A 56857-nucleotide genomic window follows, 5' to 3' on the forward strand; every position below is an offset into this window, starting at 1 on the left:
GGAGCCGACCACGATGAGCTCCTCGGGGAGCTCGGTGAGGTCGTAGACCTGGGTCCAGTTCAGGATGCGCTCGCCGTCGGGCTGGGCGTCGGGCAGCTCGCGCGGGTGGCCGCCGGTGGCGATCAGCACCGCGTCGGCGGTGAGCGTCTCCTCGGTGCCGTCGGCGGCGGTGACGACGACCTTGCGGGAGCCGTCGAGGGCCTGCATGCCCTCCAGCCGGCCGCGGCCGCGCATCACCCGGGCGCCGGCCCGGGTGACGGAGGCGGTGATGTCGTGGGACTGGGCGAGCGCGAGGCGCTTGACGCGTCGGTTCACCTTGCCGAGGTCGACGCCGATGATGCGGGCGGCCTGCTCCTGCGGCGGGGTGTCGTCCTCGACGATGATCCCCAGCTCCTCGTAGGAGGAGTCGAAGGTTGTCATCACCTCGGCCGTGGCGATGAGCGTCTTCGACGGCACGCAGTCGGTCAGTACCGACGCTCCGCCCAGACCGTCGCAGTCGACGACGGTCACCTCCGCGCCGAGCTGCGCGGCCACCAGCGCCGCTTCATAGCCGCCGGGTCCGCCACCGATGATCACGATCCGAGTCACGTACTCCATTGTCCCGCACCCCTCAACGTGCCACCGCCCCGGGGTTCGACCGGGCTATCACAGGTACCCCGGAGACGGAAGTGACAAGCGAGCCGACTGCCGTACGCTCGGTCCATGTCGCTCTACGCCGCGTACGCCGGCCACCTCGACGCGCGGCTGATGTCGCGTCGCGTCCCGCACTCCCCGCTGCGGGCCACCGGGTGGCTGACCGGCTGGCGGCTGACGTTCGGCGGTGAGCACATCGGGTGGGACGGAGCCCTGGCGACGGTGGTCGAGTCGCCCGGCTCCCAGGTGTTCGTGGCCCTCTACGAAGTCGCGCCGATGGACGAGGACACGCTCGACCGCTCGGTCGGGGCGGCCGGACTCGACGCCTACCGCCGGTTCCGGATCCGCGCGCACACGCTGGACGGCGAGGAACCGGCCTGGACGTACGTCCTCAACGGCTACGAGGGCGGACTGCCCTCGGCCCGCTACCTGGGCGAGATCGCGGACGCCGCGGAGTCCGCGGGAGCACCCCACGACTACGTCATGGAACTGCGCAAGCGGCCCTGCTGAGCCCCGGGGCCCACCGTGGCGCGCGAGGGTCGTCGGAAACGACAAGACAACGATCGCAATCCCGTGAGCTCTGTCATCTACGCGCGTAGGCCGGGACCGGCTACCCTCATCCGCGTGAACGCATCTCTTCTTCCGGACGACATCCAGGGCGACCCGTACGCCGCCGCCGACGCGGCGGCCGCTCGCCTGCGCGAACTGACCGGCGCCGAGTCCCACGACGTCGCCCTCGTGATGGGCTCCGGCTGGGCCCCGGCCGTGGACGCGCTGGGCGATGCCGACGCCGAGTTCCAGGTCACCGAGTTGCCCGGGTTCCCGCCGCCCGCCGTCGCGGGCCACGGCGGCAAGGTCCGTTCGTACCGGATGGGTGACAAGCGCGCCCTGGTCTTCCTCGGCCGTACCCACTACTACGAGGGCCGCGGGGTGGCCGCCGTCGCGCACGGCGTGCGCACCGCGGTGGCCGCCGGCTGCAAGACCGTCGTGCTCACCAACGGCTGCGGCGGTCTTCGGGAGGGTATGCGTCCCGGCCAGCCCGTGCTGATCAGCGACCACATCAACCTGACGGCGACGTCCCCGATCGTCGGCGCGAACTTCGTCGACCTCACCGACCTGTACTCGCCGCGGCTGCGCGCCCTGTGCAAGGAGATCGACGCGACCCTGGAAGAGGGCGTCTACGCGCAGTTCCCCGGCCCGCACTACGAGACGCCGGCCGAGATCCGCATGGCCCGTGTGATCGGCGCGGACCTGGTGGGCATGTCGACCGTGCTGGAGGCGATCGCCGCCCGCGAGGCCGGCGCCGAGGTGCTGGGCATCTCCCTGGTCACCAACCTGGCGGCCGGCATGACCGGCGAGCCGCTCAACCACGAGGAGGTGCTCCAGGCCGGCCGGGACTCCGCGGCGCGCATGGGCGCCCTGCTCGGACAGGTGCTGGACCGCCTGTAGGCCGCCGGGGCCGCTCCGGAGCACACCGCAGGAACACGACGAGAGGGTTGACCCGACGTGCACGACGATCTCCTCGCACGGGCAAGGGCGTGGCTGGCCGAGGACCCCGACCCGGAGACCCGCGCGGAACTCGCCGGGCTGATCGACGCCGGGGACGTCACCGAGCTGGCCGAGCGCTTCGGCGGCACGCTCCAGTTCGGCACGGCGGGTCTGCGGGGCGAGCTGGGCGCCGGGCCGATGCGGATGAACCGCTCCGTGGTCATCCGCGCCGCCGCCGGCCTCGCCGCCCACCTGCGCAAGCAGGGGCACGCCCGGCAGGACGGCGGCAGCGGCCTGGTCGTCATCGGGTACGACGCCCGGTTCAAGTCGGAGGAGTTCGCCCGCGACACCGCCGCCGTGATGACCGGCGCCGGACTGCGCGCGGCCGTCCTCCCGCGGCCCCTGCCGACGCCCGTGCTGGCGTTCGCGATCCGGCACCTCGGCGCGGTCGCCGGGGTCGAGGTCACCGCCAGCCACAACCCGCCGCGCGACAACGGCTACAAGGTGTACCTCGGCGACGGCTCCCAGATCGTCCCGCCCGCCGACGCGGAGATCGCCGCCGAGATCGACGCCGTACGGTCCCTGGACGACGTGCCCCGCCCCGCGGACGGCTGGCAGACCCTCGACGACGGCGTCCTGGACGCCTACCTGGCCCGCACGGACGCCGTACTGGCCCCCGGCTCCCCACGCACGGCCCGGACGGTCTACACGGCGATGCACGGTGTCGGCCGCGACGTCCTCCTCGCCGCCTTCGCCCGCGCGGGCTTCCCCGCGCCGGCCCTGGTCGCCGAACAGGCCGATCCGGACCCGCGGTTCCCGACCGTCGCCTTCCCCAACCCGGAGGAGCCCGGCGCGATGGACCTGGCCTTCGCGAAGGCCCGTGAGACGAATCCGGACCTGGTCATCGCGAACGACCCGGACGCCGACCGCTGCGCCGTGGCCGTCCCGGTCGGCGACGACTGGCGCATGCTGCGCGGCGACGAGGTCGGCGCGCTGCTCGCCGCGCACCTGGTGGACCGCGGGGCGCGCGGCACGTTCGCGGAGTCGATCGTCTCCTCCTCCCTCCTCGGCCGGATCGCCGAGAAGGCGGGCCTGCCGTACGAGGAGACCCTCACCGGTTTCAAGTGGATCGCCCGGGTCGACGGCCTGCGCTACGGCTACGAGGAGGCCCTCGGCTACTGCGTGGACCCCGACGGCGTGCGCGACAAGGACGGCATCACCGCCGCCCTGCTGGTCACTGAGCTGGCCTCACGGCTCAAGGAGGAGGGCCGCACCCTCCTCGACCTGCTCGACGACCTGGCCGTCGAGCACGGCCTGCACGCCACCGACCAGCTGTCGGTCCGGGTCGAGGACCTGTCGGTCATCGCCGACGCGATGCGGCGGCTGCGCGAGCGGCCCCCGGCGCGGCTCGCCGGTCTGCCCGTCACCCGCGCCGACGACCTCACCGAGGGCAGCGACCGGCTGCCGCCCACGGACGGCCTGCGCTACACGCTGGACGGCGCACGGGTCGTCGTCCGGCCGAGCGGCACGGAGCCGAAGCTGAAGTGCTACCTGGAGGTCGTGATCCCGGTCGCCGCCCACGCCGACCTCCCCGCGGCCCACGCCCGCGCGTCGACCCTGCTGACGTCCCTCAAGAGCGACCTGTCCGCGGCGGCCGGCATCTGACGGCAGGCCCCGGAACGTGAGCCGGGGCGGGCCCTGCCGGGGGCTCGGCGACGATTCCGCGCCGCGGGACGATCCCGAAGGGGAACGTCCCGCGGTTCCGCGGGGCGGCTCGGGTCGGAGTGCCGCGGTTCGCGGGCGGCCGGAGCCGGCGTGCGGCTCGCCAGTGCCGCGTCAGGCAAGGTTCGCCGGTCGAGGAGCGGCGTCCGGTGCGTGCTCTCGGCGTGCCGGCCGTGAGTCCTCGTACTGGACGTACTCGGGCTCTCGGCCGGTGCGGCGGGTGGGGGCACCTCCCACGCCTTTCAGGCAGTGGGGGAGCGTGCCGGGCGTCGCGACGGGGCGAACGTTGCCTGACGCGGCACTAGCCCACCGCCAGCAGCACGGCCAGCAGCACCGCCCCGGCGATCACCGGCACCACCACCTCGTACGCCCAGCGGACCGTCACCTCGCCCTGCGCCGTGCTCGCCTTCTCCCGGGCCTCCAGCGTCAGCCGGAGGTCGTGGATGATCTGGTCGCTCTCCGCCCGGACGGGCCCGTCCGTCCCGGAGCCGCCCCCGAAACCGCCGAGGCCCCCCATCCCCTTGGGCCGGCTGACCCTGCCGCTCTGCTCCGCCTCCCACCGGGCGGTCTTGCGCGCCGCCCGCTTGCGGCCGCGCAGCGAGACGGGCACGGCCCACAGCTGGTACTTCGTGCCGGACTTGGCGACGACCTCGTTGGTGTAGCCGGAGCGCAGCGAGGCGACCTCGCCCCAGGGCAGCTCGACGACCCGGAACGGGTTGCGCACCCGCAGCCGGTCCTCGCCCGAGAAGACCGCGGGCCGGATCGTGAAGGCGACGACCAGCGGCGCCACGACGAGCAGGGTGGCGAGCGCCTGCCAGGGCGTACTGCCCTCGCTGTTCACCATGGCGTCGATGCTGATCCAGCCGGCGAGGGCGAGCAGCAGGACGCCGGCGACGAGCCCCATGGGTGAGCGGTAGATCCGGTCCTTGGTGGTGGGGCCCGAAGGCTGCGGTGCTGGTGACTGGTGGTCCGGGGTGGTCATGGAGCCGATTCTGCCCGACGTCTCCGAAAGGTCCCCACGCGGTGCCACCCGGCGCGGCCCGCGCACAGCCGCTCCGGCCCCGATCCGCAGCACCCGCGCAGCACGGGTCCGCAAAAGCCGCGACACCGCCCTGCCCCCGAACCGCGGGGTGATTCCCCTCGCCCGCCCCACGCGTGAGGGTCCGGGGGGTGTACAGCCGCTACGCGCGTAGATATGCTCGTCTGGTGACCATGCCCACCTCTGCACACACCCTCACGGACGTGGCGGCCTCCGAGAGCACGCTGCGTCGGTTCCTCCACGGGCTGCCCGGCGTCGACGCGGTCGGCCTGGAGGCGCGTGCCGCCTCGCTCGGCACCCGTTCCATCAAGACCACCGCCAAGGCGTACGCCATCGACCTCGCCATCTCGATGGTCGACCTGACGACGCTGGAAGGCGCGGACACCCCCGGCAAGGTCCGGGCCCTCGGCGCCAAGGCGGTCCGTCCCGACCCGACCGACCGCTCGACCCCGTCGACGGCCGCGGTCTGCGTCTACCCCGACATGGTGGCCGCCGCGAAGGAGGCCGTCGCCGGATCGTCGGTGAAGGTCGCCTCCGTCGCCACCGCCTTCCCGGCGGGCCGCGCCCCGATCGCCGTCAAGCTGGCGGACGTGCGCGAGGCGGTCGCGGCCGGCGCCGACGAGATCGACATGGTCATCGACCGCGGCGCGTTCCTCTCGGGGAACTTCATGAAGGTGTACGAGGAGATCGTCGCCGTGAAGGAGGCCTGCGGGGCGGCCCGCCTCAAGGTCATCTTCGAGACCGGCGAGCTGTCGACGTACGACAACATCCGGCGGGCGAGCTGGCTCGGCATGCTGGCCGGGGCGGACTTCATCAAGACGTCGACCGGCAAGGTGGCGGTGAACGCGACCCCGGCGAACACCCTCCTCATGCTGGAGGCGGTGCGCGACTTCCGCGCGCAGACCGGGGTGCAGGTCGGTGTGAAGCCGGCCGGCGGCATCCGCACCTCCAAGGACGCCGTCAAGTTCCTGGTCCTGGTCAACGAGACCGCCGGCTCGGACTGGCTGGACAACCACTGGTTCCGCTTCGGTGCTTCCTCGCTCCTGAACGATCTGTTGATGCAGCGTCAGAAGCTGGCCACCGGCCGCTACTCCGGCCCCGACTACGTCACGGTGGACTGAGACCCCATGAACACGGACATGCAGACATCCGCATTCGCCTACGCCCCGGCCCCCGAGTCCCGCTCGATCGTCGACATCGCGCCGTCCTACGGCCTGTTCATCGACGGTGAGTTCGTGGAGGCCGCCGACGGCAAGGTCTTCAAGACGGTCTCGCCCTCCACCGAGGAGGTCCTCTCCGAGGTCGCGCAGGCCGGCTCCGAGGACGTCGACCGCGCGGTGAAGGCCGCCCGCAAGGCCTTCGAGAAGTGGTCGGCGCTGCCCGGCGCCGAGCGCGCGAAGTACCTGTTCCGCATCGCGCGGATCATCCAGGAGCGCAGCCGTGAGCTCGCCGTGCTGGAGACCCTGGACAACGGAAAGCCGATCCGGGAGACCCGCGACGCCGACCTGCCCCTGGTCGCCGCGCACTTCTTCTACTACGCGGGCTGGGCCGACAAGCTCGACCACGCCGGGTACGGCCCGGACCCGAGGCCGCTGGGCGTCGCCGGCCAGGTCATCCCCTGGAACTTCCCGCTGCTGATGCTGGCGTGGAAGATCGCTCCGGCGCTGGCCACCGGCAACACCGTGGTCCTGAAGCCGGCCGAGACGACCCCCCTGTCGGCCCTCTTCTTCGCGGACGTCTGCCGCCAGGCGGGCCTGCCCAGGGGCGTCGTCAACATCCTTCCCGGCTACGGTGACGCGGGCGCCGCGCTCGTCGCCCACCCGGACGTCGCCAAGGTCGCCTTCACCGGCTCCACGGCCGTCGGCAAGGAGATCGCCCGCACGGTCGCGGGCACCCGCAAGAAGCTCACCCTGGAGCTGGGCGGCAAGGGCGCCAACATCGTCTTCGACGACGCCCCGATCGACCAGGCCGTCGAGGGCATCGTCACGGGCATCTTCTTCAACCAGGGCCAGGTCTGCTGCGCGGGCAGCCGCCTGCTGGTGCAGGAGTCGATCCAGGACGAGCTGCTGGACTCCCTCAAGCGCAGGCTCTCCACCCTCCGCCTCGGTGATCCGCTCGACAAGAACACCGACATCGGCGCGATCAACTCCGCCGAGCAGCTCGCCCGTATCACCGCGCTCGCCGAGACGGGTGAGGCCGAGGGCGCCGAGCGCTGGTCCCCCGCCTGCGAACTGCCCTCCTCCGGCTACTGGTTCGCCCCGACCCTCTTCACGAACGTCACCCAGGCGCACACCATCGCCCGCGACGAGATCTTCGGCCCGGTCCTGTCGGTCCTCACCTTCCGCACCCCGGACGAGGCCGTCGCCAAGGCCAACAACACGCAGTACGGCCTGTCCGCCGGCATCTGGACGGAAAAGGGCTCCCGCATCCTGGCGGTCGCGAACAAGCTGCGCGCGGGCGTCGTCTGGTCCAACACGTTCAACAAGTTCGATCCGACCTCGCCGTTCGGCGGCTACAAGGAGTCGGGCTTCGGCCGCGAGGGCGGCCGCCACGGCCTGGAGGCGTACCTCGATGTCCGATAAGTCCGAGAAGTTTGACGAGCGACTCTCCGTCTTCAAGACCTACAAGCTGTACGTGGGGGGCAAGTTCCCGCGTTCCGAGAGCGGCCGGGTGTACGAGGTGACGGACTCCAAGGGCAAGTGGCTGGCCAACGCGCCCCTCTCCTCCCGCAAGGACGCCCGTGACGCGGTCGTCGCCGCCCGCAAGGCCTTCGGAGGCTGGTCCGGCGCCACCGCCTACAACCGCGGTCAGGTGCTCTACCGGGTCGCCGAGATGCTGGAGGGCCGCCGCGACCAGTTCGTGCGCGAGGTGGCCGACGCCGAGGGCCTGTCGAAGTCCAAGGCCGCGGCACAGGTGGACGCGGCGATCGACCGCTGGGTCTGGTACGCGGGCTGGACGGACAAGATCGCCCAGGTGGTCGGGGGCGGAAACCCGGTCGCGGGCCCGTACTTCAACCTCTCCACCCCCGAGCCGACGGGTGTGGTGGCGGTCCTCGCCCCGCAGGACTCCTCGTTCCTGGGCCTGGTCTCGGTGACCGCCCCGGTGATCGCGACCGGCAACACGGCGATCGTGATCGCCGCCGAGAAGTCCCCTCTCCCGGCGCTGTCCCTGGCCGAGGTGCTGGCCACCTCCGACGTACCCGGCGGCGTGGTGAACGTCCTCTCCGGCCGCACGGCGGAGATCGCCCTCCCGCTCGCCGCCCACCAGGACGTCAACGCGATCGACCTCGCGGGCGCCGACGACTCGCTGGCGAAGGAACTGGAGATCGCGGCGGCGGACAACCTCAAGCGCGTACTCCGTCCACAGCCTGTGGATTACGCGGCGACTCCGGGCACCGACCGCATGACGGCGTTCCTGGAGACGAAGACGGTCTGGCACCCCACGGGTGCGCTGGGGGCCTCCGGCTCCTCCTACTGACCGCCACCGCAGACCAGAGGGCCGCGCCTCCCCTCCGTCCGGGGGAGACGCGGCCCTCTGCCGTACGCGCTTCAGCCCTGCTGCGCCGATCCCGTCACCTGCCCGACCACCGGCATCTCCCCGACCGACGGGGCCTGCGTCACCGGACGGGTCAGGTCCCGGGTCTTGACCGCCTTGAAGTCCCCCACCTGGGTGTCGACTCCGTTGTCGAGCGGGTCGGCGTTGGTGCCGGCGAGCGGGTTGGGCTTGACGCCGGCCACGGTGCCGGTGACGTGCGGCACCTGGTCGGTCAGCGTCCGCACGGCCGTCCGCGGGGCGAACTCGCCGAGCGCGACGGGCTGCGGCTCGGCGGCGGCGGAGGTGGTCGCACCCGCCCCCAGGGCCGCACCCGCGGTCGCGAGTGCGATCAGAACACGCCGGGCGTTCGACTGCCGGGCGGAGACGTGTCGGGCCATGACTGGTGCCACCTTCTGCTGCATAGAGTAAGCGAATCGACACGAAGAGTAGTTGAGGTGTGACACGCGCTTCAAAGCCGACCCGCGGGGTCGTTCAGGAGTGGTCGGATGCATCAGACTGGTGTCCCGTGAGCTCCCATCCACCGATACCCACCCGGGTCGTGCTGCTGTGCGGGCCCTCCGGCTCCGGCAAGTCCCTCGTCTCCGCCCGTTCCGGCCTGCCGGTGCTGCGGCTCGACGACTTCTACAAGGAGGGCGCCGACCCCACGCTGCCGCAGGTGCCGGGGAGCTCGGACATCGACTGGGACCACCCGGAGTCCTGGGACGCCGCCGCCGCCGTCGCCGCGATCGAGCGACTGTGCCGCACGGGGCGCACCGAGGTCCCGGTCTACGACATCTCGCTCAGCGCCCGCACCGGCGAGAACACCGTCGACATCGGCCGGACCCCGCTGTTCATCGCCGAGGGCGTCTTCGCCGCCGAGATCGTCCGGCGCTGCCGCGAACTCGGGGTGCTGGCCGACGCGCTGTGCCTGAGCCGCGGCCCGCTGCGCACCTTCCGCCGCCGCTTCGTGCGCGATCTGAAGGAGGGCCGCAAGTCGGTGCCGTTCCTGCTGCGCCGCGGCTGGCGCCTGATGCGTGCCGAGCGTTCCATCGTGGCCCGGCAGACCGCGCTCGGCGCCCACGCCTGCGACAAGGACGAGGCGATGGGACGGCTGGCGGCCGCGGCGGCGGGACGGTCCACGACGCTGCGCACGGCCGCCTGACCCGGACGCCGCGCACACACGCGAAAGCGGGACCGGACGGACCCCCCGGCCCTCCAGCCCCGCTTCCGTACCACTCCCCCGTGGTCCCCCCGGACCCCGCTTTCCCCCGTGCTCCCCCCGGTGGGCGCTCCCCCGCGCCCCCGCCGTCAGGCGACAAGCTCCCCGAAGGCGTGCTGCTCGTCACGGCCGAAGCTGAGGACCTCGTCCTCCCGCAGCCTGCGGAGCGACCGCCAGATGCTGGACTTCACCGTGCCGACACTGATGTCGAGGATCTCCGCGATCTCCGGGTCCGTGCGGCCCTCGTAGTAGCGGAGGACCAGCATGGTGCGCTGGAGCTCGGGCAGCCGGGCCAGCGCCTGCCACAGGACCGCGCGCAGCTCGGTGCCGCGCATCGCGTCCGTGTCGCCGGCCGTCTCCGGCAGTTCCTCGGTCGGGTACTCGTTCAGCTTGCGGCGGCGCCACGCGCTGATGTGCAGGTTGGTCATGGTGCGGCGGAGGTATCCGCCGACCGCCGCCTTGTCACTGATCCGGTCCCACGCCTTGTACGTCGAGAACAGCGCGCTCTGCAGCAGGTCCTCGGCCTCGAAGCGGTCACCGGTGAGGTGGTAGGCGGTGGCGTACAGGGAGGCGCGGCGTTCCTGGACGTAGGCGGTGAATGCCGCTTCGGCATCCGCCGTCTCCGTCGGCGCGCAACGCTCCCCCGATTCCTCCCTGTACGCGGCTCCCCCGTGTGTTTCCCCCGTGAAACCGTCAACCACCGTCATGTAGGGCTGAAGCCCCGGCTGTGCATGCGCGGTGTGCTGACGCCCGGTGCCGCGAGCGCACCCCCGCCCGCTCACGGCACCGGACTTCTCGGAACCCCGGTGCGTGTTCACGTCGTGCAGACGCGTGATCACTGCGCTGGTGCTGATGCCGTGCAGCGTGTTCATCTCGCGCCCCCCGTCGTGGACTTGCCCGTGTTCTGTCTTGCTCGGTCCTGCTTCCTTGCCCGTGCCGAAAAGCTTGCCGGGGTCACTTCATGGACGTGTCCGCCGACTGTCACAGACCTGTCACAGGGGTCGGCTCGTATGTCGTTCCTACGAGACGTACAAACCGGTCACGGAGCAGAGCGGTACGGCTACGCACCTGCCCGAGTGTCGAAACGCCACCCCACCATGGGCCAGAATGAGCCCGTGCCTTCCCTGTTGCTGATCGAGGACGACGACGCCATCCGAACGGCCCTGGAGCTCTCACTGACGCGCCAGGGACATCGCGTGGCGACCGCTGCCAGCGGAGAGGACGGTCTGAAGCTGCTGCGTGAGCAGCGGCCGGATCTGATCGTGCTGGATGTGATGCTGCCCGGTATCGACGGGTTCGAGGTGTGCCGGCGCATCCGGCGCACGGACCAGTTGCCGATCATTCTGCTGACCGCGCGCAGCGACGACATCGACGTGGTCGTCGGCCTGGAGTCCGGAGCCGACGACTATGTCGTCAAACCGGTGCAGGGCCGGGTGCTGGACGCGCGGATCCGGGCGGTGCTGCGCCGCGGTGAGCGGGAGTCGAACGACGCGGCGACCTTCGGCAGCCTGGTCATCGACCGTGCGGCGATGACCGTGACGAAGAACGGCGAGGACCTCCAGCTGACCCCGACCGAGCTGCGGCTGCTGCTCGAACTGAGCCGGCGGCCGGGACAGGCGCTGTCGCGGCAGCAGTTGCTGCGTCTGGTGTGGGAGCACGACTACCTGGGCGACTCGCGGCTCGTGGACGCCTGTGTCCAGCGGCTGCGCGCCAAGGTCGAGGACGTGCCGTCGTCCCCGACACTGATCCGTACCGTGCGGGGTGTGGGCTACCGGCTGGATCCGCCTCAGTGACGAAGGGGCAAGGGGGTCTCCGCGGCTGGGCCGCGGCACGCAAGGGAGTTCTGTCGGCGCTGCGTTTCACCAGCCTGCGGCTGCGGCTGGTCGTGGTGTTCGGGCTGGTGGCGTTGACCGCGGCGGTGTCCGCGTCCGCCATCGCGTACTGGCTCAACCGTGAGGCCGTGCTCACCCGCACCCAGGACGCGGTGCTGCGCGACTTCGAGCAGGAGATGGAGAACCGGGCGGGCGCGCTGCCCGAGCACCCCGGCCAGGACGAGCTCCAGAGCACCGCGGGCCAGATGGCGAGCAGCAGCCAGCGGTTCAGTGTGCTGCTCGTCGCCGAGGACGCGAACGGGCGCACGGTGTACGGCAGTTCCGGCGGCCTCAACGACGGCTTCGCCCTGACGGACGTACCGGAGTCGCTGCGTACGGCCGTCGCCGAGGAGCAGCCGCTGACCTCCGGGAACAAGTCGCCGTACCACCTGTACTGGCAGCGGATCGTCGACGACGGCACCCCGTACCTGGTGGCGGGCACCCGCGTGATCGGCGGCGGTCCGACCGGGTACATGCTCAAGTCGCTGGAGCCGGAGGCCAAGGACCTCAACTCGCTGGCCTGGTCGCTGGGCATCGCCACCGGTCTCGCGCTGATCGGTTCCGCGCTGCTCGCGCAGGCCGCCGCGACGACCGTGCTCAAGCCCGTGCACCGGCTCGGGGTCGCCGCGCGGCGGCTCGGCGAGGGCCAGCTCGACACCCGGCTGCGGGAATCGGGCACCGACGAACTGGCGGAACTGTCACGGACGTTCAACCGGACCGCGGAGGCGCTGGAGAAGCGGGTCGCCGACATGGCCGCGCGGGACGAGGCCTCGCGCCGGTTCGTCGCCGACATGAGTCACGAGCTGCGCACGCCGCTGACCGCGATCACCGCCGTGACGGAGGTGCTGGAGGAGGAGCTGGACTCCGAGAGCGGCGGCATCGACCCGATGATCGAGCCCGCGGTACGGCTCGTGGTGAGCGAGACCCGGCGGCTGAACTCCCTCGTGGAGAACCTGATGGAGGTCACCCGCTTCGACGCGGGCACCGCCCGGCTGGTCCTGGACAACGTCGACGTCGCGGACCAGATCACCGCCTGCATCGACGTACGGGCCTGGCTCGACGCGGTGGAACTGGACGCGGAGCGCGGTATCCACGCCCGCCTCGACCCGCGCCGACTGGACGTGATCATGGCCAATCTGATCGGCAACGCGCTCAAGCACGGCGGTTCGCCGGTGCGGGTGTCCGTGCGGGAGCACCAGGGCGACCGCGACGGGGCCGACGAGGGCAAGGCGGGCGCGGAGGTCGTGATCCAGGTGCGGGATCACGGGCCCGGCATCCCCGAGGACGTCCTGCCGCACGTCTTCGACCGGTTCTACAAGGCGAGCGCCTCCCGGCCGCGCTCCGAGGGCAGCGGGCTCGGCCTGTCCATCGCCCTGGAGAACGCGCACATCCACGGCGGCGAGATCACCGCCGCCAACTCCCCGGAGGGCGGCGCGGTGTTCACGCTGCGGCTGCCGCGGGACGCCTCGGCGCTGGCGGCCGAGGAGGAGCGCTCGATGGAGAGGGGGGACCTCCGATGAGGCGGCACGTGCGCCTGCTGGCGCTTCCCCTGCTGACGCTCCCCCTGCTCGGCGGTCTGCTGGCCGGCTGCGGCATCCGGGCCACGGAGGTGCCGACGGACTTCGGCCCCGCGCCGTCCCGCGCCCAGTGCTCGCTGACCGGGGCGGACACCGCCACCCGGTCCTCGCGCGGGATGCCGGTGCGGGTGTTCCTGCTGTGCGGTTCGTCGCTGGTGCCCGTCGACCGGACGGTGCGGGTGCCCGAGGGCACGGCGGACTCCGAGCGCCGCGTTCTGGTGGCGCGGGCGCTGCTGGACGAACTGGCCACGACGCCGTCGGCCCGGGAGGCGGAAGCCGGGTACTCGACGGACGTGCACGGCGGCATCACGGTGCGCGGGCCGGGCGCCGGCGACCCCGACGACACCCTTCGCCTGGCCACCGCCCCCGAGGACCTCACCTCGTACTCCCTCGCCCAGATCGTCTGCACCTTCTCCGACTCGGCGGCGGCCGAGGGCGACGGCTCGGTCATCCTCGGCGGCCCCGGCCGCGAGCGGCCCCTGCGCTACGAGTGCACGGACGAGGTCCGCTCCCGGCCCGGCTCCGTCGAGCCGCCGTCGACGCGGGTCGCGGGCGGCTGAGCCCGGATGTGGCGCATGCCTCGTCCCGGTCGGGGCCGCCGGCCGGAACCGATCGTGCCGGAGGCCGCGTCTAGGGGATCGTGCAGCGTCAAGGCTCCATGGGCGGCAACGCCGCGATCCGCATGCGTGTGACGGGGGGTGTCCTCCTCGTCGCGCATCTCGTGTTCGTCGCCTGGTGCACGCTGCGTCCACTGGACGTCCCCTGGGTGATGCCCGCCAATCTGCGCCCGCTCGCGGGCATCCGGGCCGATCTGGCGCTGGGCTGGCCCGAGGCGGCGCGCGGCATCGGGGGCGGGCTCGCGCTGCTGGCGCCGCTGGGTGTCCTGCTTCCGCTGGCCGGGGGGCGGCCGGCCGTCTCGCCGCTGGGTTCGCTGGCCCGTACGGTCGCGGCCGGGGCGCTGATCTCGCTCACCATCGAGCTGTTGCAGACCGGGGTGCCGGGCCAGGTCGTGGACGTGGACTCGGTGCTGCTGAACGCCGCGGGTGTGGCGCTCGCGCATGTCGCGGTCGTACCGGCCGGGCGGTACTGGATACGCCGCAGGTCTCAGTCCCGGCTCCGGGAGGCCCTGCGCCGGGACGAGTCCGCTCAGGGTCGGACCCCGACGATTCCCAGGGTCGGCATCGCCCCGTAGAGTGACGCTTTGCCCCCTTCGTCTCCGTACCGTGGAAGTCAGTCGAGGCCGCCATCGGGGAAGCCTCGGCACGACGCTCACGAAGGAGTCGCCATGTCCCGCCTCGCCCGTCCCAGCAGCGGCCGGATGATCGGCGGAGTGTGCGCAGCGCTGGCAGGGCGCTTCGGCACCTCCGCGACAACGATGCGTGTGATCTTCCTGCTGTCCTGTCTGCTGCCGGGGCCGCAGTTCCTGCTCTACCTCGCGCTGTGGATCCTGCTGCCGTCGGAGAGCAAGTCACGGACGGCCTGGTGACCGAGCCCTCCTGAGCGGAACCCCCCCTCCCTCAGGAGAAAGACCGATGGGGCGCACCCGGGAAAGGGTGCGCCCCATCGGCATGTGCGAGGCCGGTGCTCAGCCCAGCGGGAGGCCGTTCACCGCGCTGCCGTGCGTGGGCAGACCGCCGAGCAGTGCGGCGACCGGGGCGACCGGGCCCTCGACGGGCTTCGGGCGGGCGGCCTTGCCGGTGGAGAAGCCGGGCTGCGCCTGCGCCAGGGCCTCGGCCGGGTTGGGCAGCGCCCGGGGGAGGTCCTTCGCCGGCAGCGTCCGGGTGACGCTCTTCAGCGCCTGGCCGGCGTCGGGGACGGCCGGTGCGGCGTCGGCGGCACCCGCACCGGTGGCGGCGAAGGCGGCACCGAGAGCGGCGACGCCGAGGGTCTTCGCAGCAGACTGCTTCATGTTGAATTGCATCCTTGACTTGCTTGAAATGGGATGACGGGGATCGGGAGCGGCCCATGAACGTAAACACGCGACGGCTGGGGCCGCAAACATCGAAATGCGGACGGATTGTGAATGCGCGTCCGCGTCCCCGTCCCTCGATCAGGCCTCGTCGGACGCGGAATCGCTGGTCGAAGCGGTCTGCTTGAACAGCCATTCGGACTTCAACTCGGCATAGCCGGGCTTGATCACGTCATTGATCATGGCCAGTCGTTCATCGAAAGGAATGAATGCTGACTTCATAGCATTGACCGAGAACCACTGCATGTCGTCGAGCGTGTAGCCGAACGCTCCGACCAGGTGCTCGAATTCCCGGCTCATGCTGGTGTGGGACATCAGCCGGTTGTCGGTGTTGACCGTCGCACGGAAGTGCAGCCGGCGCAGCAGCCCGATGGGGTGCTCGGCGTAGGAACTGGCCGCGCCGGTCTGGAGGTTGGAACTGGGGCACAGCTCCAGCGGGATGCGCTTGTCCCGGACGTACGCGGCGAGCCGGCCGAGCTTGACGCTCCCGTCCTCGGCGACCTCGATGTCGTCGATGATGCGCACCCCGTGGCCGAGCCGGTCGGCGCCGCACCACTGGAGGGCCTGCCAGATGGACGGCAGTCCGAAGGCCTCGCCGGCGTGGATGGTGAAGTGGTTGTTCTCCCGCTTGAGGTACTCGAACGCGTCGAGGTGCCGGGTGGGCGGGTAGCCGGCCTCGGCGCCCGCGATGTCGAAGCCGACGACGCCCTGGTCGCGGTAGCGGTTGGCGAGTTCCGCGATCTCCAGGGCGCGGGCGGCGTGCCGCATCGCGGTCAGCAGGGCGCCGACCCGGATCCGGTGGCCGTCGGCCCGCGCGGTCCGCTCCCCCTGCCGGAAGCCCTCGTTGACGGCCTCGACGACCTCTTCGAGGGTGAGCCCGCCCTCCAGGTGCTGCTCGGGGGCGTAGCGCACCTCGGCGTAGACGACGCCGTCCGCGGCGAGGTCCTCCGCGCACTCGGCGGCGACCCGGACCAGGGCCTCGCGGGTCTGCATGACGCCGACGGTGTGGGAGAACGTCTCCAGGTACCGCTCCAGGGAGCCGGAGTCGGCGGCCTCGCGGAACCACAGGCCCAGCTTGTCGGGATCGGTCTCGGGCAGGGCCGAGTAGCCGCCGGTGTGGGCGAGTTCGACCACGGTGCCGGGCCGCAGCCCGCCGTCGAGGTGGTCGTGCAGCAGAACCTTGGGTGCCCGGCGGATCTGGTCCGAGCTCGGGGTGTTCCCCATCCGGTCAGTCTGGCTCGTCATTTCGGCACTTTAACTCCTACGCGCGTAGAGCGCGTGGGACGCGAAACCGTCGATACGTAACGGTGACCGTGCGAACGGGTGGCGTACACCAGTGCTTCTGACACTGTTCTGTCATGGCACAGCAAGCGACGCCGGTTCGCTCGGCCCGGCTGGGGCGGGCGCTCGGTCCGGAACCGACTGCGGTGAGCGGGGTGGTGCTGCTGCTCCCCGGTGGCGACGCGACCTCCGCGCGCCGGCCCTCGCCCCTGCTCGCGGCCGCGTCCGTAAGGGGGTTGGGGCGCCGGCTGTCGCGTGCCGGCCGTGACGAGGGCCTGATCGCGCACATCGTGCACTACCGCTACCGCGGCTGGAACGGCAGCGAGGCGCATCTCGCGCGCGACGCCTCGTGGGCCGCCGACGAGGCGGTACGGCGCTACGGCGACGTCCCGGTCTGCCTGGCCGGCCGCGACATGGGCGGCCGGGCCGCGCTGCACGCGGGCGGCCACGAGGCCGTCAACTCCGTGATCGCGGTGGCCCCCTGGCTGCCGGAGGACGATGTCGCGGCGCCGCCCGAACCGGTGAAGCAGCTCGTCGGCCGCAAGGTGCTGATCGTGCACGGCACCAACGACGAGCGCACCGACCCGGAGCTGTCGTTCCGGTTCGCGGCACGCGCGAAGAAGGCCAACCGGGACGTCTGCCGGTTCGAAGTCCACGGCGACCGGCACGGGTTGCACCAGTACCGCGACGAAGTGCTCTCCCTCGCCGAGGACTTCGCCCTGGGAACCCTGTTCGACCGCGCCTTCTCCCGGCCCGTCGAGGACGCCCTGGCCGCACCACCGCCCCTGGGCCTGCGCATGCCGCTCGCCGCGGGCTTCGGGCGGTCGCTGCGCCGGTAGCCCCGCAACGCCGCCGGGCGCGACCATGGGCCCGGACCCCGCGGCCCCGGACGCGGTGCGGTGCGGCGGGGCCGAGCGGGGTCAGTCGGGCAGCAGGTGGCCGCGGCGGGACAGCAGGAACCTCTTGAACGCCGCCACCGGGGGTGTGTCCGGGCGGCCGTCCAGCCAGGCGACGCCGATCTCGCGTGCCGCGCGCGGAGCGGTGACCGTGAGTTCCACGACGCCGGGACGCGCCACGGTGGGCGGTGGCAGCAGCGCGACCCCGAGACCGGCCGCGACCAGACCCCTGAGCGTCTCGGTCTCCTCCCCCTCGAAGGCGATCCGGGGTTTGAACCCGGCCTCCCGGCACAGGTCGTCGGTGATGCGGCGCATGCCGTAACCCGGTTCCAGCGTCACGAAGATCTCCTCGGCGGCCTCGGCGAGGCGGACCCGTTTCCGGCCGGCGAGACGGTGGTCGGCCGGGACGACGAGGCGCAGCTTCTGCTCGTCCAGACGGCGCGCCACCAGGTCGGGGGCGTCCGGGACGGGAGAGGTCAGGCACAGGTCCAGCTCGCCGGCCCGGAGCCGTTCCAGCATCGCCTCGCCGTAGTTCTGGACCAGGCTGAAGCGGATCCCCGGATGGTCGGCGCGGAAGGCCTGGAGCAGGCCAGGGACGGTCTCGGCGCCCATGGTGTGCAGGAACCCGAAGGCCACCTTGCCGGTGGCCGGGTCGGCATCGGCGCGCACCTCCTCGGCGGCCCGCGCGATCTCGGCCAGGGCGCGTTCGACCGAGGCCAGGAACGTCCGGCCGGCGGTGGTCAGCGACACCGTACGGCCGCGGCGGGCGAACAGGTCGACGCCGAGGTCCTGTTCCAGCCGCACCATGGCCCGGGACAGGGTCGACTGCGGGACGTTCATCTCCTGCGCGGCGCGTGTCACGTGCTCGGTGCGGGCGACGCCGGCGAAGTGCGCCAGCCGCGGGGCGAGCAGCGCGACGATGTCTTCTGTGTCACTGCTCGGTGACAGCCGGCTTCGTGACCTCTGTTGATGCTCCACAGGAACGATTATGGCGATTCCATGCATTGGACGGATGAGTGGGCGGGTCCTTAGGTTCGAAGCATGAACCCCGCCGATACCGGGGCGTCCACCACCCTGGACGCCGCAGCCCCCGTCCCTGCCGCCCCCGTCGCCGACTCGCGCATGGCCCCCGGCGGGCCCGGCTACCGCCGGATGAGCCTCGCCCTGTTCCTCGCGGGCGTCGCGACCTTCGCGCTCCTCTACTCCACACAGGCCCTCCTCCCCCTGATCTCCGGCGACTTCGGCGTGACGGCGAGCGAGGCCAGCTGGACGGTGGCGGCCTCCACCGGCGGACTGGCGCTGTTCGTCCTCCCGATGAGCGCGCTGTCGGAGCGGTACGGCAGGCGTACGGTCATGACGGCGTCCCTCGCTCTCGCGGTGGCGATCGCCCTGCTCATCCCCTTCGCGCCCTCGCTGGGCGCGCTGGTGGCGCTGCGGGCGGTGCAGGGCGCGGCGCTGGCCGGGCTGCCGGCGTCGGCGGCCGCGTACCTCGCGGAGGAGGTCCGGCCCCGCGCGCTGATCACCGCGATCGGCCTGTTCGTGGCCGGCAACAGCATCGGCGGGATGAGCGGCCGGGTGCTGACCGGCTGGGTCGCGCAGGAGTGGGGCTGGCGGATCGCGGTCGGCGCGCTCGGCCTGGTCGCCGTGGCCTGCGCGGTCGCCTTCCGGCTGCTGCTGCCGGCCCCGAAGCACTTCGTGCCGGGCTCGCCGCGTCCGCGGGTGCTGGCCCGCACGGTCCGCGACCACCTCGCCGACCCGCTGCTGCGCCGCCTGTACGCGATCGGCGCCCTGTTCATGACGGTGTTCGGCGGCGTCTACACGGTGATCGGGTACCGCCTGACCGAGGAGCCGTTCTCGCTCCCGCAGGGCATCGTCGGCTCGATCTTCCTGGTCTACCTGGTCGGCACGGTGTCGGCGTCGACGGCGGGCCGGCTGGTCGGCCGGCTGGGCCGGCGCGGCGCCCTGTACCTGGCGGGCGGCACCACGGCCTCGGGCCTGCTGCTGTCCACGGCGGACTCGCTGGCGCCGGTCCTGGTCGGCCTGGTCCTGATCACCGCGGGCTTCTTCGCGGGGCACGCGGTCGCCTCGGCGGCGGTCAGCAAGACGGCCACCCGGGGCCGCGCCCAGGCCGCCGCGCTGTACCAGTCGGCGTACTACATCGGGTCCAGCGTGGGCAGCACCGTCGGGGCCGTGGCCTTCCACGCGGGCGGCTGGGCCGGCACCGTCGGGGTCGGGCTGCTGGCGGTGCTCGGTGTCGTGGGCATCACCCTGCTCGGCTCCCGCGCGGCACGGCTGGCGACGCGGGTGGCGTAGCCGCTCAGTGTCTCATTCCCCGCCCCGGTGACCAGCGCCTTCCGCCGGTCCGGGGGCCATTGTCAGTGGGCTGCGGTAGCTTCCGAAGTGCTGGGCTCAATGGCGCGGCACGGGACGGCCACAGGGGTGGGTGGACGATGGGCAACGGCACGGCGACGACAGACCTCGAAGCGGCACTGGAGAAGCACCGCGTCGAGCTGACCGGTTACTGCTACCGGATGCTCGGTTCCTCCTTCGAGGCCGAGGACGCGGTCCAGGACACCCTGGTCCGCGCCTGGCGCAGCTTCGACAAGTTCGAGGGCCGCTCCAGCGTGCGCTCCTGGCTCTACCGGATCGCGACGAACGTCTGCCTCGACATGCTGAGCGCCGGGAACAAGCGCGCCCGGCCGATGGACCTGTCCGAGGCCACCCCGCTCGCCCGGGCCGCCCTCTCGCCCCGCCCCGACCACACCTGGCTGGAGCCGATGCCCGACGCCCGCGTGCTGCCCGCGACCGCCGACCCGGCCGAGGCCGCGGTCGCCAAGGAGTCGGTGCGCCTCGCGTTCATGGCGGCCCTGCAGCAACTGCCGCCCAAGCAGCGCGCGGTGCTGATCCTGCGCGAGGTGCTGGCCTGGAAGGCGGCCGAGGTGGCCGAGCTGCTCGGCACCTCCGTCGCGTCGGTGAACAGCGCCCTGCAGCGCGCCCGCGCGACCCTCGCCGAGCGGGCGGACACGGGCGCCGACGCGGCCGTGAGCGACCCGCTGGACGAGGAGCAGCAAAAGCTCCTGGAACGGTACGTCGCCGCCTTCGAGGGGTACGACATGACGGCGCTGACGGCCCTCCTGCACGAGGACGCCGTGATGACGATGCCGCCGTTCGACCTGTGGCTGCGCGGCCCCGCGGACATCACGGGCTTCATGACCACGATCGGCTCCGCCTGCGCGGGCTCCCGCCTGCGGCCCGTCCGGGTCAACGGACTGCCGGGCTTCGCGCACTACAAGCCGGACCCGGAATCGGGCGGGTTCGCGCCGTGGGCGGTGCAGGTGCTGGAGATCTCAGACGGCCGGATCACCGGGTTCCACTGCTTCCTCGACACCAAGCGGTGGTTCCCGCTGTTCGGGCTGCCCCTCCATCTCGAAGCGGAGGCCGACCAGGTCGAGTAGGGCGTGCAGAGCGGGGGCGGGATCCCGCAGCCGGATCCGTCCGCCGGCCCGCTTGGCCGTCAGCTCCAGGCGGGCCAGCAGATCCACGGCGGCGAGCCCCGGCGGTCCGAGCCCCGCGACGTCGCACACCACCACGGGCGCCCCGGTGGTCTCCAGCAACGCCCGCACGTCGTCGCACAGCCCCGCCACCTCGTCTCGGGCGACGACGGGGCCGGCCAGCACGATGTCCGCGGGGGTCATGGCATCCACGAGCGGTAGACCGGACGGGCGGGCGGAACTCATCGGGCCGACGCCGATCCGGTGCCGTGGGCTGTCCGCGATGCAGGATCACATTGACCCGCCGCCCTCCTTCCCCGGAGGGTTGGATGTATGCCCCATGGATCATCACCGCCCGTGCCGCCCGACGCCTCCGTGACCGTCATGGAGGCGTTGTGCAGGGGGTGTTGAGCGGCTTCGTCGTCATCGCCGTCGTGATCGCCGTGGGCTACGGCATCGGCCGGGCCGGTCATCTCGGGGAGCAGGGCCGCGAGGTCCTGACCAAGCTCGCCTTCCATGTCGCCTCACCGGCCCTGCTGTTCACCACGCTGGCCGGGGCCGACCTGTCGGTGGTCTTCTCCGACCGGCTGCTGGTCACCGCGCTGAGCACGGCGGCGGTGGCCGGGGTGTTCGTCGCCGTCGGCGCGGTCCGCCGCTGGGGAGTCGGCCGTACGACGATCGGCGCCCTGTGCTCCAGTTACGTCAACTCCGGCAACCTCGGCATCCCGATCGCGGTGTACGTACTGGGCGACGCGTCGCTGGTGGCGCCGGTGCTGCTGTTCCAGCTGGTCGGGGTCACGCCGGTCGCGCTGACGGTCCTGGACCTCGCCGGCGGCGGCCGGAAGCGGCCGCTGTGGCAGCGCCTGCTGACGCCGCTGCGCAATCCGATAGCGGTCGGATCGCTGGCCGGGGTCACGGTGTCGGCGGCGGGCGTCACCGTCCCCGGTCCGCTGCTGGACCCGCTCACCCTGATCGGCAACATGTCGGTCCCGGCGGTCCTGCTGGCGTTCGGCATCTCCCTGCGCGGCAGCGCACTGCCCCTGCGCGGCGCCGAGCGGGCTCCCGTACTGCTCGCCGTGGCCCTGAAGTCCTTCGCCCAGCCCGTGGCAGCCTGGGCGCTGGCGGCGGGCGTCTTCGGCCTGCGGGGCGCGGCGCTGCTCGACGTGGTGGTGACCTCGGCGCTGCCCGCCGCGCAGAACCTCTTCACGTACGCGAGCAGTTACCGGGTGGGTGAGGTCCTGGCGCGGGAGGCGATCCTGCTGTCGACGGTGCTGTCGGTACCGGTCCTGGTGGCGGTGGCGGCGCTGCTCGGGTGACCCCCGGTACGCCGGACGGGACCGGTGGTGGTCCACCGGTCCCGTCCGCGCGAAGGAGAGGCCGCGGGTCAGGCGATGCGCTCCAGCACCACCGGCGACGCGGTGAAGGCCGTGCCCGGCGCGGCGATGTCGTACGAGCCCTCGACGGCCTCCAGGGCGTAGGAGAACCGCTCCGGCGTGTCCGTGTGCAGGGTCAGCAGCGGCTGGCCCTCGGCCACCCGGTCGCCGGGCTTGGCGTGCATCTCGACGCCGGCCGCGGCCTGCACCGGGTCCTCCTTGCGGGCCCGGCCGGCGCCCAGGCGCCAGGCCGCGATGCCGATGTCGTAGGCGTCCAGGCGGGTCAGGACGCCCGACGCGGGTGCCGTCACCACATGCTGTTCCCTCGACGTGGGCAGCGCCGCGTCCGGGTCGCCGCCCTGGGCCGCGATCATGCGGCGCCAGTGGTCCATCGCGGAGCCGTCGGCCAGTGCCTTGGCCGGGTCGGCGTCCTTCACACCCGCCGCGTCGAGCATCTCGCGGGCCAGCGCCAGCGTCAGCTCGACCACGTCCGCCGGGCCGCCGCCCGCGAGGACCTCCACCGACTCACGGACCTCCAGGGCGTTGCCCGCGGTCAGGCCGAGCGGCGTCGCCATGTCCGTCAGCAGCGCCACCGTCCGCACGCCGTGGTCCGTGCCGAGGCCCACCATGGTGGAGGCCAGCTCCCGGGCGTCGTCCAGCGTCTTCATGAAGGCGCCCGTGCCGACCTTCACGTCCAGGACGAGCGAGCCGGTGCCCTCCGCGATCTTCTTCGACATGATGGAGGAGGCGATCAGCGGGATGGCCTCGACCGTGCCGGTGACGTCGCGCAGCGCGTACAGCTTCTTGTCGGCCGGGGCCAGTCCGTCGCCCGCCGCGCAGATCACCGCGCCGACGCCGTCCAGCACCGAGAGCATCTCCTCGTTGGACAGCAGGGCGCGCCAGCCCGGGATCGACTCCAGCTTGTCCAGCGTGCCGCCGGTGTGGCCGAGGCCGCGGCCCGACAGCTGCGGAACGGCCGCACCGCAGGCGGCGACCAGCGGGGCCAGCGGGAGGGTGATCTTGTCGCCGACGCCGCCCGTGGAGTGCTTGTCGGCCGTCGGGCGGGACAGCGCGGAGAAGTCCATGCGCTCACCGGAGGCGATCATCGCGGCGGTCCAGCGGGCGATCTCCCGCCGGTTCATGCCGTTGAGCAGGATGGCCATCGCGAGGGCCGACATCTGCTCGTCGGCGACCTCGCCGCGGGTGTACGCGTCGATGACCCAGTCGATCTGGTCGTCGCCGAGCTCACCGCGGTCCCGCTTGGTGCGGATGACGGAGATGGCGTCCATGGCCATGGCTGGCTTCCTTCCGGAAAGTGCGAGGTGTACGGCCCCTGGGAACCGGGTCCCAGGGGCCGTACGGGAGTTACGAGGAGAGGTGGCCGGGGCCGAAAGCCTGCGGCAGCATCCGCGACAGCGGCAGGACGCCCTCCGGGGTCTCCAGCAGCAGGTCCGGGCCGCCGAACTCGTGGAGCAGCTGCCGGCAGCGGCCGCACGGGACGAGGATCTCGCCCCTGCCGTCCACACAGGTGAAGTGCGTCAGACGGCCGCCTCCGCTGCGCTGCAGCTCCGAGACCAGCCCGCACTCGGCGCACAGGCCGAGGCCGTAGGAGGCGTTCTCGACGTTGCAGCCGGAGACGGTGCGGCCGTCGTCGACCAGGGCGGCGACGCCGACCGGGTAGCCCGAGTAGGGGGCGTACGCGTGGGTCATCGCCTCGCGGGCCACCTCGCGCAGCGCCGCCCAGTCGACGTCGGCCGGCGGGGTCACTTCCCTTGTCCCTTCCGGTACGGCAGGCCGTCCGCCTTCGGCACCCGCAGCCGTTGCGCGGAGAGCGCGAGGACGACCAGCGTGATGACGTACGGAGTGGCGGAGACGACCTGGTTGGGCACCTCGTTGGTGCCGGCGTACCAGGCGAACATCAGCGCGCCGACGACCACGGTGATCACAGCCTGGACGTACTTCTTGCGGATCGCCAGCCAGATCGCGCCGATGATCAGCAGCAGGGCGCCGAGCAGCAGCAGCGCGTGGACGTTCTCCGAGCCGCCGCGCAGGTTGAGGCTGTCGGTGTAGCCGAACAGGCCGGCGCCGATGGCGAGGCCGCCGGGCATCCAGTTGCCGAAGATCATCGCCGCGAGGCCGATGTAACCGCGGCCGCTGACCTGGCCCTCCAGGTAGAACGGGTTGGCCACGATGGACAGGAACGCGCCGCCCAGGCCCGCCAGACCACCGGAGATGATCACGGCCAGGTACTTGTACTTGTAGACGTTGACGCCGAGGGACTCGGCGGCGACCGGGTTCTCGCCGCAGGAGCGCAGGCGCAGGCCGAACGCGGTGCGCCACAGGATCCACCAGGTGGCGGGGACCAGCGCGATGGCGATCAGGGTCAGCCAGGAGACATTGGTGACCAGACCGCCGAGCAGGCCCGCGATGTCGGAGATCAGGAACCAGCCCTTGTCGTTGAGGTCCCTGAGCCCGTCGGCGAGCCCTGGCACGGTGAAGTGGCCGAGGGAGTCCACCGCCGGGGACTGCTTGGCCGAGCCGCCCGCGTGGCCCTCGAAGGCGAGGGGCGCGAGGTAGCGGGTGGCGCCGAGGGCGAGGATGTTGATCGCCACACCGGAGACGATGTGGTTGACGTTGAAGGTGACCGTCACGAAGGCGTGCAGCAGACCGCCGATCGCGCCGCCGAGGATGCCGACCAGGACACCCGTCCACGGGCCCCACTGGAATCCGGCCCAGGCACCGAACCAGGTGCCGAGGATCATCATGCCCTCGAGGCCGATGTTGATGACGCCCGCGCGTTCGGCCCACAGACCGCCGAGACCGGCGAGGCCGATCGGCACGGCGAGCTGGAGCGCGGTGGACATCTGGCTGACGTTGGTGATGCCGTCCGCGCCCGTGATGATGCGGACGAGCGAGGTCAGCGCCAGGGCTCCGGCGATGACCAGCAGCAGGACGGGCCACGACATCCGGCGGCCGGTCGGCGCCACGGGGCGCAGCGTGGGCTGGTTGACGTCGAGGGCTGAGGTCTGCGGGGCGGTCATCGGCCAGCCACCTCCTTCGTGTTGTTGGTGGCGCCGAGGACGTGACCGGCGGCCAGCTCGGCGCCGACCCGGCGCTGCTGGCGACGCTGGCCCCACTCACGGACGGCCTCGTAGGAGACGACGACCGAGAGGACGATCAGGCCCTGCATGATGACCGCGATCTCCTTGTCGTAGCCGTGGAAGTCCAGCTCGGGCGAAGCCTTGTCGAGCCAGGCCCACAGCAGGGCGGCGAACGCGATGCCGACGGGGCTGTTCCGGCCGAGCAGCGCGATGCCGATGCCGAGGAAGCCGATGCCGGTGGGGAAGTTCAGGCTGTACGTGTGGGTGTCGCCGAGCAGGATCGGCAGACCCGCGAGACCGGCGATCGCGCCGGAGAGGAGCATGGCGGTCAGCACCATGCGCTTGGGGTCCACACCGCTGGCCGCGGCGGCGGTCTCCGAGGCGCCGGAGGCGCGCAGGTCGAAGCCGAAGCGGGTGCGGTTGAGGGTGACCCAGTAGCCGATGCCGAGCAGGATCGCGAGGACGACCAGGCCGTAGATCTCGCCGGCCGCGCCCATGTCGATGCCGGGCACCCAGCCGGACTCGTGCATCTCGCCGGTGGTGTTGTTGTTGCCGACCTTGACGCCGAAGACGTTCGGCAGCCACAGGTAGGCGATGACGGAGGTGGCGATCGCGTTGAGCATGATCGTCGCGACCACCTCGCTGACACCGCGGGTGACCTTCAGGACACCGGCGATACCGGACCAGAAGGCGCCGGTGAGCAGCGCGGTCAGGATCAGCAGCGGGACCTGGACCACGGCCGGCAGGTTCATGTGGGCGCCGACGACGGCGGCCATCATGGCGGCGAGCTGGTACTGCCCGTCGACACCGATGTTGAACAGGTTCATCCGGAAGCCGATGGCCACCGCGAGCGCCGCGACGTAGTACAGCGAGGCCTGGTTGATGATCAGGACCTGGATGTCGGAGAAACCGAGCTGTTCGAACATCAGGGCGAACGGCTCGACCGGGTTCTTGCCGGAGGCGACCAGCACGATCGCGCTCAGCACGAAGGCCACGGCGAGCGCGATGACCGGTCCGGCCACCGCGAGGAGCAGGCGCTCCTTGTCGAACTTCTTCATCAGCGGGCCTCGTCTTCCGGAGACTCGGGAGACTTGCGGATCTCGGGGGCGTCTGCCGGGGTGTCGGGGATCTCTTCGTGTTCCAGGTGGCCGGTCGCGGCACCCGTCATGGCGGAGCCCAGCTCCTCCGGGGTGATCGTGGCCGGGTCGGCGTCGGCGACGAGCCTGCCGTTGTAGATCACCCGCAGGGTGTCCGACAGACCGATCAGCTCGTCCAGGTCGGCGGAGATCAGCAGTACGGCCAGGCCCTCGCGGCGGGCCTCGCGGATGTGGTCCCAGATCGCGGCCTGCGCGCCGACGTCCACACCCCGGGTCGGGTGGGCGGCGATCAGGAAGCGCGGCTTGTGGCTCATCTCGCGGCCGACGATCAGCTTCTGCTGGTTGCCGCCGGACAGCGAGGCCGCGGTGACGTCGATACCGGGGGTGCGGACGTCGTACGCCTCGACGATGCGGCGCGTGTCCTCCTGCGCGGCCTTCGGATCGAGCCATACGCCCTTGGCGTTGGGGCGCTCGGTGACGTGGCCGAGGATGCGGTTCTCCCAGAGGGGGGCCTCCAGCAGCAGGCCGTGGCGGTGCCGGTCCTCGGGGATGTAGCCGATGCCCTGCTCGCGGCGCTTGCGGGTGGCCCAGCCGGTGATCTCCTCGTCGGCGAGGGCGATCGTGCCGGAGTCGGCGTGCCGCAGACCGATCAGCGCGTCGACCAGCTCGGTCTGGCCGTTGCCCTCGACACCGGCGATGCCCAGGACCTCACCGGCGTGGATGGTGAAGCTGATGTCGTCCAGCAGCGCCTTGCCGCCGGCCGCCTCCAGGCGCAGGCGGTCCACCGTGATCACGGGACGGTCGGTGACCGTGGACTCGGCGGTCTCCGGGGTGGGCAGTTCGCTGCCGACCATCATCTCGGCGAGCTGGCGCGGGGTGGTCTCGGCCGGGACTGCCGTGCCGACCGTCGTGCCGCGGCGGATGACGGTGATCTCGTCGGCGACGGACAGCACCTCGCCCAGCTTGTGCGAGATGAAGATGACCGACAGGCCCTCGGCCTTGAGCTCCCGCAGGTTGTCGAAGAGCGCGTCGACCTCCTGCGGCACGAGGACGGCCGTCGGCTCGTCCAGGATCAGCGTGGTGGCGCCGCGGTAGAGGACCTTGAGGATCTCCACGCGCTGGCGGGCGGCGACACCGAGCTCCTCGACCAGGACGTCGGGGCGCACGTCGAGGCCGTAGCGCTCGGAGAGCTCCTTGATCCGGCGGCGGGCGCCGGCGCCGATGCCGTACAGCTTCTCGCTGCCCAGCGCCACGTTCTCCAGCACGGTGAGGTTGTCGGCCAGCATGAAGTGCTGGTGCACCATGCCGATGCCGCGGGCGATGGCGTCGGCAGGGCTGTGGAAGGTGACCTGCTCGCCGTTGACCGCGATGGTGCCCTCGTCCGGCTTCTGCATGCCGTAGAGGATCTTCATCAGGGTCGACTTGCCGGCGCCGTTCTCGCCGACGAGGGCGTGCACGGTGCCCTTGCGGACGGTGAGGTGGATGTCGTGGTTGGCCACGACGCCCGGGAAACGCTTGGTGATCCCGGCGAGTTCGACGGCGGTCGCCTGACCGTTGACCGCCGCTCCGGCCGGAGGGCTGCTGGACGCGTTTATGGCGCACTCTCCTGGGGACGGGGGTCGTCTACGCGCGTAGCGCCCCTACGGCATGCGAAGGGGCGACGCACCGTGACAACGGGGTACAGGGAGGCACCCTCCCCGTACCCCGTTGAGCGGACGTAACCCCGCGGTTACTGACTGCTCGGAGTCCTGCTGTTTCAGCTGCTCTTGACCTTGATCTCGCCGCTGATGATCTTTTCCTTGGCCGTCTCGATGGCTTCCTGGAGTTCCGCGTCGTCCGCGAACTTCGGGTTGGAGTCCGCGAGTCCGACCTCACCGGTCTTCAGATCGCCCCTGACGATACCGGTCTCGGGCTTGCCGTCCTCGACCGACTTCGCAAGGTTGTACACCGCCTTGGCCACGTCCTTGGTGGCCGAGGTGAGGATGGATTCCTTGTACTTGGCGAGAGCTTCCTGCGCGTACTGGTCGGAGTCCACACCGATCGCCCACACCTTGTTCGCGGCGGCGGCCTCGATGACGCCCTGACCGGACAGACCGGCCGCCGCGTACACGATGTCGGCCTTCTTCTCGATCTGGCCCTCGGCGGCGGTCTTGCCCTTGTCGGGGCTGGAGAAGCCGCCCTCCTCCGCGGTCTGCGTCAGGTACTGCGACAGGACCTTGACCTTGGGGTCGGTGTCCTTGACGCCCTGCTCGAAGCCCGCCTGGAACTTGTGGATCAGCGGGATGTCCACGCCGCCGACGAAGCCGACGACGTCGGACTTCGTGCTCTTGGCGGCGGCGACACCGGCGAGGTAGGAGGCCTGCTCCTCGGAGAAGACCAGGTCCGCCACGTTGTCGGCCTCGACCTGGGAGTCGTCGACGATGCCGAAGGTGGTGTCGGGGTACTTCGCCGCGACCTCCTTCACGGCCGGCGCGTACGCGTAGCCGACGCCGACGACGGGGTTGTAGCCCTGCTTCGCCAGCGACGACAGACGCTGGATCTTGTCGGCGTCGGTCTCACCCTCGGTGGGCTCGATGTCGGCCGTGTCGTAGCCGAACTCCTTCTCCGCCTGCTCCAGGCCCGCGTACGCGGCGTCGTTGAAGGACTGGTCGCCCTTGCCGCCGATGTCGTAGGCGATGGCGAGACCCTTGTCGCCCTTCGACTCCGAGGACGAACTGCTTTCGGTCGAGGTGCCGCCACAGGCGGACAGAGCGAGGGCGAGGGACGCGGTCGCTGCGCCTGCGACCGCTATGCGGGAAACCCGGCGCATGTGTGGTGCTCCTGTCGTACAAGCGCCGCACGGTTCGGCTTCGGCGCTGGCTTCGCCGCAGATTAACGCGCGTAGACCTGCCTGAAAACCCCTTCTGTCCACCTTGTTATCCGCCCGTGGCCAATGTCTCCTCACACCAGGTCACAGCCTTGCCGACCGCAAAGACGGAGTGGCGCTGCGTGACACGGGACCGCCCGACGCGACGCGGGCGGGCGCCTGAGGGCGCCCGCCCGCGTCGACCCCGAGACGGGCCGGACCGTTCAGTGGGAACGGCAGATCACTCGGTGTCGACCTTGATGGTCCCGGCGATGATCTCTTCCTTGGCCTTGTTCACCTCGTCCTGGAGACCGGCGATCTCCGCGAACTTCGGGTTGCTCTCGGCCAGGCCGACGCCGTTGACCTTCAGGTCGAAGACCTGGGTGCCGGTGAGCGGCTTGCCGTCCTCGACGGACTTGGACAGGGCGTACACCGCTCCGCCGACGTCCTTGAGGGCGGAGGTGAGGATGTAGTCCTTGTACCCCGCGAGGGCTTCCTGCTGGTACTGGTCGGAGTCGACGCCGATCGCCCAGACCTTGGCCTTGGCGGCGGCCTCGATGACGCCCTGACCGGACAGACCGGCCGCCTGGTAGACGACGTCGGCCTTCTTCTCGATCTGGCCCTCGGCGGCGGCCTTGCCCTTGTCGGGGCTGGAGAAGCCGCCCTCCTCCGCGGTCTGCGTCAGGTACTGCGAGACGACCTTGACCTTGCCGTCGCTGGTGTCCTCGACACCCTGCTTGTAGCCGGCCTCGAACTTGTGGATCAGCGGGATGTCCACACCGCCGATGAAGCCCACGGTGTTCGACTTCGTGGCCTTGGCGGCGGCGACACCGGCGAGGTAGGAGGCCTGCTCCTCGGCGAAGACCAGGGAGGCCACGTTGCCGCCCTCGACGACGGAGTCGACGATGCCGAAGGTGGTCTTCGGGTACTTCTTGGCCACGGCCTCCATCGCGGGGCCGTAGGCGAAGCCGACGCCGATCACCGGGTTGTAGCCCTGCTTGGCCAGCGAGGCCAGCCGCTGCTCCTTGTCGGCGTCCGTCTCGCCCTCGGTGGGCTCGATGTCGGCGGTCTTGTAGCCGAACTCGCCCTCGGCCTTCTCCAGACCGGCGTACGCCGCGTCGTTGAAGGACTGGTCGCCCTTGCCGCCGATGTCGTAGGCGATGGCGAGGCCCAGGTCCTCCTTGGGCTTCGTCTCGTTGCCACTGTCAGTGCTGGTACCACCGCAGGCCGTGGCGGCGAGCGCGACCGACGCGACCCCCACCGCGACGCGGGTCAGTTTGGATATCTGACGCATCTGAAGTTCCCCATTCTCCAAAGCCCCGCAGTGGGTGCTCGGTTCGGCGCACATTAACGCGCGTAGACACTCCTGGGAACGGGGTTCTGCGTGGCCGTTATCCATTCGTGCCGATGGCCGGTAACGTCCCTGTGAACCATCGCCGCGAACGGTGCGCGCCTGGGGCGATCCGGGCGCCGTGAAGCGCATGGGTGCTCACCACGCGCACCAGGCTGCCGCCGGTGCGGACGGGCCGCAACCCGGGGTCTCCGGGGCGCAGCGGCCCGCCGCTCGCCGGGTCCCGTCCGGTCGATGCGCGCCGCCGCCCGCGCGGCGGCCTCGCGGGCCCTACGGCATGCCGACCAGTGCCGCGGCGGTGAACAGCTCCACGCCGACGGTGATCGCGGACTCGTCCACGTCGAAGTCGCCCTGGTGCAGATCGCGCACGGTGCGCTCACCGGGGCTGCGCACGCCCAGCCGGGCCATGGCGCCCGGCACGTGCTCCAGGTACCAGGAGAAGTCCTCGCCGCCCAGGCTCTGGTCGGTGACCTCGACCGACTCGGCCCCGCGCCGCGCGGTCATCGCCTCGCGCAGCAGCTCGGTGGTGTCGGACTCGTTGACCACCGGGGGGACACCCCGCACGTAGTTGATCTCCGACTTGGCGCGGTGCAGGTTGGCGACCTCGTCGATCGCCGCGTGCACGATGTCGGGCGCCTGCCGCCAGGTGTCGAGGTCCAGGCAGCGCACGGTGCCGGACAGCTCGGCGTGCTGCGGGATGACGTTCGGCGCGTGTCCCGACTCGATCCGCCCCCAGGTCACGGCGAGTCCGCTGCGGGTGTCGACGCGCCGGGCGACCAGCGCGGGCACATCGGTGACCACCCGGGCGACGGCCGTGACGAGGTCGGTCGTCAGATGCGGCCGGGCGGTGTGCCCGCCGGGGCCGTCCAGGGCGATCTCCAGCCGGTCGCAGGCCGACGTGATGGGGCCGTGGCGCAGCCCGATCCGCCCGGCGTCGACCCTGGGGTCGCAGTGCACGGCGATGATCCGCTCCACGCCGTCGAGCACCCCGCAGTCGATGGCGTCGGCGGCGCCGCCGGGCAGCACCTCCTCGGCCGGCTGGAAGACCAGCCGTACGGGCCGCGGCAGCAGGCCCCGCTGGTGCAGCTCGGCCAGGACGAGCCCGGCGCCCAGCGCCACGGTCGTGTGCACGTCGTGCCCGCAGGCGTGCGCCCGGTCGGGCACGGTCGACCGGTAGGGGCATCCGGTCTTGGCGTCCGGGATGGGCAGGGCGTCGATGTCCGCGCGGAAGGCCAGCATGGGGGTCCCGCCGCGCCACTGGCCGCCGTCGGCTCCGACGTCACATACGAGCCCCGTCCCGACCGGGAGGACCCGCGGCTTCAGGCCGGCCTTCTCCAGCCGCGCCTTGATCGCCGCGGTCGTACGGAACTCCTGGTTGCCCAGCTCGGGGTGCATGTGCAGGTCGCGGCGGAACGCGACGAGTTCGGTGCGCAGCGCCTCCGGCAGTTTGCCGGGCAGGGCCGCGTCCCCGGGGCGATCGGCGTCGGACTCCAGTGACATCAGTTGCTTCACCCTCTGAAGGGTAGGACGCCCGGGCGGCCAACTGACGCGAGATCAACAAAACTTCAGCCCGTTAGGGGAAGAAAATCTGGCCGTCGGACGCATAGGTATCGAGTCGGGTGGGTAAACTCGCCGGTTTTGCCCGGACGCCCCGATCACGGGTGTCACCCCTTTCTCCACGCATACCACGCCCGGCCCCACCCGCGCGCTTCCGTTCACCTGTCGGACCCCTGCGGAACACCCCGCCCGGGTGGCGTGCGTGCCCGCGACGGATCCGGAGACCCCCTTCCTGGCGGCCACCCGAGCCTCGTACTGAGCCTCGTAGGGGTGGACGTGGCCCCGCGGACGGTCGAGCCGGCCGGGCGTGATCATTCCGGCCCGCGCTTCCACGTCGGTTCGATGACCCGGCTGGACCTGCCGGACGACAGCCTGGCCGGGGTCCTCGCGCTGTACTCGGTCGTCCATGTGCCGGACGGGCACCTGCCGGACGTGTTCGCCGAGTTCCACCGCGTGCCGCGGCCGGGCGGCCATGTCCTGCTCGCGTTCCGGTCCGGCGACACCGAGGACCACCGGCACCTGACGGAGCGCTACGGGCACGCCGTCGACCTGCACTCCTACATGCGTACACCCGAAAGGGTGGCCGACCTGCTGACCGAGGCGGACCTCGCCGTCCGGGCCCGGGACCTGCGCGAGCCGCAGGAGGAGGAGACCCTGGCGCGGGCGTTCCTGCCGGCCCGCGAGCCGGGCGGCCCGGGGCGCCCGGGGCGGTGCCGGGCGGGCGCGGAGGGCGCGGGCCCGGGCGTCGGGGGCGAGGTGGCAACCCGGGCCCCCGTCCGCCGGCCCTACACGGCCTGTACCGCCGACAGTCGGTGCACGTCCCGTGCCGTCCCCGTCACCCCGTCCAGGAAGCCCTGGGCGCGGGGCGAGGCGGTCCGGGTGAGCCATTCGGGGTCGATGTCGCAGACCGCCACGCGGACGTCCGTGCCGGCCAAGGCCAGCGGGAGGGTGTGGACGACCGTGGACGGGAAGCTGAGGATGGTGCGGCCGACCGGGCCGCGGCGCGCGATCAGCTCCAGGGGGAGGTCGGGCCGGACGATCTCCAGGCCCGTCTCCACCGCGAGCCGGTGGAGCTTGTCGGTGCTCTCGCGGCGGTGGGCGAAGTAGCGGCGGGCCCCGTGCTTCTTGGCCAGGGACCGTACGGCGTCGAGGTACCGCTCGTTGTCCACGACCCCCGTCTCGACCAGCGAGGTGCCGACCATGTCGGCGCCCTTGGAGATCCGGGGCGGGCCGAAGCGGGCGCGGGTCCAGGCGAAGTCGTTCGCGGTGACCGTCACCCCGCCCGGCGCCTCGTCGATCGGCATCGAGGAGAACACCTCGACCCGGCGGTCCGCGCCCGGCGTCAGACGGCGCCGGGCGGCGGACGACACCGGGGCGAAGATCAGATCGCGGGGGCGGCGGCGGCTGCCCCGGCGGTGCCAGCGGACCAGGCGTTCGCCGCGGGCCAGCTGGGTGACGAACTCCATGGTCGCCGTGCCGTCGTCCACGACCACCAGGTCGCGGGCGCGTGTGATGCTCAGCAGCAGTTGCACATAGCGCGAGAACGGATCGCCCATGACGATCCGTTCCGCGCGGCACAGCGGGCCGACGAGCCCGCCGATCGTCTGGAAGGGCGCCGACGCGCCGCCGCGCGCCTCCTCCCACCGGACGGTGTAGCCCTCCTCACGCGCCAGTTCCGCCATCCGCCGCAGCTGGCCGCGGGTCATCGGATCGAGCGGGGACAGGACCACGAGCGTGAGCCCCGCACCGGGTGCGTGGACATGCGCCCACTCCAGCACGTTCAGGAGCTGTACCGGACTCTCGACGAAGGCGAGAGTATGAGGGCCGGCATTCCCGGCGCGGGGGCTCATCGGCGTACGACCGTCCCGTCGTAAGGCGTTGTGGGAGTTGTAGGCGTGGCGGGCCCGTCGGCCCCGCGCGTCAGACCTGGACCGGCTCGCCCGCGGCCGCGGCGATCTCGGCCTCGGCGACGACGCCCTGGACGCGGCGCAGCTTCTTCATCGGGCCGAGCTCCGACTCGTAGACCTGCTTGACGCCGTCACCGAGGGAGGCCTCGATGGTGCGGATGTCGCGCACCAGGCGGGACAGGCCCTGGGGCTCGACGGAGGCGGCCTGGTCGGAGCCCCACATGGCGCGGTCCAGGGTGATGTGACGCTCGACGAAGGTGGCGCCGAGGGCGACCGCGGCGAGGGTGGTCTGCAGGCCCGTCTCGTGGCCGGAGTAACCGATCGGGACGTTCGGGTACTCCTGCTGGAGGGTGTTGATCACGCGCAGGTTGAGCTCCTCGGCCTTGGCCGGGTAGGTCGACGTGGCGTGGCAGAGCAGGATGTTGTCCGAGCCGAGGACCTCGACCGCGTGGCGGATCTGCTTCGGGGTGGACATGCCCGTGGAGAGGATGACCGTGCGGCCGGTGGCGCGCAGCGCCCGCAGCAGCTCGTCGTCGGTCAGGGACGCGGAGGCGACCTTGTGGGCGGGGACGTCGAACTTCTCCAGGAAGGCGACGGCCTCGGTGTCCCACGGGGAGGCGAACCAGGCGATCCCCTTCTCCTTGCAGTGCTCGTCGATCCGGCGGTACTCGTCCTCGCCGAACTCCACGCGGTGGCGGTAGTCGATGTAGGTCATCCGGCCCCAGGGGGTGTCGCGCTCGATGTCCCACTGGTCGCGCGGGGTGCAGATCTCCGGCGTGCGCTTCTGGAACTTGACCGCGTCGCAGCCCGCCTCGGCGGCCACGTCGATCAGCTTGAAGGCGTTCTCCAGGTCACCGTTGTGGTTGATGCCGATCTCGCCGGTGATGTACACGGGCCGGCCGGGGCCGGCCGTCTTCGAACCGAACGTGCGCAGGCGGGAGTTGGTGCTCATGGCAGGAACATTCCTTACTTGGTGGAGGGGTCGAGAGAGTCGAGAGAGGGTCCGAGGATCCAGCCGGCGATCTCTCGGATCGCGCCGACGCCACCGGGGACGGTGGTGACCGCGCGTGCGGCGCCGCGTACCACGTCGTGGGCGCTCGCGACCGCTACCGGCCAGCCGACGAGGGCGAAGCACGGCAGGTCGTTGACGTCGTTGCCGACGTAGAGCACGCGCTCCGGCGCGATGCCCTGCTCCTCGCACCACTGCTTGAGCGCGAGGTCCTTGCGGTCGATGCCGTGCAGCACCGGGATCTTCAGCTTCCGGGCACGGGCGGCGACGACCGGGTTCTGCTCCGAGGACAGGATCAGCATCGACAGGCCGCTGCGCCGCAGGGCCGCGATGCCGAGGCCGTCTCCGCGGTGCACGGAGACGAACTCCCGTCCATCGGCGTCGATCAGCACCCGGTCGTCCGTCTGGGTGCCGTCGAAGTCGAGTACGACCGCGTCGACGTCGCCGGCGGTCGGCAGGGCGCCGGGGCGGTCCGCGTCGAACAGCGGGGCCAGCGCCCGGGCGCGGGCGAGGTCGTGCGGGTCGTCGACCTCCAGCACCCGCGCGGGGTCGGTGCGCACCAGCTCGGTGCGGCCGAAGAAGCGGTGCCGGTGCTCACGGAAGCCGGCCGCGTCCATCGCGTAGGCGGCGCCGGTCTCCAGCAGGTCCTGGGGGCGGTCCTGGCGGCGCGGGCGGAAGGACTTGTCGTGGTTGACGCCGTAGCCGCCGCCGGAGCTGCGGGAGTCGGCCGCGGTGGCGACGTCGTCGGCCTCCGCCTCGACATCCGCGTCGCGCCAGATGAAGCCGTGGAAGGGCGCGACGGTGACGGCCGTGTCGGCGCCGTTCTCGACGACCGCGCCGGCCACCCCGTCGATGTCCTCGCGGATCAGGAAGGGGCTGGTGCACTGCACGAGCAGGACGGCGTCCACGGTGGCGCCGTGCAGCGCCTCGTGGGCGTCCATGGCGTGCAGCACGGCGGCCTCGGAGGTGGCGGTGTCACCCGCGATGGCGGCCGGACGCAGCACGACCTCGGCGCCGGCCGAGCGGGCGGCGGCCGCGATGGCCTGGTCGTCGGTGGAGACCACGACGTCCGTCACCAGGCGGCTGGCGACGCACTCGCGCACGGCACGCGCCACCAGCGGCACACCGCCGACGGGCGCGAGGTTCTTCGCGGGTACGCCCTTGGAGCCGCCGCGGGCGGGGATCACCGCGAGCACCCGGCGCACCGAAGCGCCCTGGCCCGCTTCCGGGTTGGACATTGGCTGTACTCCTTGACGTGCGTGAGGTGGGGTCCCGTGGCTCACAGCTCACCCATCCGCCGGATGACGGGCGCGACCCGCTGGACGCCGTGCCGGTAGGCGCCGCGTGCGGCGCGGCGCACGATCTGCCGGACCGGGCCCGGCTCCTTGTCGTGGGCGGGGGCGCCGGGCAGCGGGCTGCCGTCCGGGCCGAGGTGGTGGCGGGCGAGGATGCCCGGCAGATAGCCGGGGGCGGTCGCGGGCGTGTAGTACGGCGTCAGGGGCGGCAGGCCGCCGGGCCGGCCGAGCAGCTTGGTGATCCGCTCGCGGGCCGCGTCGAAGGCCGTCTCGTAGGAGCCCGCCCCGGAGGAGGAGCCCCCGGCCGCGACGCCCTGCCGGTCCACCCAGTCGGCGTCGGGTTCGGGCCGGTGCCCCGCGTCTAGCTGGTCCCAGGAAGCGAGGCAGCCGGAGCCGACGAAGTGGTGGTTGCCGAGCACCTCGCGCACACCGAGGTCGGTCAGGACGACGGTGGGGATCCGGCGGTGCAGCGACTCCAGCGCGGCCGTCGAGCTGACGGTGACCAGCAGGTCGGTGCGGTCCAGGACCTCGCCCATGTTGCCGTACACCAGCTGGAAGTTGGGCGGCAGCTCACCGTGCCGCTGCGCCAGCTTCTGGTACGGCAGTTCCTCGATGTGGGTGGTGTGCTCGCCCGGCTTGGAGCGCAGCTTGAGCAGCACTTCCCGCTCGGGGTGCAGCCGGGCGTGCTGGACGAGGCGGTCCAGCAGGTAGGTGCGGTCCTTGCGGCTGTCCGGCACGGACGGCTGGGCGGCGAAGACGACCGTGTAGGGCCTGTCCTGCGCGGAGGTGTCGGGCCCGCCGGTGTACTTGGCGCCACCGAGGAACGGCAGCGCCACCTCGGTGACCGCGGAGGAGTCGGCGCCGACCCCGTCGAAGACGGCGCGGAAGCGCTCGGCGTCCTGGCGCGAGTTGGCGAGGACGAGGTCCGCGCCGTGCCGCAGCAGCAGACCGTCGGCGAGCTTCTCGTAGACGACGCCGACGTAGCCGGTGACCACGACGGGTCGCTTCTCGCGGCCCTCCCACACGTGCGCCAGACCGTGCAGCATCGCCTGCACGCCGCCGCCGACCAGGGAGAGGACCAGGACGTCGTACGACTCCTGCGCCATCGCCCGCAGGAACTCGACGGCCGTGACCTCGCGCAGCGAGTCGGCGTGGACGCCCACCTCGGCCAGCTGGCGGGGGGTCGGCGTGGCCCGTCCGCGCAGCAGGAATCCGTCCAGGGCGTGCGCAACTTGCGTCTCGCCTTGCGGTCCGGCTTCCATGGACGGGCCCGGAGCGATACGGCTCGCGGTGAGCGCACCCCATTTCCAGCGGGTGTCGGAGTCCGCGAGTACTGCGATCCGCGTGGGCTTCGTTGTACTTGGTGGCACGTCCAAGACGCTAGGAAGCAATTTCTAGTTGCAGCCCAACCGCGCCTCAACGAAAAGTTAACAGAAACCCACTGAGAGCCGAACTGGCTCGCCGGAGCCCAGGAAGTACACGGGATGCACCGTATGGACACATTGAGTTCACCCCCCGTACCCTCACCGGAAAGTTCCCCAGCGGGGCCGCCTCCTAGGCTTTCGCAGGTGCCAAAGCTTTCCGTGATCGTGCCGTTCTACAACGTGCAGCAATACGCCCCGGACAACTTGCGAAGCCTTCGCGCGAATGCCCGACCGGACTTCGAGTTCATCCTGGTCGACGACAAATCGAAGGACGAAACCCCGGCGATTCTCGAACGTGCGGTCGAGGAACTCTCCGATGTCGCCCAGGTGCGCTATATCCGCAGAGAGGAAAACGGAGGGCTGGCCACTGCCCGCAACAGCGGCCTCGATGCCGCGACCGGCGAGTACATCACCTTCCTGGACGGGGACGACTGGCTCGCCCCGGGCTATCTCGGTGAGCTGGTGACCGCCATCGAGCGGCTCGGCTGCGACTTCGTGCGCACCGACCACGTCCAGGCCACCGCCCGCGCCCGCACCGTGCACCGGGCCCCCGTCGGACGGCGCCACGAGGTGCTCGATCCGCGTGGCGCGATCCTGCCCGCCAACCGCACCACCTCCGTGGACTACGCCTACGCCTGGGCGGGCGCCTACCACCGCCGGCTGCTGGACAAGGGCGTGCTGCACTTCACCGACGGGCTGCGCACGGCCGAGGACCGGCCGTGGATCTGGAAGCTGCACCGTGAGGCGGAGTCCTTCGCCGTGGTGAGTCTGCTCGGTGTGTTCTACCGGCGGGGTGTGGCCGGCTCGCTCACCCAGATCGGCGACGTCCGCCAGCTCGACTTCATCCGCGCCTTCGACCAGGTCGTCCAGGAGACCGCGGCGGACCGCGACGCCGACCGTCTGCTGCCCAAGGCGGTGCGTACCTACTGCGCGATCATCGCCCACCACCTGTCGGAGATCGACAAGTTCGAACCGGCCGTGGCCAAGCAGCTGCGGGTGATGAGCGCGGCGGCGATAAAGCGTATGCCGCAGGACGCGCTCGGCGACGTGCTCGACACCATGGACCTGCGTCGTGCCTCCAAGCTGCGGCGGCTGCGGCGCCGGGTCACCACAGCGAAGGCGGCTGCCTGATGTCCCGTACCACCCAGATCTTCTGCGTCTCGACGCTGTACGGCGCCGCCACGCTGGCCGCCGCGATCGACTCGGGCTGCTTCACCGAGGCGGACCGGCGCGTGCTGTTGGTGTTCAACAACTCGACCACGCCGGAGACCACCCCGGCCGTCGACGAGATGCCGGGCTTCGGCATGCTGCGCGACCACTTCGACGACGTCCTGTCGTACAACGAGGCGATCCGGCCCTTCCACCCCGGTGCCTGGGCGCCGCGTCCCGACGACCTGCCGCTGTTCGAGCGCTATCTGCGGCTGCTGTGGGGCCTGGGCGACGACCGGGTGGAACTGGTCATGGAGTCCATCCAGGTCAACCCCGCCCTCGGGCTGGCGCAGATCTTCACCGGCGCCCCGGTCGAGGTGTACGCCGACGGCCTGATGAGCTACGGCCCCACGCGCAACAAGCTCGACCCGCTGGTCGGCACCCGGGTGCGGCGGCTGCTCCACCTGGACCTGGTGCCGGGGCTCAGGCCGCTGCTGCTGACCGAGTTCGAGGTGCCGGCCCAGGTGGTGCCGACGGAGGCCTTCCTGAAGGTGATGAGCGGGCTCACCGGCGCGGCCGGCGAACTGCCCGCGCTGCCGGACGGCGCCGCTCTGCTGCTCGGCCAGTACCTGTCCGCGCTGAACATCCTCTCCCCCGCCGAGGAGGAGGACCTGCACGTGCGGATGATGCGGGGGGCGGTGGCCCGCGGGCACCGCTCCATCGTGTTCAAGCCGCACCCGACCGCGCCGGCCCGCTACAGCCGCGCCCTGGAGGCCGAGGCCGGCAAGCTCGGCGTGGACCTCACGGTCCTGGACACCCCGGTGCTCGCCGAGGTGCTGTTCGCCAAGGCCCGCCCCGCGCTGGTCGTCGGCTGCTTCTCGACGGCGCTGTTCACCGCGTCCGCGTTCTACGACCTGCCGGTGGCCCGGATCGGCACCGCTCCGCTGCTGGACCGGCTCACCCCCTACCAGAACAGCAACCGCCTGCCGGTGACGCTGGCCGACGCGCTGCTGCCGGACCTGGAGGAGCGCAAGGGCGAGGAGCAGGTCGCGGACGCGCTGGTGGGCGGCCTGGCCGAGGCGGTCGGCTTCACCATGCAGCCGCAGATCCAGGCGGAGCTCAGGCCCGCGGCGGAGCGCTTTCTGTCCACGCATCTCGGGCCGCGCACCCAGCGCTACTTCAAGAAGCGCCGGCTCACCTCGCTGGGCCTGCCGGGCGGTATCCCGGAGCGGCTGTCGTTCCTGCCGCACAACTCGGCCGCGCGCCGGGTGGTCCGGCGGGCGCGGGCGCTGAAGAAGGCGGTGCGCCGCTGAGCGCGGCCGTGCGGACGGGGTGAGACCGGCGGGTGGGCCACGGGCGTGGTCCACCCGCCGTGTCCGTTCGGTCACCGGGCTCCGGCTGTGCACAGGGCTTCGGCGAAGAGCAGATGAACAGCCGGGAACAATCGAACAGGCCGGTCGTGCGGGTGCCTACGATCACGCAATCGCGCACCAGGTCCTCGGCACCACCTCAACCGATCCGTGAGGCCACCATGACGAACCTCGGCCGGCTCTACTCCCTCCTGGACGACGTCCGGCTCCCGGACGACCTGCCCTACACCCAGGTGAGCTCGTGGGAACTGAAGTTCCTCTACCTGCTGGGCCGGCATCACCTCACGGGCGAGGACCGGCTGGTCGAACTGGGGTCCGGCGGGGGCGGCTCGACGTACGCGCTGGCCCTCGGGCTCCAGCAGAGCCCGGTGTTCGACGAGAAGACGGGGCGGCTGCACGCGTACGACTTCTTCCGGGTCGGCAAGGGCACCTTCGCCACGGAGAAGTTCTTCGACGCCGGCAAGGCGCCCGAGGGCGACAACTCGTTCCTGGAGGAGTTCCGGGGGCGTATGGAGCCGTTTCTGCCCTTCCTGGAGATCCACGCCGGTGACCTGTGGCAGACCTCCGACCCCGGCGACCGTTCGCCGGTCGAGTTCCTGCACATCGACATAGCCAAGACGCCCCGTGTGTTCAAGTGCGTCAGCGAGCGGTTCCTGACCCGGCTGCGGCCCGGGTCGGTCGTCCTCCACCAGGACTTCGCCGGACCGCGGCTGCCGTGGCTGCACTACAGCACGGGCGCCCTGCTGCCGTACATCGAGATCGCCGGCCCGCCGATCCGCTCCACCCTCGCCTTCGAGGTCACCGCGCCCGTCCCGCGCGACGTGCTCACGGCCATCAGCGAGGACAGCTTCTCCTACGAGCGGAAGCTGGAGCTGATCTCCGCCGTGCAGGAGCGCGTCGACCGCGACCACACCGGCGGTATCCCGTTCCGGTCCGTGCTGGAGCTGGCCAAGGCGTACGTCGCCCACTACGACGGCCGGCACAAGCAGGCCTGGGCCATCGCCAAGCCGCTGGCCTCGGACGAGTACCTCGCCCGCACCCGCGCCGACCACTTCGCGCAGCTGCGGAAGGCCTACGAGCAGGACCGCCGCTCGAACGGCGGCGGCTCCGCGCTGTCCCGGGTCAAGCGGCTGGTCCGCAGGGCCGTGCGCGCCTGAACCGGGGTCCGCGCCCCCTCGCGTCCGAAGGGGCCGCCCGGCCGGGACCTCGGCGTCGGTCCCGGCCGGACGGCCTCCCGTCGTGGGTCAGCCGCCGAGGACGGCGCGCAGGTCCGCCGCGTTCGCCTGGGTGATCCGCCACAGCTCCTGCTGCCTGCCGTGCACGTCGGCGACGGTCTTGGCGTGGTCGGCGAGCAGATCGCGGGAGCGCTCCACCAGCACGTCGGCCAGGTTCCGGTCGTGCACGGACACGCCCCACTCGGGACGCTCGATGTCGCGCAGGAAGTACGCCATCTTCGGGTGCGAGATCAGGCTGATGATCGGTGTGCCGCAGCCGAAGGGGATCATGCCGGCGTGGCCGCGCATGCCGATGACGAGCCGGGTGCGCGCGTACAGGTCGCGGATCTCGTCGTTCTCGAAGTCGTACATCGGGATGACGGGCATCGAGACGCCGTGCTCGCGGCGCAGGTCGAACGCGATCTTCTCGTCGTCCAGTGAGTGCGCCACGCACTGCACGTCGCCGAGGTCGCCCAGCTCCCGCACGGCCCTGGCCATCTGCTCCAGGAAGTAGCCGTAGTCGTGGCCGAAGCGCAGGGAGGCGCGGTCGTAGGCGGCGTTGACGAGGATCGTGTCGTCGCGCTTGACCGGGTCCTGCCAGTTCGCGACGAGCTGGCGGGTGACCGTGGTCGGGCAGGGCTGGAAGCGCACCTTGTCGTGCAGGTGCGACGGGAGCATCGCCCGCACCTTCTCGATCGAGCCGTGGTTGCGCAGCCCGAAGAACGCGGAGCGCTCGACGAGCAGCCGCAGCGAGTCCCGGAACCGCTGCGCGCGGTAGGACTGGCCGTCGAAGGCGTTGAAGCCGACGGCGTAGACCGCGATCGGCACGTCGATCCGGCTCATCAGCTCGTCGGGGACGTTCCACTGCCAGGCGCTGTTGCCGTTCGGCATGGTGTCCGGGATGAACAGACCGCCGCCGCCGATCACCAGTCCGCGGCGGGCGTTGACGCGCTCCAGCGCCGGCTCGTCGAACAGCCGGTGGGCGTGCACGGAGTGCCAGCGGCGGTTGGTGGTGTCGGGGTCGAAGGCGAGCCGCACGCTCTCGGGGAGCAGCTTGTCGCCCGCGTTGCCCTGCCGGTCCATGTAGAAGGCGACGTGCGCGAGCTGGTCGGCGGGGCTGCCCTGCTGCTGGGCGGGGACGCCGATGGTGCGCTGGTGCCAGATGCGGCTCGCGCGGTGCGTCGGGTCGACGGTCAGGCCCTGGAGGGCGTACTGCTGCGCGGCGCCGTCGTCGCCGTGCACCCAGGAGACCTGGGCTAGCCGGGCGAAGGCCGTGGCGGCGCGGTTGGGCGCGGAGGTGGCCAGCAGCAGCTGGGCCCGGGCCTCCTCGTAGCGGGAGACGCTCATCAGGGCGTGGCCGTACACCTCGTGCGGCCAGGCCTCGTCGATGGGGATGTGGACGCGCTCCATGATCTCGACCGCGGACTGGTAGTCGCCCTTGGCGATGTGCGCGTGGGCGACCCGGCGTGCGGTGTCGACGTGGCCGGTGCGCTCCACGTGCGGGGTGCCGAAGTGGATCAGCAGGTCCTGGTGCATCGTGCCGCCGCCGCCGAGGTAGGCGGCCTGCAGGTCGGCGTCGCTCAGGTCGAACTCGCGCCAGCGCTCCTGCGCCAGGTCGTAGCCGGCCTCGCCGCCCTGCCAGGGCTTGTGGCGGCCGGTGAAGTGCAGGATCGCGGTGTCCTCGGGGACCGGGAGGTCGCCGGACAGCCGCCGCTTGACGAAGTTGTACCGCGCGTCGAGGCGGACGAAGTCACCGTCGAGGACGGCGTTGAGGATGCCCTGGTCGTGCTTGTCGAGCTCGTAGGAGCCGCTGCGTCCGACCTGGTCGATCCTCGCGTAGAACTCGTCGCTCAGGTATTCCTTCTGAATGACGAGCAGGCCGCTGTTGAGCTTGTGCCGGCCGTAGAAGAACTGCGGTACGGCGGCGAGTCCCTCGCGCAGCGACAGCAGTTCCGCGAGCGAATCGAGGACCACCATGTCGGTGTCCAGGGTGATCACGGTGTCGTAGTCGCGGATCTTGAAGACGTCGAGGATGAAGTACGCCTTGCGGACCAGGTAGTTGTCCTGGTCGCCCTTGGCGTAGGAGTCGTAGTGGTCGGCGTCGACGCGGCGGAAGCTCACCCGCGGGTGCAGGGCGCGGATGCGGGCCACGGAGGACGGCTTGAGGTCGTCGTGCAGGACGATGAAGTCCTCGCAGACACCCGGGTTGGACAGGGCCAGGGAGCGCAGCAGGACGAGGAAGCCGGGCAGGTAGTTCTCGTCGACGAAGCTGGCGAAGGCGATACGGCGCTTGCCGGTGAGGGCGCGGGCCGAACCCTCGTCCGAGGCGGGCGCCGCGGTGCGGGCCGTCGCGGGGACGGGGGACGATATGTGGGTCGCGGTCATCGCAGGGAGATCCTCATGCCGGAGACGCTCTGGGCCCGTTCCATGACCCACGCCTTCTCGCTGGTGTATTCGTGGACGGACGTGATCGGCATCTTCATCGCGGCGTCGATGCGGTAGGCACCGCTCTCGTAGAAGTCGAAGCCGATCAGGTCGAGGGTCGGGCTGACGTCGAGGAAGTCGAGCAGCCAGAGCATGTTGAAGCCGGAGGTCGGGATCGCGGGCCAGACGTCGTTGCCCAGCTTGCCGATGTTCCGCAACGGCCAGCGCAGCGACTCGTCACCGAGGAACTTCTGCGCGCCCGGCACGAGGCGGTTGCGCAGGGAGTACTTCCAGTCGTTGGAGATGCCGCCGAAGACCAGCCGGATGTCGACGGGCCGGTCCCAGTTGAAGCCGTGCTTGTGGATCGAGACGTGGATGTCGGTCCGCTTGCCGGTGTGCACCGCGTCGATCTTGTACGAGTTGAAGCGCACGACCAGGTCGTAGCCGTCGATCTCGGCGCCCTTGCCGCTCTCGCCGACCTTGCCGGAGTTGGCGACGAGGCAGATCGACTTCCCGGCGACCTTGTTGCGGAACTCGCCGAGGCTGATCCATTGCAGACCGCCGAACAGCGGGTCGTCCAGCGGGCCGCGCATCCGGTTGCGGCGCTGCTCGGCGAACAGGGCGATCGCCTGGGTCAGTTCGGGCGTGGGGCGGTGCTGGGCGCTGGTGCTCAGATCCAGGTAGTGGCCGAGCGCCTCCTGGAACTCCTGCTCGGGGGCTTCGGCGCGGTCCAGCGCGACGAGCGCTCCCACGAGCCGGGCCCGGGCGCCGTCCCAGTCGCCGGCGGAGTGCGTCTGCAGGCCGTCCGCCCACACGTCGGTGGCGGGGCCCGCGGCGAACGCGGCGGAGTCGGGGACGGTCCGCTGGAGCAGGGTGAGCAGCTCGCCGCGCCGCTCCTGGGCGGTGCGCAGGCCGGCGACCTTGGACCGGACGCCGAAGCCGTCCTCCTGGGTGAGGCCGAGATAGCGGTCGAACGCCTCGACGGCGGCGTCCGGGCGGCCCATGGCCTCCAGCAGCCGGCCCCGCAGCCGCCAGCCGGCCCGGGAGTTCTTGCGCTGCGACAGCACCGTGTCGTTGATCAGCAGGGCCAGGTTCAGCTCGTCGTCGTAGCCGCAGTCCAGGGCCTTGTTCGCGACGCCGAGGAGCGCGTCGAGGAGTTCGTTGCTCAGTGTGCCGCCGGTGACGGCCTTGGCACCACGTCTGATCAGGCCGCTCGCACCCGTGGCGGCCGGCTGGGCCTGCTCCTGCGTCGCCCAGAGTGCGAGCAGTTCGCGCAGTTTCTCGGCCAGGGCTATTCGCCGCTTGTCGAGGCTGCCCACGAGTTTGCCGCTGTGCACGGCGCACGCGCGCAAGCAGTCCTCCAGCTCGGCCGGGGTCACCTGCGCGGTGGGCGGCCCGGCGTCAGTGGTCGCCGATGCCGGGTCCCCTGTTCGGGAACGGGACCATCTGCTGCGAACCGTCATGGTGCTCCTGCTCTGGATGGGACGACGCAGGCAGATATCTGCCTGGGTAAACGTGGTGGATCGGAGAACAGTAAGAAACCAATACGACGCAGAGGTGAACCGCTCGGGACCGGCGGGCAAATCGTGTTTCCGTCGAACGGAATTCCATCGAACGACGTTTAGGGTGGCGTGCGGCGTCAAAGAGCGTTGACGGAGGCCTCCTGGGGTTATGACTGATACGGGCGCTTTGTACGGAACGGCGTCCGAAGAGATCTGCGGACGGACGAGGCAGCCGAGGTAGGAAAGCGTGACCGAGACGGTCGTCACCACAGCAAAGCCCCAGCCCACCGCGCCCGCTCCGGGCGGACCGCGGCAGGCCCCGACGGGCCCGCCGCGGAGGAAAGCCTCCGGCGGCCGGCTGCGCGCCCTGGACGGGCTGCGACTGCTGGCCGCGCTGATGGTGGCGCTCTACCACTACGGCGGCCGGGGCGGCGACGTCACCCACGCCTGGGGTTCGTCGCCGCAGATCCAGTTCCCCACCCTGCACTCGTGGTTCGCCTACGGCTGCCTCGGCGTGCAGATCTTCTTCGTGATCAGCGGCTTCGTGATCTGCATGAGCGGCTGGGGCCGGTCCCTGCGCGACTACTTCGCCTCCCGGGTCGCACGGCTGATGCCCTCGTACTGGGTGGCCGTCGTCCTGGTGACGGCCGTGTTCGCGCTGCCGGGCGTGGCCTACGAGGCGGTGTCGCCGAGCGACGCGCTGGTCAATCTGACCCTGCTTCAGCAGCCGCTGGGCGCGGACCGGGTGCTCGGCGTGTGCTGGACGCTGTGGGTGGAGATCCGGTTCTACGCGCTGTTCGCCCTGTGCGTCGTACTGCCGGGCGCGAACCGCCGACGGGTGGTGCTGCTGTGCGCCGTCTGGACGCTGCTCGCGGCCGTCACCCGGGCGGCCGACCAGCCCTTCCTCGACCTGGTCGTGATGCCGGAGTACGCGCCGTTCTTCATCGGCGGCATGGGCATCTACCTGCTGTACCGCGACCGCAGGGACGCCGTCGCGTGGGGCATCGTGCTGGTGAGCTGGCTGACCGGCCAGCACTACGCGGTGCAGAGCCTGTGGCACAGCGACGGCCCCGGCCACTTCTCCTACCGCTCCGCCTCGGTCATCATCCTGATCGTCACGTTCGGCTTCGCGGCGGTGCTGGCGGTGGCGCTCGGCTGGCTGAGCCGGGCCGACTGGCCGTGGCTGACGGTGGCGGGCGCGCTGACGTACCCCTTCTACCTCGTCCACGAGCACCTGGGCTGGGCCGTGATCGAGGTGCTCCACCAGGACTTCGGCGTGCCCTCGTGGATGACGGTGGGCTGCACGCTCGCGGTGATGCTGACCCTGGCGTGGCTGTTCAACCGGTACGTCGAGGAGTGGGCCACACCGCTGCTGCGGCGGACACTGGCGGCGGCGGGGACGCGCCCCGCACCGAAGGGCTGACGGGCCGGCACCGAAAGCGGCGGACGGGGCCGGGGCGGCGCCGTCGGCCCGGAGGCGGTCGGCGCGGGACCGGCGGCGTACGGGTGGGCCGGCCCGGGTGGCCGGGTGACCACCGGCGCCGGTTACTCGGCCGAGGAGCGAAGTCGACGTACTGTGCGCAGGGAATTGACCCGTTGTTCATCTGTCGACTGGTTTGGCCGGATTGTTCGCCCGGGCAGGCGCTGGGCAGTTCCTGACCGCACCATTCGCACGAGGAAGGGCGTTCTCCTTCCATGACCACTACACACGACACGCCATTGCGGCCTCGCCGGCTCGACGACGTTCCGGGCTGGTTCCCCGTACTCGACCAGGTTCTCTTCGACTGGTTCCTGGACCGGCAGGACGCCGCGGAGGTCCGCGGCGACCTGCTGGAGGTCGGGGTCTACATGGGCAAGAGCGCCATCTTCCTCGGCCGCCGTCTGCACGAGGGCGACCGGTACACGGTGTGCGACCTCTTCGAGGGCGACGCCCCGGACGACGCCAACCGCGCCGAGTCCACGAAGTCGTACGGCGCCCTCACCCGCCGGGCCTTCGAGACGAACTACCTCTCCTTCCACACCGAACTGCCCCGCGTCGTCCAGGGGCCCAGCTCGCTGGTGCCCGCCGAGGTCGAGCCCGGCTCCTGCCGGTTCGTCCACATCGACGGCTCCCACCTCTACGAGCACGTGTACGACGACATCGGCGCCGCACGCGACGTCCTGCTGCCCGACGGCATCGTGGTCCTGGACGACTTCCGCTCCGAGCACACGCCCGGTGTCTCCGTCGCCGCGTGGGAGGCCGTGCTCAGCCGGGGTCTGCGTCCGATCTGTCTGAGCACGCAGAAGCTGTACGGGACCTGGGGCGACCCCGAGCCCGTGCAGGACGAGCTGCTCACGGCGGTCCGCGACCGCGACGACTGCCGGCTCAGCGTGCAGCATGCGGCCGGCCACCGGCTGGTCCGGCTGAAGTCCCAGGGCATGCGGGCCCCCGACTTCCCGCTGTCCCGTCACGCGGACGAGCCGGCGCCCGTCCCGGCGGCGGCCCGGACACCGGCGAAGGCGCCCGCGCCCCCGGCACCACGGCCGCCCCGGCCACGGCGCAGCCGCGCCCGCCGTCTCGCGGTGGACCTGCTGCCGCCCATCCTGACCCGCGCCATCGTCAACGCCCGCGGCAACGGTCGGCCGGAGGCACGCTGACGCGACCGGCGCACCACCGCCCGCGCCGCCGTACCTGCCGTACCTGCCGTCACTGCCTCCGCCGCCGAGGCCGCCGGCGCTCTAGGAGCTCAGCGAGAGCTTCACCGCGAAGCCGAGGAAGAGCACGCCCGCCGCCGAGGTCGCGCCCGCCGACAGCCGCTTACGCCGGCGGAAGACGGTGGCGAGCCGGGTGCCGCTGAATATCAGCGCGCTGAGGTAGAGGACGCTGGCCAGCTGGGCGAAGGCGCCGAGCACGACGAAGGACAGGGCCGGGTGGGCGTACCCCGGATCCACGAACTGCACGAAGAAGGCGACGAAGAACAGGATCGCCTTGGGATTGAACAGGCTGATGACCAGGGCCCGGCGGAAGGGCCGCTCGTCACCGGCGCCGGGCGCGGCGGGAGCCTCGACGGCCTCCCGCCGCGCCCGCCACATCGCCCACGCCGCGCGCAGCATCCCGATCGCCAGCCAGGTCAGATAGCCGGCGCCCGCGTACTTCACGATCCCGAAGAGTACGGCGTTGCCCTGGAGCAGGGAGGCGACGCCGGCCGCGGAGAGTGTCATCAGCACGGTGTCCCCGCACCAGACCCCGGCCGCGGCCGTGTACCCGGACCGCACTCCGCGCCTGGCCGCGACGGACAGGACGTACAGCGAGTTGGGGCCGGGGAGCAGGACGATCAGGGCGAGTCCCGCCAGGTAGGTGGGAAGGTCGATGACACCGAACATGGACAGGAGTGTCGCACGAAGGTACGACAACGCAGCCGGTCAGAACGTGTCGTTCGGTACATGGGTCCCCCAGGTGTGCCGCAGCGCGTCGCACACCTCACCGACCGTGGCCCGCGCCCGCAGTGCCTCCTTCATCGGGTACAGGACGTTGTCCTCGCCCTCCGCGGCCCGCTTCAGCGCCGTCAGGGCCGAGTCCACCGCCCGCCGGTCGCGCCTCGCGCGCAGCTCGGCGAGGCGTGCGCACTGCCGGGCCTCGATGGCCGGGTCGACGCGCAGCGGCTCGTACGGCTCCTCCTCGTCGACGCGGAAGCGGTTGACGCCGACCACGACCCGCTCGCCCGCCTCGGTCTCCCGCGCGATGCGGTAGGCGTTGCGTTCGATCTCGCCCTTCTGCACACCGCGCTCGATCGCGGCGACCGCGCCGCCGAGGTCCTCGACCCGGGTCATCAGCGCGACCGCGGCGCCCTCGAGGTCGTCGGTCATCCGCTCCACCGCGTACGAGCCCGCGAACGGGTCGACCGTCGCCGTCAGGTCCGTCTCGTGGGCCAGGACCTGCTGGGTGCGCAGGGCCAGGCGGGCGCTCCGGTCCGTGGGGAGGGCGATCGCCTCGTCGAAGGCGTTGGTGTGCAGCGACTGCGTACCGCCGAGCACCGCGGCCATCGCCTGCACGGCGACGCGGACCAGGTTCAGCTCGGGCTGCTGCGCCGTCAGCTGCACACCCGCGGTCTGGGTGTGGAAGCGCAGCGTCCAGGACCGGGGGTTCTTCGCCCCGAACTCCTCCCGCATCACGCGCGCCCAGATCCGGCGCGCGGCACGGAACTTGGCGACCTCCTCCAGGATCGTCGTACGGGCGACGAAGAAGAAGGACAGCCGCGGGGCGAAGTCGTCCACGTCCATGCCCGCGGCGACCGCCGTGCGTACGTACTCGACACCGTCGGCCAGCGTGAAGGCGATCTCCTGCGCGGGTGAGGCGCCCGCCTCGGCCATGTGGTAGCCGGAGATCGAGATCGTGTTCCACTTCGGGATCTCGGCCCGGCAGTACCGGAAGATGTCGGCGGTCAGCCGCAGCGAGGGCCGGGGCGGGAAGATGTACGTCCCACGCGCGATGTACTCCTTCAGGACGTCGTTCTGGACCGTGCCCGTGAGCCGGTCGGCCCCGATCCCCTGTTCCTCCGCCACCAGCTGGTACATCAGCAGCAGCAGCGCAGCCGGTGCGTTGATCGTCATCGAGGTGGAGACCTCGCCCAGCGGGATCCCGCCGAACAGCACCCGCATGTCCTCGACGGAGTCGATCGCCACGCCGACCTTGCCGACCTCGCCGTGCGCGAGGGGAGCGTCGGAGTCGTGGCCCATCTGGGTGGGCAGGTCGAAGGCGACCGACAGTCCCGTGGTGCCGTGCGCGATCAGGTCCCGGTAGCGGGCGTTGGACTCCGCCGCCGTGCCGAACCCCGCGTACTGGCGCATCGTCCACGGGCGGCCGGTGTACATCGTCGGGTGGACACCGCGGGTGAACGGGTAGGCGCCGGGATCGCCCAGTATCCGGGCGGGGTCCCAGCCCGCCAGGGCGTCCGGCCCGTAGACCGGCTCGATGGGCAGTCCCGACTCGGACTCGCGCGCCATGGTGTGCCTCCCGCGCAGCGCTGGACTCACTCCTCGTCCACAACGATGCCGCGCCGTTCGCAACCCGTCATACCGGGGGAGCATCTCAGGTGACGTCAGCGCCCTTCCGTGGGGCGGCGGTGGGGACGACGGGGGGCTGTCGTGGGTACGACGGGCAGGGGCAGGACGATCGCCGCGCTGGTCGCGCTGGCCGCGGTGTGCGGCTGCACGGCCCAGGCGGTGGACGCGGACGGCGGGCGGCGCGGGCCGGTCCACCTGGACATCACCACCACGGGGCCGCCGCCCACGGCGCCCGGCGCGTCCGCCGCGCCCGGCCGGCCCGCGGACCGCGGTACGCCCGCCGCACCGTCCTCGCCGCCGCCTCCGCCCCCCGAGCCGCCCCGCGTCCTGTGGGCACCGGGGGACACGGGCCGGGACGTGCGCGAGCTCCAGTCCCGGCTGCGTCAGGTGGCCTGGCTGTTCGACGGTCCCACCGGGACCTACGACGATCTGACCGAGCGGGCCGTCGAGGGCTTCCAGCGCAAGCGCGGGCTGCCCGCCACGGGTGAGACCGACACGGTCACCTGGCGCCGGCTGCTGGACATGACCCGCGAGCCGGGCCGCTGGGACCTCTATCTCATGGGCGGTCAGCCCGCGGACGCCCCGGACCCGCGCTGCCTGACCGGCCGGGCGCTGTGCGTCAGCAAGTCGAGCCGCACCCTGCGCTGGATGATCGACGGGCGGACGGTCACGACGGTGCCGGTGCGCTTCGGGTCGTCGTACACCCCGACCCGCGAGGGCGAGTTCCGGGTCTACTGGAAGTCCCGCCACCACCACTCCACGCTCTACGACTCGCCCATGCCGTACGCCATGTTCTTCAGCGGCGGGCAGGCGGTGCACTACTCGTCCGACTTCGCCGCCCGCGGCTACGCCGGCGCCTCGCACGGATGCGTCAACGTGCGGGACGAGGCGGCGATCGCGGACCTGTTCGCCCAGGTGCGCACCGGCGACAAGGTCGTCGTGCACTGGTGAGACCGGAGCCGCGGCACTGAAGGGGATTCGGGCGCGGGCGGGACCGGGGGAACGTGTCCCGCCCGCGCCGAGGTGCACGAGCCGTGAGTACGGGGGGAACCCCGGCTCGGTGCGACGGCCGATGACCAGTCGGCTCAATCAGTACTGCGCCATCGCGGCCGAAAATGTCACAGCTCTCGCCATGGGTGGTTCAACGCGATACGGAATCCCAGGTCAGAGGGTCGCGTACGACGGTTCCGGGGACGGCCGCGGTGCGGTGACGGGCCGGTCGGGCGCGGCGTCCGGCGGCCCGGACGAGACCAGATCCCGGTCCCAGCCGCCGTCCCCGCCGGCGCCGTCACCAGGGGGTATGTGGTCGTCCCCGTCGTCGCCCCGGCCGTCGCCGTCGCCCGAGTCCTCGCCGTGGTCGCCGCTGTGATCGCGGCCCTGGTCGCCGTCGCCTCGGTCGTCGTCGTGATCGCCGCGGTCGCCGGGATCGCCGTGCTGGCCGTCACGCCCGGGACCCTTGTCGTCCCAGTTCCCGAAGCCGCCGGGGCCCTTCAGGACGCCCTCGCAGTACCGCTCCACACGCGACCAGCCGCCCGCCAGCTTCTCCAGGGTCCGCCGGCGGCCGGGGTCCGGATCCGTACCACGGCGCACGTCGCGGCAGGCCGAGACGACGGCCTCCCACCACTTGCCGTACCGGTCCCGCCGCGTGCGGTCGCGGTCCTCGGCCCTGCCCTCGTGGCCCGGTCCGGGCTTGCCGGCCGGGGGACCGCTCGGGGCGTCGTCGCGTTCGGTCGCGCCGGGACGGCGGTCCGGGGCCGGCGAGGACGGTACGCGCGGGCGGCCGGGATCGGGCGGCGCGGGGGCGGAGACCGAGGCGGCCGGGCCGGGATCGTCGTCGAAGGGGGTCGGCAGGGCTCCGGTTCCGGTGGCGACGGCCACCCCGCCGATCATCCCGACGGCCAGCGCGGCGGCCAGCCCGAGCCGCACCGGGCGGGCCCAGCGCGGCCGGCGGACGGCGGACGAACGGCCGCGGACACGACCGCCGATCCGCACGAGACCGGCGTCGGAGGACGCGCCGTGCCCCGGCAGGGCGAGGTCCTCGCGCTCCGCCCGCGCCTTGCGGAAAGCGGCCAGCGCGGCGGCCTCCCCGGGCAGTTCGTCGCCGGTCGGCGCGGGTTTCACGGAGAGTGCGTCCAGGGTTTCGGCGAGCCGCGCGGCCCGCTCCCCGGCGGCGGCGTCGACAGCGTCCAGTGGCTCTCCGCGCAGCAAACGCTCCGCCGTTTCGCGGTCCAGCCACCCGTACTGCTCGTCGGCCATCACATGTCCTTCTGCGTCCGCGCGCGCACAGGCGTCACACTCGCGGACGTCACCGCGCGACCGCGCGGTTCTCGCTGAGGCGGCAGGGCGTCGAGGGCCCCGGCCGATTCCGGATCGGCTCCGGCCTCGCCGAGAAGCTCGGCGAGTCGCTTCAGACCGCGGTGCGCCGCGGTGCGCACGGCGCCGGCGCGCTTGCCGAGCGTCTCGGCCGCGGTCTTCGCGTCGAGGCCCACGACCACCCTGAGGACGACGGCCTCGGCCTGGTCCTGCGGCAGCCGGGAGATGAGGGAGAGGGTGCGGTCCGTGGCCAGGGCCTCGATCGCCTCGCCCGCGGTGTCCGACTCGGCGGCCCGGCCCGTCAGTTCGGTCTCGTCGCCGCCTATCGCGGGACGGCGGCCCCGCATGCGGATGTGGTCGAGGGCGCGGTTGCGGGCTATCCGTGCGGCCCACCCCCGGAACCGGTCCGCGTCACCGGTGAACCGCTCCAGGTCCCGGGCTATCTGCAACCAGGCCTCGGACGCCACGTCCTCGGCGTCGGGGTCGCCGACGAGCGTCCGTACGTACCCGAGCAGCCGTGGATGCACCGTGCGGTACACAGTCCGGAACGCGGTTTCGCTTCCGTCCTGCGCCGCAAGCACCGCGGCCGTCAGCTCCGCGTCGTCCCCCAGCACCCGCGCGCCCCTCTTTGCGCCTGAGCCGGTGCCGCTCTCGCGGACCGGAATTCGCCGTTGTGGTCGTCAGTCAGTGGTTGCGACTCCGAGGCCCGCAGTGGTCACGGTGGTCTTCCTGCCTCCGCGGTCCGGCGCGAAAGGCACGTTACGTCCTGAAACCGCTCCCCGTCCATGTCCGTAGAGGATGCAACTAACTCGTGACACGCACGGGTGTGACAGAAAACGCACTCATGGCGCTGTAGTGAGTACGGGCCGCCGCGCGGCCCGTGCCGCGCGACGGCCGGGGCCTCTCCTGTGGGGGGTGGCGGCCCCGGCCGTTGCCTTGGCACTGAAGCCGCTTACTGGCCCCGGCCCTTGGCTCGACCGGGCGCGCCCTCGCCGTGGCCGCCGGATTCGCCCCGGCCGCTCGGCTTCCCGGAACTGCGCGCTTCACCCTTCGCCGGCGCCTTCGCCAACACCTCGGCGCAGTACGCCTGCACGTGCGGCGCACCGCCCGCCGACTCGATCAGCCGCTGCCAGGCCGTCGCCTCCAGCGCCCGCCCGCGGCCCGCCACCCGCTCGTAGGCGCGGCAGTGCGCCTCGGTGTCCTCGGCCGGGTCCGGACGGTCCCGGGTCCCGTCGCCGGCGCGGGAGGGAGCGGGAGCGGGGGACGCCGGAGCACTCGGCGCGGGTCGATGCGACGGCCTGTCAGAAGAACGGTCGGGCGCGGCGGGTGAACCCGGCGAACCGATCGCCGCGAACCCGACTCCGCCCAGCGTGAGGCTCGCCATCAGGACGGACAGCGTGGTCCGCGCCGACCAGGACGCCGGTCGCCACCGGGGACGCCAGTCGTCCCGGCGCCAGTCGTCCCGGCGCCAGTCGTCCCGGCGCCGGGTGCGCGCGCCGTGCGCCCCCGCGTCCCGGGCGGCCCGGAACGCGGCCACGGCGCGCTGCTGGGCCCGCGAGTCCACCTCGCCGTCCCGCAGCGCGGCACCGAGCAGCGCCGCCACTCCGTCGTCCCCGGGGCCGGGCGCGGCGCCGTGCGGGTGCGTGCGCCGACGGCCCGTTGCACCGCCCTCGTCTCGCCCTTCGCCCATGTCCGATTCCGTTCCTGTACGAGCCGCCCCGTCCGTCCGGTGGATGGGCTCCGACCGCCGATCGGCCCGGCCGCCGCCGTCGTTCACTTCGACTCCCCCAGCGTCCGGGGGCCGTCCCGCGTCACACCTCGGCCGCCCAGCCGGTTGCCGAGCTGCCTCAGCCCCCGGTAGGCGGCGGTGCGCACGGCGCCGGGCCGCTTACCGAGGACCCGGGCCGCGGCGGGGCCGTCCAGACCGACGACCACCCGCAGCAGTACGGCCTCGGCCTGATCGCGCGGCAGTCCGCGGATCAGTTCCAGGGCGTACGCGGTGGAGATGGCCTCCAGGGCCTGCTCGTGCGTGCTGTGCGGGCCGGGCAGTTCGAGCATGTCCTGCTCCAGCGCCGTCGCCTGCGGCCGTACCCGCCGCCGGCGCAGATGGTCCAGCGCCCGGTGCCGTGCGATGGTCGCCGTCCAGCCGCGGAAGCCGGCCCCGTCGCCCTTGAACCGGCCGAGGTCCCGGGCGATCTCCAGCCAGGCGTCGGACGCCACGTCCTCGGCGTCGTCGCCGACGAGCCCGCGCAGATAACCGAGCAGGCCCGGCTGCACGATCCGGTAGAGCACCGCGAACGCGGCCTCGTCACCGTCCTGGGCCCGCGCGACCGCCGCGCCCAATTCCCCGTCGTACGCCGCTAGGCGCCGGGGTTTCCCTCCCTGGCCCAAGACGTTCCTCGTTCGTACGGGTTCGTGGAAGCCGGCGGCGTGCGGCATGTCCCTGCCGTGTGCACGCACCCACGGTCATCAGCGTCAGGCGCCACAGAAATGTCACAGCGCGTCAGACACCACGGAAATGTCTTGCCGCCTCAGGCGCAACACAAGTCCCTCAGGTGACGTTTCCAGGGGGGCGTGCGCTGTCTAAGTGCCACCTGTGCGACAGGTGGGCTGACTGAGCTTATTTCCTAGGGGTGGGACATTTGAGTCCTCGTAGTGGCCGTGCCTACAGACCGCTGAGCCTACGGCGGAGAGCATGGCTGACCATCGGAGCCGTCCTGGTCGGAGGTGCCGGAGCCGTCACGTACGCCGTCGCGGATCAGCCCGCCCCGGCCGACGGCAAGGGGCCGGCCCGCGAGCCGTCCGTCCACACGCTGAAGCTCCAGGACGAGGGCAGGGGCCGCCGGGGCCTGGACCGGCGGGACACCCACCGGTTCAGCGCCGTGGTGCTGACCTGGAACGACACGGAGGCGAAGGCCAAGGGCACACCCCAGGTGCGCACCCGGGACGTCGAGACCGGCGCCTGGTCGGGCTGGCGGGAACTGGACGCGGAGCCGATCCAGGCGGACGGCGCCGAGGGAGCGCGGGCCGCCGCCCGCGGCGGCACCGAGTCGCTGTGGACCGGCGACTCCGACGGCATCGAGGTCCGCCTCGTGAACGCCGACGGCACCGAGGCGGCCGGGCAACCGGCCGGAATGGACGTCAAGCTGCTCGACCCGGGCACGGACTCGGCGGCCATCGGCACCGAGTCCGGCACGGAGCCCGCCGCGTTCGCCGCGGAGACCACCGCGCCGGGCACGGAGTCCCCGGCGTCCACGGACCCCGCGTCCCCGCCGGCGTCGGAGTCCCCGGCCGAGTCCGAGTCGGCCTCCGCGCCCGAGTCCCCGGCCACGTCCGAATCGGCGTCCGAGTCGGCGTCCCCGTCCGGGTCGCCCACCGAGTCGGCGTCCCCGACGCCGACCCCGACCCCGACGGTGCCCGCGCCCCGGCCCTCGACCGTGGTCAAGCCGCCGATCATCACGCAGGCCGAGTGGGGCGCGTCCACGGACTACGACGGCACCCCGACCTACGGCACGCAGATCAAGGCCGCGGTCGTCCACCACACCGGCGTGGACCCGGACAACGCCCTGTCCTGCGCCGAGTCCCGGGCCCGGATGCGCACCATCCAGCAGGGCCACTTCGCCCAGGGCTACTACGACATCGGCTACAACTTCGTCGTCGACAAGTGCGGCCAGATCTTCGAGGGCCGCAGCGGCGGCATGGACCTGCCCGTGGTCGGCGCCCATGACGCCGGGTTCAACACCGACACCCTCGGCATCTCGTACATCGGCAACTACGAGACGGCCAGGCCGAGTCGCGCCGCCCTCGACGCGATCGCCCGGATCGTCGCCTGGAAGTTCGGGATGTACGGCCTCGACCCGACCGGCAAGGTCACGCTGACCTCCGGCGCCGAGAAGGGCTACAGCGGCAACAAAATCCCGCTGGGCGGGCAGATCACGCTGCCCCGCGTCTTCGGGCACAAGGACACCAACACCACCGCCTGCCCCGGCCTCAACCTCTACCCCAAGCTGGGTCTGATCGCGGCCCTCGCCAAGACCCCGGGCGTCTCGCACGCGCTGCCCACCTCGGACTACAACCGCGACGGCGCGGGCGACCTGGCCGCCGGCACGTCCAAGGCCAACCGCGTCACCATCGTGCCGGGCGGCCTGAACGGCCCGGTGACC

General features: G+C 71.8%; 51 protein-coding genes and 1 pseudogene (2 of these 52 cut by a window edge). 24 read left to right on the forward strand and 28 right to left on the reverse strand.

What is annotated here, in order from left to right; all coding sequences use genetic code 11:
* Positions 1–597, reverse strand: partial view of an NAD(P)H-quinone dehydrogenase gene (locus tag DN051_RS15820; protein ID WP_053756949.1) — the beginning only. It extends 852 nt beyond the left edge of the window; only the first 597 of its 1449 coding nucleotides appear in the window; the start codon lies at positions 595–597; its stop codon lies beyond the left edge, outside the window.
* A gap of 105 nt (positions 598–702) precedes the next feature.
* Here DN051_RS15820 and DN051_RS15825 point away from each other — a divergent pair, with 105 nt between their 5' ends.
* From DN051_RS15825 to DN051_RS15835, 3 genes are all read left to right on the forward strand, one after another.
* Positions 703–1143: a gamma-glutamylcyclotransferase gene (locus DN051_RS15825; protein WP_053756948.1), complete on the forward strand. Its 441-nt coding sequence runs from the start codon at positions 703–705 to the stop codon at positions 1141–1143.
* 114 nt (positions 1144–1257) lie between these two features.
* A complete protein-coding gene (locus tag DN051_RS15830) occupies positions 1258–2082 on the forward strand; it encodes a purine-nucleoside phosphorylase (RefSeq protein WP_053756947.1) in 825 nt (274 codons plus the stop codon).
* Between the two features lie 57 nt (positions 2083–2139).
* Positions 2140–3786: a phospho-sugar mutase gene (locus DN051_RS15835; protein ID WP_112438942.1), complete on the forward strand. Its 1647-nt coding sequence runs from the start codon at positions 2140–2142 to the stop codon at positions 3784–3786.
* Between the two features lie 358 nt (positions 3787–4144).
* Here DN051_RS15835 and DN051_RS15840 read toward each other — a convergent pair whose 3' ends face one another.
* Positions 4145–4825, reverse strand: a complete 681-nt coding sequence (locus tag DN051_RS15840) for a PH domain-containing protein (RefSeq protein WP_053756945.1) — start codon at positions 4823–4825, stop codon at positions 4145–4147.
* Positions 4826–5055: 230 nt separating this feature from the next.
* Between DN051_RS15840 and deoC the strand changes: the two genes are divergently transcribed.
* Genes deoC through DN051_RS15855 form a run of 3 tightly spaced genes read left to right on the forward strand, consistent with a single transcriptional unit; the run spans position 5056 to position 8359 of the window.
* Positions 5056–6003, forward strand: coding sequence for a deoxyribose-phosphate aldolase (gene deoC / locus DN051_RS15845; RefSeq protein ID WP_112442297.1), 948 nt, complete (start codon positions 5056–5058; stop codon positions 6001–6003).
* Positions 6004–6021: 18 nt separating this feature from the next.
* The gene (locus DN051_RS15850; RefSeq protein WP_107093818.1) at positions 6022–7464 is read left to right on the forward strand and encodes an aldehyde dehydrogenase family protein; all 1443 of its coding nucleotides are present in this window, start codon (positions 6022–6024) and stop codon (positions 7462–7464) included.
* Positions 7454–8359, forward strand: a complete 906-nt coding sequence (locus tag DN051_RS15855; RefSeq protein ID WP_053756942.1) for an aldehyde dehydrogenase family protein — start codon at positions 7454–7456, stop codon at positions 8357–8359. The genes DN051_RS15850 and DN051_RS15855 overlap by 11 nt, the downstream gene beginning before the upstream one ends.
* Positions 8360–8430: 71 nt before the next feature.
* On the opposite strand, the gene DN051_RS15860 is transcribed toward DN051_RS15855, so the two are convergent.
* The gene (locus tag DN051_RS15860; protein WP_112438943.1) at positions 8431–8814 is read right to left on the reverse strand and encodes a hypothetical protein; all 384 of its coding nucleotides are present in this window, start codon (positions 8812–8814) and stop codon (positions 8431–8433) included.
* Between the two features lie 59 nt (positions 8815–8873).
* Between DN051_RS15860 and DN051_RS15865 the strand changes: the two genes are divergently transcribed.
* The gene (locus DN051_RS15865) at positions 8874–9578 is read left to right on the forward strand and encodes a uridine kinase family protein (RefSeq protein ID WP_079000373.1); all 705 of its coding nucleotides are present in this window, start codon (positions 8874–8876) and stop codon (positions 9576–9578) included.
* A gap of 146 nt (positions 9579–9724) precedes the next feature.
* Here the strand turns inward: DN051_RS15865 and DN051_RS15870 are convergent, their stop codons facing one another.
* A complete protein-coding gene (locus DN051_RS15870; RefSeq protein WP_053760128.1) occupies positions 9725–10507 on the reverse strand; it encodes a SigE family RNA polymerase sigma factor in 783 nt (260 codons plus the stop codon).
* Positions 10508–10750: 243 nt separating this feature from the next.
* Here DN051_RS15870 and afsQ1 point away from each other — a divergent pair, with 243 nt between their 5' ends.
* From afsQ1 to DN051_RS15895, 5 genes are all read left to right on the forward strand, one after another.
* Complete coding sequence (afsQ1, locus tag DN051_RS15875; protein ID WP_053760127.1) at positions 10751–11428, forward strand: two-component system response regulator AfsQ1; 678 nt, start codon at positions 10751–10753, stop codon at positions 11426–11428.
* Positions 11425–13026, forward strand: a complete 1602-nt coding sequence (locus tag DN051_RS15880; protein ID WP_053760126.1) for a sensor histidine kinase — start codon at positions 11425–11427, stop codon at positions 13024–13026. The genes afsQ1 and DN051_RS15880 overlap by 4 nt, the downstream gene beginning before the upstream one ends.
* A complete protein-coding gene (locus DN051_RS15885; RefSeq protein ID WP_053760125.1) occupies positions 13023–13643 on the forward strand; it encodes a hypothetical protein in 621 nt (206 codons plus the stop codon). Before DN051_RS15880 ends, DN051_RS15885 begins: the two co-directional genes overlap by 4 nt.
* Positions 13644–13723: 80 nt before the next feature.
* Positions 13724–14275 (forward strand): VanZ family protein, encoded by a 552-nt coding sequence (locus DN051_RS15890; protein ID WP_053760124.1) that lies wholly within the window; start codon positions 13724–13726, stop codon positions 14273–14275.
* Between the two features lie 93 nt (positions 14276–14368).
* The gene (locus tag DN051_RS15895; RefSeq protein WP_053760123.1) at positions 14369–14569 is read left to right on the forward strand and encodes a PspC domain-containing protein; all 201 of its coding nucleotides are present in this window, start codon (positions 14369–14371) and stop codon (positions 14567–14569) included.
* 99 nt (positions 14570–14668) lie between these two features.
* On the opposite strand, the gene DN051_RS15900 is transcribed toward DN051_RS15895, so the two are convergent.
* On the reverse strand, positions 14669–14992 hold the full coding sequence (locus DN051_RS15900; RefSeq protein WP_053760122.1) for a hypothetical protein: 324 nt from the start codon (positions 14990–14992) through the stop codon (positions 14669–14671).
* A gap of 141 nt (positions 14993–15133) precedes the next feature.
* On the reverse strand, positions 15134–16297 hold the full coding sequence (locus DN051_RS15905) for an adenosine deaminase (RefSeq protein ID WP_112438944.1): 1164 nt from the start codon (positions 16295–16297) through the stop codon (positions 15134–15136).
* 113 nt (positions 16298–16410) lie between these two features.
* On the opposite strand from DN051_RS15905, the gene DN051_RS15910 reads away from it, so the two are divergent.
* Complete coding sequence (locus DN051_RS15910; protein ID WP_053760120.1) at positions 16411–17172, forward strand: alpha/beta hydrolase; 762 nt, start codon at positions 16411–16413, stop codon at positions 17170–17172.
* A gap of 81 nt (positions 17173–17253) precedes the next feature.
* Here the strand turns inward: DN051_RS15910 and DN051_RS15915 are convergent, their stop codons facing one another.
* The gene (locus DN051_RS15915; protein WP_053760119.1) at positions 17254–18207 is read right to left on the reverse strand and encodes a LysR family transcriptional regulator; all 954 of its coding nucleotides are present in this window, start codon (positions 18205–18207) and stop codon (positions 17254–17256) included.
* A gap of 63 nt (positions 18208–18270) precedes the next feature.
* Between DN051_RS15915 and DN051_RS15920 the strand changes: the two genes are divergently transcribed.
* Positions 18271–19542: an MFS transporter gene (locus DN051_RS15920; RefSeq protein ID WP_112438945.1), complete on the forward strand. Its 1272-nt coding sequence runs from the start codon at positions 18271–18273 to the stop codon at positions 19540–19542.
* Between the two features lie 137 nt (positions 19543–19679).
* Complete coding sequence (locus DN051_RS15925; protein WP_053760117.1) at positions 19680–20684, forward strand: sigma-70 family RNA polymerase sigma factor; 1005 nt, start codon at positions 19680–19682, stop codon at positions 20682–20684.
* Here DN051_RS15925 and DN051_RS15930 read toward each other — a convergent pair.
* Positions 20577–20966 carry an STAS domain-containing protein gene (locus tag DN051_RS15930; RefSeq protein ID WP_079001090.1) on the reverse strand — a complete coding sequence of 130 codons (390 nt, stop codon included), beginning with the start codon at positions 20964–20966 and terminating at the stop codon, positions 20577–20579. The genes DN051_RS15925 and DN051_RS15930 overlap by 108 nt on opposite strands.
* A 149-nt stretch (positions 20967–21115) precedes the next feature.
* On the opposite strand from DN051_RS15930, the gene DN051_RS15935 reads away from it, so the two are divergent.
* Positions 21116–22036 carry an AEC family transporter gene (locus tag DN051_RS15935; protein ID WP_053760115.1) on the forward strand — a complete coding sequence of 307 codons (921 nt, stop codon included), beginning with the start codon at positions 21116–21118 and terminating at the stop codon, positions 22034–22036.
* A gap of 68 nt (positions 22037–22104) precedes the next feature.
* On the opposite strand, the gene DN051_RS15940 is transcribed toward DN051_RS15935, so the two are convergent.
* From DN051_RS15940 to DN051_RS15975, 8 genes are all read right to left on the reverse strand, one after another.
* A complete protein-coding gene (locus tag DN051_RS15940; protein ID WP_112438946.1) occupies positions 22105–23388 on the reverse strand; it encodes a thymidine phosphorylase in 1284 nt (427 codons plus the stop codon).
* 70 nt (positions 23389–23458) lie between these two features.
* The gene (locus DN051_RS15945; RefSeq protein ID WP_112438947.1) at positions 23459–23860 is read right to left on the reverse strand and encodes a cytidine deaminase; all 402 of its coding nucleotides are present in this window, start codon (positions 23858–23860) and stop codon (positions 23459–23461) included.
* Positions 23857–25134 (reverse strand): ABC transporter permease, encoded by a 1278-nt coding sequence (locus tag DN051_RS15950; RefSeq protein ID WP_053760113.1) that lies wholly within the window; start codon positions 25132–25134, stop codon positions 23857–23859. Before DN051_RS15950 ends, DN051_RS15945 begins: the two co-directional genes overlap by 4 nt.
* A complete protein-coding gene (locus DN051_RS15955) occupies positions 25131–26252 on the reverse strand; it encodes an ABC transporter permease (RefSeq protein WP_053760112.1) in 1122 nt (373 codons plus the stop codon). The genes DN051_RS15950 and DN051_RS15955 overlap by 4 nt, the downstream gene beginning before the upstream one ends.
* On the reverse strand, positions 26252–27886 hold the full coding sequence (locus DN051_RS15960) for an ABC transporter ATP-binding protein (RefSeq protein ID WP_112438948.1): 1635 nt from the start codon (positions 27884–27886) through the stop codon (positions 26252–26254). Before DN051_RS15960 ends, DN051_RS15955 begins: the two co-directional genes overlap by 1 nt.
* 161 nt (positions 27887–28047) lie before the next feature.
* Positions 28048–29100, reverse strand: coding sequence for a BMP family lipoprotein (locus DN051_RS15965; protein WP_053760110.1), 1053 nt, complete (start codon positions 29098–29100; stop codon positions 28048–28050).
* 277 nt (positions 29101–29377) lie between these two features.
* Complete coding sequence (locus tag DN051_RS15970; protein WP_112438949.1) at positions 29378–30430, reverse strand: BMP family lipoprotein; 1053 nt, start codon at positions 30428–30430, stop codon at positions 29378–29380.
* Positions 30431–30757: 327 nt separating this feature from the next.
* Positions 30758–31987: a M20 family metallopeptidase gene (locus DN051_RS15975; RefSeq protein ID WP_053760108.1), complete on the reverse strand. Its 1230-nt coding sequence runs from the start codon at positions 31985–31987 to the stop codon at positions 30758–30760.
* Positions 31988–32320: 333 nt separating this feature from the next.
* Between DN051_RS15975 and DN051_RS46500 the strand changes: the two are divergent.
* Positions 32321–32464, forward strand: a pseudogene (locus tag DN051_RS46500) (SAM-dependent methyltransferase); the annotation flags it as partial.
* 365 nt (positions 32465–32829) lie between these two features.
* On the opposite strand, the gene DN051_RS46505 reads toward DN051_RS46500, so the two are convergent.
* From DN051_RS46505 to DN051_RS16000, 4 genes are all read right to left on the reverse strand, one after another.
* Positions 32830–33894 carry a hypothetical protein gene (locus DN051_RS46505; RefSeq protein WP_053760106.1) on the reverse strand — a complete coding sequence of 355 codons (1065 nt, stop codon included), beginning with the start codon at positions 33892–33894 and terminating at the stop codon, positions 32830–32832.
* A 70-nt stretch (positions 33895–33964) separates the two neighbouring features.
* Entirely contained in the window at positions 33965–34903 is a 939-nt protein-coding gene (locus DN051_RS15990) for an N-acetylneuraminate synthase family protein (protein WP_053760105.1), read from the reverse strand.
* Between the two features lie 14 nt (positions 34904–34917).
* On the reverse strand, positions 34918–36198 hold the full coding sequence (locus tag DN051_RS15995; protein ID WP_053760104.1) for an acylneuraminate cytidylyltransferase: 1281 nt from the start codon (positions 36196–36198) through the stop codon (positions 34918–34920).
* A gap of 41 nt (positions 36199–36239) precedes the next feature.
* Entirely contained in the window at positions 36240–37625 is a 1386-nt protein-coding gene (locus DN051_RS16000; RefSeq protein WP_112442299.1) for a DUF6716 putative glycosyltransferase, read from the reverse strand.
* A 198-nt stretch (positions 37626–37823) separates the two neighbouring features.
* Between DN051_RS16000 and DN051_RS16005 the strand changes: the two genes are divergently transcribed.
* From DN051_RS16005 to DN051_RS16015, 3 genes are all read left to right on the forward strand, one after another.
* Positions 37824–38810 carry a glycosyltransferase family 2 protein gene (locus DN051_RS16005; RefSeq protein ID WP_112438952.1) on the forward strand — a complete coding sequence of 329 codons (987 nt, stop codon included), beginning with the start codon at positions 37824–37826 and terminating at the stop codon, positions 38808–38810.
* The gene (locus DN051_RS16010) at positions 38810–40141 is read left to right on the forward strand and encodes an alpha-2,8-polysialyltransferase family protein (RefSeq protein ID WP_053760101.1); all 1332 of its coding nucleotides are present in this window, start codon (positions 38810–38812) and stop codon (positions 40139–40141) included. The genes DN051_RS16005 and DN051_RS16010 overlap by 1 nt, the downstream gene beginning before the upstream one ends.
* Before the next feature lie 218 nt (positions 40142–40359).
* On the forward strand, positions 40360–41355 hold the full coding sequence (locus tag DN051_RS16015) for a hypothetical protein (RefSeq protein ID WP_112438953.1): 996 nt from the start codon (positions 40360–40362) through the stop codon (positions 41353–41355).
* An 87-nt stretch (positions 41356–41442) separates the two neighbouring features.
* Here the strand turns inward: DN051_RS16015 and DN051_RS16020 are convergent, their stop codons facing one another.
* Together DN051_RS16020 and DN051_RS16025 are read right to left on the reverse strand one after the other, a co-directional pair.
* The gene (locus DN051_RS16020) at positions 41443–43797 is read right to left on the reverse strand and encodes a glycosyltransferase (protein ID WP_112438954.1); all 2355 of its coding nucleotides are present in this window, start codon (positions 43795–43797) and stop codon (positions 41443–41445) included.
* Positions 43794–45299 carry a glycosyltransferase family 29 protein gene (locus tag DN051_RS16025; RefSeq protein WP_107093975.1) on the reverse strand — a complete coding sequence of 502 codons (1506 nt, stop codon included), beginning with the start codon at positions 45297–45299 and terminating at the stop codon, positions 43794–43796. The genes DN051_RS16020 and DN051_RS16025 overlap by 4 nt, the downstream gene beginning before the upstream one ends.
* Positions 45300–45585: 286 nt before the next feature.
* Between DN051_RS16025 and DN051_RS16030 the strand changes: the two genes are divergently transcribed.
* Positions 45586–46761, forward strand: a complete 1176-nt coding sequence (locus DN051_RS16030) for an acyltransferase family protein (RefSeq protein WP_112438955.1) — start codon at positions 45586–45588, stop codon at positions 46759–46761.
* A gap of 272 nt (positions 46762–47033) precedes the next feature.
* Positions 47034–47975 (forward strand): class I SAM-dependent methyltransferase, encoded by a 942-nt coding sequence (locus DN051_RS16035; RefSeq protein ID WP_053760096.1) that lies wholly within the window; start codon positions 47034–47036, stop codon positions 47973–47975.
* Positions 47976–48056: 81 nt separating this feature from the next.
* On the opposite strand, the gene leuE is transcribed toward DN051_RS16035, so the two are convergent.
* Positions 48057–48701: a leucine efflux protein LeuE gene (leuE, locus tag DN051_RS16040; protein WP_053760137.1), complete on the reverse strand. Its 645-nt coding sequence runs from the start codon at positions 48699–48701 to the stop codon at positions 48057–48059.
* Positions 48702–48740: 39 nt separating this feature from the next.
* On the reverse strand, positions 48741–50321 hold the full coding sequence (locus DN051_RS16045) for an acyl-CoA mutase large subunit family protein (RefSeq protein WP_112438956.1): 1581 nt from the start codon (positions 50319–50321) through the stop codon (positions 48741–48743).
* 141 nt (positions 50322–50462) lie between these two features.
* Between DN051_RS16045 and DN051_RS16050 the strand changes: the two genes are divergently transcribed.
* Positions 50463–51332, forward strand: coding sequence for a L,D-transpeptidase family protein (locus DN051_RS16050; protein ID WP_053760094.1), 870 nt, complete (start codon positions 50463–50465; stop codon positions 51330–51332).
* Between the two features lie 213 nt (positions 51333–51545).
* On the opposite strand, the gene DN051_RS16055 is transcribed toward DN051_RS16050, so the two are convergent.
* The 4 genes from DN051_RS16055 to DN051_RS16070 form a co-directional block, all read right to left on the reverse strand.
* The gene (locus DN051_RS16055; RefSeq protein WP_053760093.1) at positions 51546–52637 is read right to left on the reverse strand and encodes a hypothetical protein; all 1092 of its coding nucleotides are present in this window, start codon (positions 52635–52637) and stop codon (positions 51546–51548) included.
* The gene (locus DN051_RS16060; protein WP_053760092.1) at positions 52637–53308 is read right to left on the reverse strand and encodes an RNA polymerase sigma factor; all 672 of its coding nucleotides are present in this window, start codon (positions 53306–53308) and stop codon (positions 52637–52639) included. Before DN051_RS16060 ends, DN051_RS16055 begins: the two co-directional genes overlap by 1 nt.
* Positions 53309–53646: 338 nt before the next feature.
* Entirely contained in the window at positions 53647–54384 is a 738-nt protein-coding gene (locus DN051_RS16065; protein WP_162624943.1) for a hypothetical protein, read from the reverse strand.
* A gap of 83 nt (positions 54385–54467) precedes the next feature.
* Positions 54468–55085, reverse strand: a complete 618-nt coding sequence (locus tag DN051_RS16070; protein ID WP_053760136.1) for an RNA polymerase sigma factor — start codon at positions 55083–55085, stop codon at positions 54468–54470.
* Between the two features lie 251 nt (positions 55086–55336).
* On the opposite strand from DN051_RS16070, the gene DN051_RS16075 reads away from it, so the two are divergent.
* Positions 55337–56857, forward strand: partial view of an FG-GAP-like repeat-containing protein gene (locus DN051_RS16075; RefSeq protein WP_112438958.1) — the 5' portion only. It continues 1194 nt past the right edge of the window; the window shows 1521 of its 2715 coding nt (coding positions 1–1521); it begins with the start codon at positions 55337–55339; the stop codon falls past the right edge of the window.

This window comes from Streptomyces cadmiisoli (assembly GCF_003261055.1).
GTDB lineage: Bacteria > Actinomycetota > Actinomycetes > Streptomycetales > Streptomycetaceae > Streptomyces > Streptomyces cadmiisoli.

Excerpts from the sequence above, each read along its gene's own strand:
- DN051_RS15825 (WP_053756948.1), top strand. The coding sequence starts at position 703 with ATGTCGCTCTACGCCGCGTACGCCGGCCACCTCGACGCGCGGCTGATG.
- DN051_RS15840 (WP_053756945.1), bottom strand. The coding sequence starts at position 4,825 with ATGACCACCCCGGACCACCAGTCACCAGCACCGCAGCCTTCGGGCCCC.
- deoC (WP_112442297.1), top strand. The coding sequence starts at position 5,056 with ATGCCCACCTCTGCACACACCCTCACGGACGTGGCGGCCTCCGAGAGC.
- DN051_RS15850 (WP_107093818.1), top strand. The coding sequence starts at position 6,022 with ATGCAGACATCCGCATTCGCCTACGCCCCGGCCCCCGAGTCCCGCTCG.
- DN051_RS15855 (WP_053756942.1), top strand. The coding sequence starts at position 7,454 with ATGTCCGATAAGTCCGAGAAGTTTGACGAGCGACTCTCCGTCTTCAAG.
- DN051_RS15860 (WP_112438943.1), bottom strand. The coding sequence starts at position 8,814 with ATGGCCCGACACGTCTCCGCCCGGCAGTCGAACGCCCGGCGTGTTCTG.
- DN051_RS15870 (WP_053760128.1), bottom strand. The coding sequence starts at position 10,507 with ATGAACACGCTGCACGGCATCAGCACCAGCGCAGTGATCACGCGTCTG.
- DN051_RS15885 (WP_053760125.1), top strand. The coding sequence starts at position 13,023 with ATGAGGCGGCACGTGCGCCTGCTGGCGCTTCCCCTGCTGACGCTCCCC.
- DN051_RS15895 (WP_053760123.1), top strand. The coding sequence starts at position 14,369 with ATGTCCCGCCTCGCCCGTCCCAGCAGCGGCCGGATGATCGGCGGAGTG.
- DN051_RS15900 (WP_053760122.1), bottom strand. The coding sequence starts at position 14,992 with ATGAAGCAGTCTGCTGCGAAGACCCTCGGCGTCGCCGCTCTCGGTGCC.
- DN051_RS15905 (WP_112438944.1), bottom strand. The coding sequence starts at position 16,297 with ATGACGAGCCAGACTGACCGGATGGGGAACACCCCGAGCTCGGACCAG.
- DN051_RS15910 (WP_053760120.1), top strand. The coding sequence starts at position 16,411 with ATGGCACAGCAAGCGACGCCGGTTCGCTCGGCCCGGCTGGGGCGGGCG.
- DN051_RS15920 (WP_112438945.1), top strand. The coding sequence starts at position 18,271 with ATGAACCCCGCCGATACCGGGGCGTCCACCACCCTGGACGCCGCAGCC.
- DN051_RS15925 (WP_053760117.1), top strand. The coding sequence starts at position 19,680 with ATGGGCAACGGCACGGCGACGACAGACCTCGAAGCGGCACTGGAGAAG.
- DN051_RS15930 (WP_079001090.1), bottom strand. The coding sequence starts at position 20,966 with ATGAGTTCCGCCCGCCCGTCCGGTCTACCGCTCGTGGATGCCATGACC.
- DN051_RS15940 (WP_112438946.1), bottom strand. The coding sequence starts at position 23,388 with ATGGCCATGGACGCCATCTCCGTCATCCGCACCAAGCGGGACCGCGGT.
- DN051_RS15950 (WP_053760113.1), bottom strand. The coding sequence starts at position 25,134 with ATGACCGCCCCGCAGACCTCAGCCCTCGACGTCAACCAGCCCACGCTG.
- DN051_RS15955 (WP_053760112.1), bottom strand. The coding sequence starts at position 26,252 with ATGAAGAAGTTCGACAAGGAGCGCCTGCTCCTCGCGGTGGCCGGACCG.
- DN051_RS15965 (WP_053760110.1), bottom strand. The coding sequence starts at position 29,100 with ATGCGCCGGGTTTCCCGCATAGCGGTCGCAGGCGCAGCGACCGCGTCC.
- DN051_RS15970 (WP_112438949.1), bottom strand. The coding sequence starts at position 30,430 with ATGCGTCAGATATCCAAACTGACCCGCGTCGCGGTGGGGGTCGCGTCG.
- DN051_RS15975 (WP_053760108.1), bottom strand. The coding sequence starts at position 31,987 with ATGTCACTGGAGTCCGACGCCGATCGCCCCGGGGACGCGGCCCTGCCC.
- DN051_RS46505 (WP_053760106.1), bottom strand. The coding sequence starts at position 33,894 with ATGAGCCCCCGCGCCGGGAATGCCGGCCCTCATACTCTCGCCTTCGTC.
- DN051_RS15990 (WP_053760105.1), bottom strand. The coding sequence starts at position 34,903 with ATGAGCACCAACTCCCGCCTGCGCACGTTCGGTTCGAAGACGGCCGGC.
- DN051_RS15995 (WP_053760104.1), bottom strand. The coding sequence starts at position 36,198 with ATGTCCAACCCGGAAGCGGGCCAGGGCGCTTCGGTGCGCCGGGTGCTC.
- DN051_RS16010 (WP_053760101.1), top strand. The coding sequence starts at position 38,810 with ATGTCCCGTACCACCCAGATCTTCTGCGTCTCGACGCTGTACGGCGCC.
- DN051_RS16015 (WP_112438953.1), top strand. The coding sequence starts at position 40,360 with ATGACGAACCTCGGCCGGCTCTACTCCCTCCTGGACGACGTCCGGCTC.
- DN051_RS16020 (WP_112438954.1), bottom strand. The coding sequence starts at position 43,797 with ATGACCGCGACCCACATATCGTCCCCCGTCCCCGCGACGGCCCGCACC.
- DN051_RS16025 (WP_107093975.1), bottom strand. The coding sequence starts at position 45,299 with ATGACGGTTCGCAGCAGATGGTCCCGTTCCCGAACAGGGGACCCGGCA.
- DN051_RS16035 (WP_053760096.1), top strand. The coding sequence starts at position 47,034 with ATGACCACTACACACGACACGCCATTGCGGCCTCGCCGGCTCGACGAC.
- leuE (WP_053760137.1), bottom strand. The coding sequence starts at position 48,701 with ATGTTCGGTGTCATCGACCTTCCCACCTACCTGGCGGGACTCGCCCTG.
- DN051_RS16045 (WP_112438956.1), bottom strand. The coding sequence starts at position 50,321 with ATGGCGCGCGAGTCCGAGTCGGGACTGCCCATCGAGCCGGTCTACGGG.
- DN051_RS16055 (WP_053760093.1), bottom strand. The coding sequence starts at position 52,637 with ATGGCCGACGAGCAGTACGGGTGGCTGGACCGCGAAACGGCGGAGCGT.
- DN051_RS16065 (WP_162624943.1), bottom strand. The coding sequence starts at position 54,384 with ATGGGCGAAGGGCGAGACGAGGGCGGTGCAACGGGCCGTCGGCGCACG.